18 protein-coding genes are annotated in these 50,594 nt (G+C 47.2%); 2 read left to right on the top strand and 16 right to left on the bottom strand.

Going from position 1 to position 50,594, the window contains the following annotated elements:
* The first annotated feature begins 43 nt into the window (after positions 1-43).
* A complete protein-coding gene (locus AACX38_RS08345) occupies positions 44-181 on the top strand; it encodes a hypothetical protein (RefSeq protein ID WP_169926562.1) in 138 nt (45 codons plus the stop codon).
* Positions 182-213: 32 nt separating this feature from the next.
* On the opposite strand, the gene AACX38_RS08340 is transcribed toward AACX38_RS08345, so the two are convergent.
* Positions 214-801, bottom strand: coding sequence for a GNAT family N-acetyltransferase (locus tag AACX38_RS08340; RefSeq protein ID WP_228863974.1), 588 nt, complete (start codon positions 799-801; stop codon positions 214-216).
* A gap of 595 nt (positions 802-1,396) precedes the next feature.
* Here AACX38_RS08340 and AACX38_RS08335 point away from each other — a divergent pair.
* On the top strand, positions 1,397-2,032 hold the full coding sequence (locus AACX38_RS08335) for a hypothetical protein (RefSeq protein ID WP_228863973.1): 636 nt from the start codon (positions 1,397-1,399) through the stop codon (positions 2,030-2,032).
* A gap of 11 nt (positions 2,033-2,043) precedes the next feature.
* On the opposite strand, the gene AACX38_RS08330 is transcribed toward AACX38_RS08335, so the two are convergent.
* From AACX38_RS08330 to AACX38_RS08260, 15 genes are all read right to left on the bottom strand, one after another.
* Entirely contained in the window at positions 2,044-2,898 is an 855-nt protein-coding gene (locus tag AACX38_RS08330; protein WP_228863972.1) for a DMT family transporter, read from the bottom strand.
* 82 nt (positions 2,899-2,980) lie between these two features.
* Positions 2,981-4,171, bottom strand: a complete 1,191-nt coding sequence (locus tag AACX38_RS08325; protein ID WP_228863971.1) for a hypothetical protein — start codon at positions 4,169-4,171, stop codon at positions 2,981-2,983.
* Positions 4,172-4,319: 148 nt separating this feature from the next.
* On the bottom strand, positions 4,320-5,417 hold the full coding sequence (locus tag AACX38_RS08320; protein ID WP_228863970.1) for an ABC transporter permease: 1,098 nt from the start codon (positions 5,415-5,417) through the stop codon (positions 4,320-4,322).
* A complete protein-coding gene (locus AACX38_RS08315) occupies positions 5,410-6,357 on the bottom strand; it encodes an ABC transporter ATP-binding protein (protein WP_099121131.1) in 948 nt (315 codons plus the stop codon). Before AACX38_RS08315 ends, AACX38_RS08320 begins: the two co-directional genes overlap by 8 nt.
* Positions 6,358-6,367: 10 nt before the next feature.
* Positions 6,368-7,939 (bottom strand): condensation domain-containing protein, encoded by a 1,572-nt coding sequence (locus AACX38_RS08310; protein WP_228863969.1) that lies wholly within the window; start codon positions 7,937-7,939, stop codon positions 6,368-6,370.
* Positions 7,936-12,741 carry a type I polyketide synthase gene (locus AACX38_RS08305; protein WP_228863968.1) on the bottom strand — a complete coding sequence of 1,602 codons (4,806 nt, stop codon included), beginning with the start codon at positions 12,739-12,741 and terminating at the stop codon, positions 7,936-7,938. Before AACX38_RS08305 ends, AACX38_RS08310 begins: the two co-directional genes overlap by 4 nt.
* A gap of 37 nt (positions 12,742-12,778) precedes the next feature.
* Positions 12,779-19,513, bottom strand: a complete 6,735-nt coding sequence (locus AACX38_RS08300; RefSeq protein WP_228863967.1) for a non-ribosomal peptide synthetase — start codon at positions 19,511-19,513, stop codon at positions 12,779-12,781.
* A 65-nt stretch (positions 19,514-19,578) separates the two neighbouring features.
* Entirely contained in the window at positions 19,579-32,595 is a 13,017-nt protein-coding gene (locus AACX38_RS08295; RefSeq protein ID WP_228863966.1) for a non-ribosomal peptide synthetase, read from the bottom strand.
* A gap of 132 nt (positions 32,596-32,727) precedes the next feature.
* Complete coding sequence (locus tag AACX38_RS08290; protein WP_228863965.1) at positions 32,728-33,516, bottom strand: amidohydrolase; 789 nt, start codon at positions 33,514-33,516, stop codon at positions 32,728-32,730.
* A 29-nt stretch (positions 33,517-33,545) separates the two neighbouring features.
* Positions 33,546-34,778, bottom strand: coding sequence for a thioester reductase domain-containing protein (locus AACX38_RS08285; protein WP_228863964.1), 1,233 nt, complete (start codon positions 34,776-34,778; stop codon positions 33,546-33,548).
* A gap of 42 nt (positions 34,779-34,820) precedes the next feature.
* The gene (locus tag AACX38_RS08280; RefSeq protein WP_228863963.1) at positions 34,821-35,588 is read right to left on the bottom strand and encodes an SDR family NAD(P)-dependent oxidoreductase; all 768 of its coding nucleotides are present in this window, start codon (positions 35,586-35,588) and stop codon (positions 34,821-34,823) included.
* Positions 35,585-38,626, bottom strand: coding sequence for a PfaD family polyunsaturated fatty acid/polyketide biosynthesis protein (locus tag AACX38_RS08275; protein ID WP_370630625.1), 3,042 nt, complete (start codon positions 38,624-38,626; stop codon positions 35,585-35,587). The genes AACX38_RS08280 and AACX38_RS08275 overlap by 4 nt, the downstream gene beginning before the upstream one ends.
* Before the next feature lie 62 nt (positions 38,627-38,688).
* Positions 38,689-43,122 carry a hotdog fold thioesterase gene (locus tag AACX38_RS08270; RefSeq protein ID WP_228863961.1) on the bottom strand — a complete coding sequence of 1,478 codons (4,434 nt, stop codon included), beginning with the start codon at positions 43,120-43,122 and terminating at the stop codon, positions 38,689-38,691.
* A gap of 176 nt (positions 43,123-43,298) precedes the next feature.
* Positions 43,299-49,295 carry a type I polyketide synthase gene (locus AACX38_RS08265; protein ID WP_228863960.1) on the bottom strand — a complete coding sequence of 1,999 codons (5,997 nt, stop codon included), beginning with the start codon at positions 49,293-49,295 and terminating at the stop codon, positions 43,299-43,301.
* A 178-nt stretch (positions 49,296-49,473) separates the two neighbouring features.
* Positions 49,474-50,481: a DUF6347 domain-containing protein gene (locus tag AACX38_RS08260; RefSeq protein WP_228863959.1), complete on the bottom strand. Its 1,008-nt coding sequence runs from the start codon at positions 50,479-50,481 to the stop codon at positions 49,474-49,476.
* Positions 50,482-50,594: the final 113 nt, after the last annotated feature.

The following is a 50,594-nucleotide window of genomic DNA, read 5'->3' as shown; positions in this document are numbered from 1 at the left end:
TTTAAAATCAATAAATTATACTAATTAAATCTCAGATATTATCATGACTATTCAGATAAACTGGCCTGATGATAGTTCAACAACTTCCGGTTACATGAATGATCTTCCCGTTAATCAACTAAATAAAGGGAATGTACTTTTTCAGGGAACTGAAACAGAAAAAAGTGCAGAAGAATATTGATACTTCTGCACTGAGTCGAGCCATTACAATATCTACTTTCTGAGCATTGCGTACATCATGGGACCATTGAAAGGAAGCGGATATTCAGCGGTGACTTCAAACCCCAGCCGCTCATAAATTCTGACGTTTTTTTCATCCGAGGTTTCAAGAAACACCGGAAAACCTTCACGTTCAGCTCTCTCAAGCCCGGGATCAATAACCGCACGACTCAGCCCCTTTCCCTGAAAGTCAGGATCTACGGCGACTACCCCCAAAAACCAGCACGGAAAATCAGGGCGTTCTTTCGCCATAATTGCTTCAGATGCCTGCATTATGTTCGCTCTTTCTCCTGCGATCTTTTCAAATTCAACGGACAGCGGAACAAAAACAGACGCTGCATCTTCAATACCGGGAGCCGTCCAAATAGACACAGCCGTTCCATCATCAGTAGCCCACACATGCCCTACTGCCATACCGACTTTTCGAAGAAAGGTCTCCAGATAACGCTGTACTCTCTGCTGGTGACTATCCTCAGCCAGAAAATGCCGCATCAAAGAATACCCATCAAAAGCACCTGTCAATGTTTGTATGCAACGCGTTAGTTGTATTTCTGATATTTCTTTAGACTCACAGACACTCATGTTTTCGCACCTTTATCTTATTAATACCCAATTAATTCTCGGATATATTCAGTTCAGAACGGCAAAATACATCTTTTAACAGCGATAAAATTACTCAACAAACCATCATGCATCAATTAGAGATATTTATCCAATTAACGCAATAATAATTCAAGTGAATTGAAAGCATCTCTCAATCAGGATAAAAATCCAAAAACAAAACAATTCACTTATAAAAATACAAAATGAAAATAACAAGCAGCAACAGTGAAGTTTTTTTATCTGATAATGATGTTAATTACACGAAAAAAAATCACATTGCATTCAGAATATTCTTAACAATTGAAGAGATAGAAAAGGAAATCATCATATACCATATTACTGGCTTTAAATATCATTAAGCATAATTTATTGGAAATAATATTAAGAATATCCATAAACAAAAAACAGATCAGTTTAACAATAGTTTAGACATCCCAGGTAAAATATATAACTCTGTTTATTTCTTGCGGGATAAACTTTTCTGACTATATATTAATATTCAGCATATTTATTTACCTTCTTTTGGTTTTCCTTTTGTATGTAACCCAAACACCCTTAAATATCAGGTAAAAAAATGCAGCAAACAAACTTATCTATCTGGCGTTATTTAATATCACGGGATGTAATGCTCAACATGATTATACCGATTATTCTGTATCATGTTGCTTTCTCTGTAGGCGGTGTTGGTACTGCCTTGCTGCTGACAACAATATATTCAGTTATTCTCAGGATTATCAGTAAAACACAAAGTATTTGGGTAGTAATCGCTCTGTTGTTAGTATCAGGACTAAGTCATTATCTTTATATACACGGATATACCCTGTTTGATAAAAAACTTGAGGAAGTTTTTGGTTCAATTAGCAGTGCTGCATCACTGGTTGCAGTCTTCTGTTTTTATTCACTAATAGGAAAGCCGGCTGCAAAAACAATGGCGGAGCAAGCCATGCCGGGATTAAAAACTATCTCAGTTTATGGCAAGCCCATCTATGACAGAGTATGGCACGAAGTTTCTATCGTCTGGATTTTGGTCTACCTGTCAAAAGCAGTCGGGCTTTATATTCTTGCAAATCGAGCCGGGTTTCCCATTGATACCGTGATTACTTTTTGCGGAACACCACTGACCATACTGATGATCCTATTTAGTTTCTATTGGCCCCGATACCGCTGGCGCTCGTATCGTAAGAAACAGGAACGCAATAAATCAGAATAGCGATATTCCTGTTACTTTTTTTCGCGAAAAACAAAAGCTAACCCTGTGATTATCGCTATCATTCCAATCATACTTAACGTAGAGAGTGCATTACCTAAAAACAAATAATCCATTAATGCGGTAACACACGGCACAAGATAAAACAGGCTAGTGACGTTAACTAAATTGCCTGCATTAATAAGCCGATAAAGTAATAACTGTGCTGCTACAGAAATAACTAACCCAAGCCATAACACAGAGACAATAAAACCAGTGGTGAATTCAATATGAAAAGGTTTAAAAGGAACAAACAATAAGCAAGCAATTAAACTTACACCATATTGCAAAGGCAGAACTTCTGAAGGCGACTGCTGAATTTGCTTCTGAAAAATAGCGCCTAAACTCATACAACCTAATGCTGACAAAGCAAAAAACGTACCCAGAAAAGAAAAATTAGTCATTACCAGCCCTTGGAAAACAACTAATATCAATCCCATTAAAGATAAGAACAGACCCAGTAAACGGCGAACGGAAAAATGTTTTTCTATCACCAACAGAGTAATAATAGGCTGAATCCCCATGACTGTTGCTAGAATTCCGGGGGTAATGCCATGCTCTAATGCAAGAAAATAAAAAATAGCATATCCGGCAATCATCAATAAGCCAGTACCCGCAACTTTTCCGATACTTCCTGACGCCGGTAAGTAATGTTTTCTGAACACACAGAGTAACAAAAGGCATAGAAAAGCGATGGCAAAACGTATCGTCAAAATGGCAAAGGAAGAACTATAATCCAACCCCCAGCGAGAAAAGATTGCGCCACTGCTCCACAATAAGACAAAAAGAGAAGTTGAACCGTAGGTTCTCCAAATATTTTTGGAGTTCATATCAAATACACCTATTATCCTGTCTAAAGGACTAATAAGTAGCATTTAATTAAGCATTTGTCATCAATCTTCAGATATTCATTCAGTTGCGTAAATTCATATTTTTCTCACTCTGTAACCTTTTGGCTAAAAGCGTTTTTTCAATGTAATCGACAATAATATCACTCGCATTATGTTCAAAGATATCCCGGGAAAAATGAGTGTTAATTTTCTCTTTCGAGAGAAACTGGTCAATCATCTCCAGAGCGCGCTTTCTTTCTATCGGACGATTAATAAATAAATCGATGCATTTATCAGTTAACGCTAGCCCTTCTCTCTCTGATAAGTAAGCGGGGAGCTCAGGGTATCCATATTCCGGCTGCCACAGAAAACCATATTCAGGGGGATAATAATGTTGAAGATATATTTCTAACTGTAATTGCTGGCTATAATTTTGTGGAGGCAAGAAAAAAACATCTTTATTAAGCGTAACACATTCATAAAATGTGGTAAGCCCTGCATTAGATAATACCTTACGGGCCCGCCGTAATTTTTTCAGAAAATCCTGTCTTGAAAAACAATCAACATGGATATGAGGATGTGTTTCAGCGAGTATATTCTTCAGGTTTCCGATTGTTCTTCCACCACCTGCAATCGTAATATTTTTTTCATTTTTCAGATTGGGAATAGAGAGTAATTCCTGAAGAAAATGATAGTAAAAATCAGTTGTCTCGCTGTAAACCGTGTCAATACCACCAAGGGTAATTAATACACCTTCTAATGGATGATCATCCATTAAACACTGTTGCAAAGAATCAGAAAGAATGGGAGGTATAACTTGATAATCACCAAGTTTATCGCTGAATTTGGCAATATTTCGTTCTATTCCATGAAAGTCCTGAATGAACGTTTTTTCAGTTTGGCGCAGATCAGCGTGAAGATTACTCCACATCCAGAATAGCGTATCGATATAGACAATGGGTGTACCCAGTTGCGAAACAAAATTAATCGAGCCGGGATTGGTATTGTTAATGTAAAGACTGGCTCCTGAAATCAGCTCCGAATAACGTGAAAGCTCGGTAACAGAAGTCGTATCACACTCATAAATAATATCAAATAAATTCGATTTTTCACCTAATTGAGAAGAGGTAAGTGTACCTAATAAAATTAACTTAGCATCCGCTATCAATTTATTTCGATGCTTTAACTGTTCCACAACATTTAATGTTGTCGATATCGGACCAAAACAGAATGGTTCTGCGTCAAAAATAATATACGGAATATTTTTTAACATATTATATATCTCACAAGATAATATTTATATTTCCTATATCAAATAGCTTTCCATATAACTTTTCATATAAAAAAACAAAAAAACAGCCAGAGTAGAATATTTCCATTATCTATTTTTTCAAGTGGCTGCCAAAGCAGCCACTGACAAATTAATACCAGCGGAAAATTCGCATTCCTAATATAAAAGTCATGACACCAATGACAACCAGTGCAATAGATGCAGGTACAACCTGTAATAGTTCTCCGCCTTCAATAAATACTTTACGCATATTATCAGCCAGAATAGTTAACGGCAGATATTCAACGATATTGACCATCCACTGTGGGAAGTGTTTATAACTGAAAAAGATCCCCGATAACAAAACCTGTATCAGAATCGAAACTTCCAGTAAGCCGTTCGCAGTCTGAGCCTTGCGTGCCCGGGATGCCACCAGCACTGCCACACCAGAAAAACAGATATTCCCGGCAAAGAGTAAAAGCAGAAAGGCGTAAAACGAACCCTGTATTTCTATATCAAAATAGATCTTAGCAAACTGATAAATAATCAGTATTTCAACGAAGTTGATGATAAGACAGGCCAGAATATGCGCCATCAGAAAGGTGGTCTTACGCATTGGCGTGATGCACATCTGGCGGGTGACCCGCGCGAGGCGTTTTTCTGCCAGTGCCCAGCCGACAGCAATTAAACAGGTTTCCATTATTGCCATCGCCAGTAACCCCGGTATCAGAAAATCCAGATAACGCAGCCCCGGAGTTTCCAGAATAAAAAGATTTTTATCTGTTTGCTTTCCCTCTTGCTGATTGAGCAGATAGTAAGTCAAAAGGGCATCACCATCCTGCGGGTCAAGGTAGTGAATCTGTTTTCCCTGCGCATTCTGTTCAATGAACATCTGAATATCACCCCGTTTCAACCCGAGGATCACCGCCTCACGGTCAGGATAATATTTAATATGATATTTGACCTTTACCAGATTATTCCGTCTGATTTCATCCTGATTGATAATACCGGAGATGGTGTGTTCATGCGCTGTAAGCTGCTCTCCCCATTGTTTGATCTTCTGTTGTTCCGCGACTTCTGCTGGCAGAACAATGCCGATATACCTTTCGGGAATATCCTGTGATGAGAACGAAAGACCTAATAGCCAGACCAGCAAAAGCGGAAAACCAAATGACCAGAACAGAATTTCCGGCTCACGGATATATTGCCTGAATTGTGTTTTCATCAGGTTGATCAGTGCACTATTCATGGAAGCGTCTCCCTGCCAGTGTCATGAACAAATCATCCAGCGTTTTCTTTCTGATCACCAGTTCATTGATATCGGTACCGGCTTTTTTGGCACATTCAAAAAGCTCAGTCACAAAGCTGGCTGAATCGTCAATTATCATACGGATCCTGTTTTTTGATTCATCGTATTCATAACTTGATACCCGATTATGCCGGCTCAGTTCTTGCAGACGTTCAGGGAACCGGGTCGTCAGCTCAATCAGATCGCCGTTACAGTATTTTTTCAGTAATTCATCCATGCCACCCTGTGCAATAATTTCTCCTTTATTCATGATACAAATCCGATCACATAAATACTCAGCTTCTTCCATATAATGCGTTGTCAGCAGCATAGTGGATTTTTTTTCCCGGTTGAGTTTGCGCAGAATGTCCCATGTATCATGCCGGAAACGCGGATCAAGCCCTGTTGTCGGCTCATCCAGTATCAGGATTTCCGGCTCATTCATAATGGCAACACCCAGAGCCAGCCGCTGGCGCTGGCCTCCTGATAACCCTTCCACATAAGTCCGGTGTTTTTCACTTAATTCAACCAGTTCCATCACTTCCTGCACCCGATGACGTGAACAGCCATAGAAACTGCCGAACAGAGTAAGCACTTCTTTTACTCTGAGTTTGTTGATAAATAACGTTTCCTGTAAGACTCCGCTGAGACGCCGGCGCAGATAAGGTGCATCATGCTGCCATGTTTTTCCCAATACCCTGACAGAGCCTGAATCGGCTTTTTTTAGTCCTTCCAGTATTTCAACCAGTGTCGTTTTTCCCGCACCATTCGGGCCGAGCAGACCAATGAACTCACCACGATAAACATCCAGAGAAATGCCTTTCAGCGCCTGATAATCTTTGTAATGTTTCCTGACCTGCTTAAACTCAATCACTTTCTCTTCTTGTTTCTGAATAGCCATTCTCTGTATCTCATTCAGTGATAAGTTGGGAGAGAGAAGATAGTTTTTCCTTCAGCAATCCGGTAAAACAGGCCATCCCTGCCTGATTAAAACAGCAGCAATTAATTTGCATGATTGGTTTGCTATCTTCAGAAAGTGTGACGTAGATATTGATAGAGTCATTTTCCCATTGGGTGGAAATAGCCTGACCGGGCAGCGCCTGATGTTCCCGATGTTCACTTTTCCAGTAGCTGCTCAGGCGTAACCCATCCAGCCTGCTACCCGACGTCTCAGATTTGAATACATCCTGTAATATATTAATGTTAATCGTTGGTTGTGAAATTTCTACGTCGCGTCTGGCTCGGCGAATGATGGATTGCGGTGGTCTGGGTTCCATAAACAAAAAGTCAGCCAGAAAATGCGGGTAGAGCCGGGCACGCCGGAATACCTTGCTGTAAAGCCAGCTACCTGCACGGATTGCCAGAGAATAAATACCGGGGCTGCTATGCCAGCGCTGTTCAGCCAGCACACCAACCGGCAAACTCCACGGGCATTCCATGTGGTCATAAGCCGATAAAATCTTTTCCCTGACCTGTTCCAGCAAAGTAATTGTCGTCGCCTCATTTTTTCCTGTTCTATCCTTTAGGCTGTCCAGATTGACAGGCACCGGCATAACACGCAGCATGGGCGCCATCAATGTTTCACTTCCGGGCTGTTCCCTGCCTTCCAGCACTGAATTCAGCGAAAAACGGGACTGCCCGGTCATTGTGTAAATCACCTCGGCAACCAGTGTCAGAAAAACCATCTGCAATGTTGCTTTTTGCTGTTTAGCCAGCGTATCCAGCAAGTCATAGCTATTTTCAGGAAATGGCAGGTAAAACTCATGATCGGTCAGAGTATTCTGGTTGAGATAGCGAGCCGGAAAACGCGCATAAGGATATCCCTTCAGATGCTGCCGCCAGAAAGCCAAATCTTGCTGACCATGTTGATGATGGGTTTCCCGTTCATAAACGACCCATTCATCAATTTGCATCTGATCCGATACACCTAACTGGAGTTTTTTTCCGTGGCACCCCTGTTCATAAAGCTGCCATAGCTGTTGCTCAAACAGATGTATGGCCCCGCCATCCGCCACAATGTGAGGAAAACATAAAAACAATAAATGTTTTGATTCTGCCAATCGGAAAATCTGTGCCCGCAGATGGGGAGGAGATTTGAGATTAAATGGCGTATGCAGGCATTTTTGGCTATGTTCAATCACCCGTTGTTCCTGCTTATCGGCATCATAAGCTGACAAATCCAGCAGGGGCAGATCAAACTCCCGCATCTGACAAAGCCGCTGCATTGGTGCGTAATCCAGTATTTCCGTGCGCAGGGAAATATGCGACTGGATGAGCGTATTGATAGCCTGTTCCAGCACCGCTATCCGCAGTTCTCCTTCAATCAGAATACCAACCTGATTGTTAGCAGTATCCCCCAGTGCGGTGGATACAAACCAGAAGCAGTGCTGGGCATATCCCAACGGGAACCAGTTTCCTTGCTTGTTATTCCCGGTGTGGTGCAAATTCTCGGCTGCCTTGCCTCTTTGCATTTTGGCTATCATCGCCTTTCCTCCGGGTTGTCCGGCTGCACTTTGTTACGCAGATTGACCTGCTCAGCCAATAGTTCAATCGTGGAGTGTTCGTAAATAAACCCGACAGGAAATACCACCTGTAGCCGCTGTTTAATTTTTGCGATGATCTGCACTGCCATCAGCGAGTGACCATTCAGTTCGAAGAAATCATCAAACACCCCCAATGGGCCTATACCCATTTTTTCCTGCCAGATATCAGCAATAATTTCTTCCGTCTGATTGCGGGGAGCCTGATAAGCGACACTTAATACCGGGCGGGGATACAGGTTCTGCTCGCCCGTGTTCACCGTATTTCGGTCTGGTTCTACTGGGGAATTATTTTCTGAAGCGTGGTCGGTATCCGGTAACGGTAAGCCACGGGTAGAAACAGCATAAACACTGTCCCCATGTGACAGTAATAGTTCCAGCAACTGGCAACCCTCTTCCGGCAGAATACCGTGCCTGATACTTTCTTGTTCTTCATTATCCTGATACCACTGACGCAGGCTATCCACTGCCATTCCTACCTCACGCCATGCATCCCAGCCAATAGCAAGATAGCGGGTAGATTTTTTCGTGCCTGAATGTGACTTACTGAAATTTTTCTCATCTAAAACATGTTGATGACGTGATAAAGCGTAAGCATCTTCAAAAGCATTGGCTGCACAATAAGCGACCTGTCCGATTGTGCCTATGTGGGATGCCAGTGATGAACTTAAAACGAAAAAATCCAGTGGGCGGCGTTTAAACCAGTTATCCAGAACCTGTGTTCCCAGTACTTTTGACTGGAATACCTGAAGTGAGTCTTCGAATCTGCGATTCTGGATCAGCCCGCCATCGGCAATACCTGCACAATGAAAAACCCCGTGGATCTGCCCATACTGGAGAACAACATCAGTCAGAGCTTTGTTGACTCTTGAAGCATCCGCCAGATCGGCAGAAATGACTGAAACAGAAGCGCCCATCTGCTTTAACTGTTGTAACAAACGGATATGGCGTGAGCGCTTATTGTCTGCATCATGAGTTTCCAGCCAGTCTGACCATTCATTACTGGGCGGTAATTCACTGCGGCTGATGAAAATCAAATGGGATTGATAATGCTTCGCCAGATAGAGTGCTATTGTGGCTCCAATACCGCCAAATCCGCCCGTAATCAGGTAGTTTCCCCCATGTCTTAATAGCGGGGACGCCGTCGCGGGTAAAACTGCGGTTTCAGTCAACGGTACATAACGATGTCTTCCGCGAAGCGCGACGATATTATCCTGACTCTCCTGTTCTTCCGGCTGTCTGAGGATCTCTGTCAGTAATGCTGATATTACGGCATCAGACGGCTTAGGATTAAGTAAAGGCAGTGACCAGCGAGCAGGCAGGGCAACATCAATACTCCTGCACTGCACCTGTTCAAACTCTTTTGGAATGACACGACATGGGCCAAGTAGCAGGGCTTTGGCAGGATCGTTTCTGTCCTGTTCTGTAATCGAATGCAGTCGGTTGGAGAGGATGTCTATTTTTAGTGCAGCCGTTTTCAGTTGATTTGCTGATCCCATTCCATCTGTTGCTAAACGGTCTACCGCAAATTGCCGGGCGATATGCAACAGAGATTCATAATTGGTAAAGGCAGTGTTCAGTGCAATGGAAGCTGAACGCGATATTGACCATGCATGAATGATGTTAGTGACCTTCACTTTCCGGCTGTTAAATAAATCCGCCAATGCCTGATAGTCTTCGCTGTTCTGCGGATTGATGGTTACCTGACGTGTGTTTGTATCTGCTTTAAAACGTCCGCCCTGTATTACCTGCCAGACTTCACCGCCCAGTTGTGTCAGTTCAGCCGCCAGCTGTTTTCCTACTCCGGAACAGTCCATAAAAATCAGGAAAACCTGCCCGTTTAACCGGGCATAATCTGCCACCGGTATGGTCATTTGTTTCCAGCGGATCTGGTGACTCCACTGCTCCAGTGGCAACCGCCCTCTATCCGATGCAACCTGTCTGGTATGAGCAGGCATGTTATGTGAAGTATCACTAGTCCATGAGTCCAGACTGTAACGCTGGCGCTGGAATGTATATCCGGGCAGAGGAAGGCGGTGGCGTTTCTGTGGCTGATAAAATGCAGACCAGTCGACAGATACCCCCTGTTGCCATAGCTGCCCCAATAGATTCAGCAAATGCTGCCTGTCCGGGATAGTTTGTTTGATACTTCGGGTACTGTTGAACACCCGCTGATGTGCCGCTGAACCTGTAAACTGTATTTTTGCCAGTCCGGTCAGAGCACTGCCCGGCCCGATTTCCAGTAAAACAGGCGCTTTTGAAGGTGAGGTTTTTTGTGAGTGAGATTGCTGTATATGAGAAGCTGAAGTGACTTCCTGTTGAGACAATAAACACGCCACTCCCTGACTGAACGCAACCGGTTCACGCAATTGGCGTACCCAGTAATCCGGCGACATAGCCTGTTCCGCGGTGATCCATGTTCCCGTTACACAGGAAATAAACGGCAATTCTGGCGCTGAGAGTGTTATGCCATCAAATGCCTGTCTGAACGGTTCCAGACACCCATCCATCATCGCACTGTGAAAAGCGTGGGAAGTATGCAGCGTGCCGGATTCGATATTATCCTCCGCCAGACGCGCTTCAAGCATCAATATGGCTTCTGTTTCACCGGATACCACACAAAGCTCAGGCGCATTATAAGCAGCCAGTGTAACGCCCTCCGTGAGATAGCCCTGTAATGTTCTTTCATTAAGTTCTACCGCCAGCATTTTTCCGGCAGGCATCTGATTCATTAAGTTAGCCCGCCTGATCACTATCTTCACTGCATCTTCCAGAGTAAATACCCCCGCAATACAGGCGGCAACATACTCTCCGATGCTGTGACCAATGCAAGCCGTAGGACGTATCCCCCATGCCATCAACAACTGGCTCAACGCATATTCGACAACAAACAGAGCTGGCTGGGTATAACGTGTCTGATACAACGCCGAATTTTTATCCGTTTCAGATGTGTTGAAGATTAACGAACGGATATCACGACCCAGCAAAGGCAGCATAATCTCCGCACATCTATCCACTTCGGCCCTGAATGTTGGCTCCTGATCGTAGTACCCCTTCATCATGCCGGGGTATTGTGCTCCCTGCCCGCTGAACATAAAAATGACAGACGAGGAAACTGTACGTAACGTATTTTCCTGTATTGTCCGGGATAAATAATTATCCAGCGCCGCAATTGCGCTGATGTGATCATGGCATACCAGACTGTGTCGGTAATCCATTTCATGACGACCAACATGCAGGGTATAAGCGATATCAGCTAATGGCTGTCGGGGAGATTTTTCCAGCCAATCACGGAAATTCAGCAACTTTGCCTGCAATGCTTGCGGTGATTTAGCTGAAAAAGAGAGCAATTGTTGCGGGTGAGCCGGGCCTGACGGGGAAGTATAGGGGGTTTCCTGCAAAATCATATGAGCATTGGTTCCCCCAATACCAAAGGAGCTGACACCCGCCCGGCGTACGCCCTGACACTGCCACGCTTCACCTTTTGTCGGTATATAGAACCTTGAACCGGTCAGATTAATTTCAGGATTGAGGCGGGTAAAGTTGACCGCCGGTGGCAGATAACGGTGCATCATCATCTGTGCAACTTTCATGACTCCCGTCACACCTGCCGCCGAGTCTACGTGTCCCAGATTCGCTTTGACAGAAGCCACCGCACAGCGCGGCAGCTCTGTTTCCGGCTGCTCATAAGCACTGAGCAGCGCTTTCATTTCCATCGGGTCGCCAAGGTGAGTTGCTGTGCCATGAGCCTCGATATAACTGATACTTTCTGGTGTCACATCTGCTACCAGCAATGCGCGCTGCAGAACCGCTGCCTGACCGGCTACCGATGGCGCTGTGAAACCGATTTTCTCTGCCCCGTCGTTATTTACCGCAGAACCTTTAATAATCGCATAAATATGGTCACCACTGTCCAGTGCATCCTGTAACCGTTTCAGCACCACAACACCAACGCCATCACCGCTCAGAGTACCGGATGCCTCAGCATCGAAAGTACGACAATGACCGTCATGGGAAAGAATACCGCTGCCCTCGAAGTGATAGCCACTGTGGGAGGGAAAACCAACGTGAACACCTCCGCCCATTGCGATGTCACATTCTCCGGCTAATAAAGACTGGCAAGCATAGTGTAGCGCCACCATTGAACTGGAGCAGGCCGATCCGATAGTGAAACTCGGCCCCCGCAGATTGAGCTTGTAGGATACCCGTGTCGAAAGCAGATCGTTATTATTGCCAAATAGCAGCATGTCCGATAAATACGGCCCTTCGGCAGTGTGATGATTCAATAGATAATTCATAAAATAACTACTGCTGGAGCTGCTGGCATACACGCCGATTGGTCCCTGAAACTTTTCCGCTGCATAACCGGCATTTTCCAATGCCAGCCATGACGTTTCCAGAAACAAACGCTGCTGTGGATCTATTGCCTGAGCTTCCCGCGGAGAGTAACCAAAAAACTCAGCATCAAAGTCTTCAGGATGTTCCAGTACGGAAACATTGCGGATAAAATCGGCCCGCGAACGGGCCTCTATTGATATTCCTTCTGCATCCAGTTCGGCATCAGTCAATGGCCTGACAGACTCAACGCCCGCTGCGATATTTTGCCAGAATTGTTCAACATCACTCGCGCCGGAAAATTGTCCCGCCATACCGATAATGGCGATTTCAAAACCGTGCATTTCCAAATCAGACACTGATTCCACTGCCTGTTCCCTCTGAACGTTATTACCATCGGTGTTATTCATGATCCGTTATTCCTCATTCCCGCTATTCATCTTCCGGCTACCTTTTCTGCTGCATTTTTTTCTGCATTTCTGCCAGACGCTGGCGGCCATCAGTGATGTTGTTCAGACTGGTTTCTTTAGCACCCTGCATCCTCTTCATGACCGCTGATGTTCCGGCGTTTTCATTCTGTCCATGCCCTCCGTTGATAAAGCGGGCAAGCTGGTGAATTGTGGAATAATTCAGCAAATCAATAATGGAGAGTCGGGTATGACCCAGCGCATGCAGTTTCAGATGAACACGGGCCAGCAACAGGGAATCTCCCCCCAGATCGAAGAAGTTTTGATTACAACCGGGAGATTCCATATCCAGTACTTCGGCCCAGACCTGCTGAATGGCAAGCACGACAGGATCGGTCAGTACATTGGTTTTTTCCTCAGCGACAGCGGGAAGCGTCTGCGCTAATGGGGAAACGTTACTCAGTTCATGATAAGCAGCCTGTTGTGGGATATCCTGTGGCAATCGGGCAATATCAAGTTTGCCGTTTGCATTCAGTGGCAGAGAAGAGAGAGCCTGAAAATAGGCCGGTATCATGTAACGTGGCAACCTTTCCGCCAGATAATTACGCAACTCCATCGTATTCAGAGCCTGTCCGACATGCAGAACGATATAAGCCGCGATCCGTTTACCCCGGTTTTCCTCAATCACCCGAACCGCTGCACGTTCCACATCCGGGTGTTTACACAGGACAGCTTCAATTTCCCCGGTTTCCACCCGATAGCCTCTGATCTTGTTTTGGTCATCAATACGCCCAAGGTATTCAATGTTACCGTCAGGCAGAAAACGCCCGCGATCACCGGTTTTATACAGCCGGGCTGAGAGGGATTGATCAAATGGATTTTCAATAAACAGGGTTTGGTAGATGCTTTCCTGATTAAGGTAAGCCATCGCCAGACCCTCACCGCCAACGTACAGCTCACCCGCTGTACCAACAGGAACAGGATGGAGGAAGCTATCAAGGATATAAACCTGATTGCCCTCATTCGGTCTGCCGATTGGCACACTATGGCCTTCGGTTCCCCGATAACGATAGCTGGTGGTAAACGTGGTATTTTCCGTTGGACCATAACCGTTGATCAGGAGCAGTTCAGGATAACGCGCCTTAATGCGGGCTGCGTGCCATGATGACATCGCCTCACCACCGGAAACCAATTGTTTTACCGGTTGCAATATCTGGGGGCGCTCATCAACAATCAGGTTAAGCAAGGATGCCGTCAGGAACAGGCTTTCTATCTGCGATTCCTTAATGATTTTTTCCAGCAGAAGAACAGACACAACACCTTGCGGGAAGATCACGATTGAGCCGCCATTCAGTAACGGCCCCCAGATTTCCCATGTTGAAGCATCAAAACTGACGGAAGCCAGTTGCAGATAACGCTTAAAGGTGCGGAAATCAACATAGCTGACATTTTTAACCAGACGAATAATGCCTTTTTGCCCGATCAATACCCCTTTCGGTTTACCGGTAGAGCCAGAGGTGTACATGATATAAGCAGGCAGGCCACCCTGATGTTCTGCGTGAGAATTCAGGTAATCCGGTAGATCAGTTACCGGCATTTGTGCCAGAGCCGGCTGTTCTTCATCCAGCCATAGAACCGGCGGAAGATCTGGCATAGTGTCAGGCAGCCGCCGGTCTGTCACTCGCCTATCTATGATTAACAAATCACACTGAGCATCTTCTATCTGTTCGATAAGCCGGATATCAGGGTCGTCGGTATTGAGTGGCAGATAAACCGCGCCGAGTTTTACCAGTGCCAGCATCGAAACGATTAATTCAACACTGCGCCCCAGCAATAGCGCCACATACTGCCCTTGTTTCACCCCTTTTTCTGCCAGCAGATGTGCTAACTGGTTGGACTGTTGGTGTAACTCCAAGTAACTCAGCCGCCGCTCACCGAATTCAACCGCGAGCACAGATGGTGTTTGGGCTACCTGTTGAGCAAATAATCCAGCCAGTGTTTCTGGCCCCTGATAGCCTGCATCTCCCTGACTGAAATTTTCCAGTTTCTGTTGCTGTACCATTGGCAGGAAATGTTCGGCACAATGCAATGCCTGCGGATCTGTCACCATCGCCGTAAATACCGCGATATAGCATTCCGCCATCGTTGATACCAATCCACGGCTGATTTTATTTTCGTCGTAATCAAGCTGGATAGAAATTTGATCACTGGCCAGCGCCGAAGAGAGCGTAAGATGCTGAAAATGGACATCCAGTGTAAAATGGGTGCCTTCGTAAACGTCCTGCGTATGCAGCCTGTCCACCACTTCCAGCCCCACTTCCGCTGCCATCTGGTCGTAAACATGGAAATCAATATAGTTAAACAGCACCTCATCCAGTAATGGCTGCTGACCGAACTGGCGCTGAATTTCTGCTAATGGATAACGACGGTGCGGAATTGCTTCAATTTCGTTAGCAAAAACCTGCCGGATTAACTCGTTCCAGGAGACAGATGTCAGGATTTGACGGAATGGGAGAATATTCAGGAACAGGCCATACAGATGCTCTCCTCCCTGCGCTTCAGGGCGTCCGTTCGCGCTGATCCCGGTAAGAATGTCATTCTCTCCGCTGAAAATACTGATGACCTTGACGTGCCCAGCCAGCAGGACGCTTTTCAGCGGGACGCCAAGTTGCAGCATCAAATGACGTAATCCCTGATAAACAGTACTATCCAGTGTCAGGGAAACAGATTTCAGTTTCGGGCTGGTTGCGGGGGGATGAGCACTCTGAATACCCTCCGTATGCTGTTTACGTGGCAATTCAAGGATGGTGCAATCATCCAGTTTCTGTGCCCAGTAATTTTTTTGTTGTTCATCAGCAATGGCAGCCCGTTCCAGTGCAATAAAATCACGATATTCCAGCGATTTTTTATCCGGTGCCTGCCAGTTTGTCTGCCCTGTCAGCGTGGCATAACGGTTGAAAACTTCCACAATCATGGTGTTATAACTCCAGCCATCAAAGACCGGGTGACATTCGGTCATCGTAAACTGGAAGGAGTTATCAGTGCGCAGCTGAATGAAGAAACGCAGCAGGGTCGGATTCAACAGATCAAACGGATTCACCCGTTCTGCTTCCAGTAATGCTTTTGCCCGCACATCCTGCTCTTGCTCCGATAAATGGCGCAAGTCTTCTACAACAATCGGTAATTCAGCAAAGGCATAGACCAATTGCAACGGCTCACTGTAATTTTCCATATCGAACGCCGTGCGTAGTACATCATGGGCTGCCACGGTCTGAGCGGTTGCTTCCCTGAATGCCTGCTCATTAAACGCCCCGTTAATACGCAGATGAGACGTTCCGGTACAATGATATACGTTGGCATCCGGCGACATATTCATATGGTAGAACATACCCGCCTGCATCCGGCTGAGCGGGTAGGCATCAACGATTTTTTGCGATCTTTCCTGTGCCTGCGCCTGTAAATGCAAGCGATCTTTCTCTGATATCAGGCTGAATGGCGCAATACTCTGCGCTGACAATTGATGCTCTTTGCGACGTTCATCAATTAGGGTTGCCAGTTCTGCTACTGTCTGGTGCTGGAACAGATCCGCCAGCGTCAGCAACCAGCCTTGCTCCTGTGCTTTACCTGTCAGCTGGACACCACGCAGGGAATCACCTCCCAGCGCAAAGAAGTTATCATGGATACCAATTCGCGATACCGGCAATGTTTCCCGCCATAACTTCAGTAATTCACGTTCGGTTTCATTGCGCGCTTCCCGATATTCACTGGCGAGTTGCGGGCGTACCTGTTGTGGTGCGGGCAGGGCTTTACGATCAATTTTTCCATTACTGGTCAGTGGCAGGGCCTCAAGGAAAATAAAGGCAGATGGCAGCATGTAGTCCGGCAGAGTACGTTTCAGCTCAGCCCTGAGCATATCGACAGACAATGCTTCAGCCGAGTGTGTTCCCGCCGGCACAATATACGCCACCAGATGCGAAGTATGCTCACCTTCGTTCTGGTAAGCCATCACGACCACCTGTTCTATTTCATCAATACGTTTCAGGGCTGTTTCAATCTCGCCCAGTTCAATGCGAAAGCCCCGGATTTTCACCTGATGGTCAGCACGTCCGAGATATTCCAGTGCCCCATCCCGCCGCAAACGTGCCAAATCCCCGCTCCGGTATAACCGCTGCCCTGCTTCTGCCTGCGGGAAAAGCTGCCGTTTATCGACAAAACGCTGGGCCGTCAGTTCAGGACGATTCAAATAGCCCCGAGCCACACCGGCACCACCAACGTAAATCTCCCCTACGGCCCCCAGCGGTGACAATCTGCCCTGTCCATCCAGTAAAAAAATCTCCAGATCGTCCAGCGCTTCACCAATCGGGCTTTTTCCGCCCTGCAAGGCATCTGCCTGCCTTATCCTGCGATAGGTCACATGCACTGTCGTTTCAGTGATGCCATACATATTGATGATTTCAGGCTGCTCATCGCCATGCTTTTTAAACCAGCCCAACAGATTAGCCGGTTCCAGTGCTTCGCCTCCCAGAATCACATAACGCAATGACAGGGCTGAATTGATGCCGCCTTTATGCTCTTTATTCAATTGTTCATCAGCCGCCATAAATAGCTGGAAAGCAGAAGGCGTCTGGTTCAGCACGGTCACTTTTTCCTGTTGTACCCACTGATAAAAATGGCCCGGTGTCCGGCTGGTCCAATAAGGCACAATACTCAGACGTCCGCCGTGCAGTAATGCCCCCCATATTTCCCATACCGAGAAATCAAACGCGCAGGAGTGAAAGAGTGTCCAGACATCATTTTCGCTAAAGGTAAAATGACGTTGACTGGCACTGAATAACCGCATGACATTGGCGTGCGGTATTTCCACGCCTTTCGGTATACCGGTAGAACCGGAGGTATAAATCACATAAGCCAGTGCATCAGGCTGACAGTCCATATCAGGGTTATCCAGCGGCATAGTCTGAATAAAGGTTTTTTCGCTATCGATGCAGAGATAGTCCACTTTTTCGTGATCAAACAGAGTGCGGTATACGGGAGTGCCGATAATCAGCTGAATACCCGCATCTTCAACATAGAAACGAACCCGTTCCGGTGCATGACTGCCATCAATGGGTACATAAGCCAGCCCTGCTTTTAATACTGCCAGAATAGCAACCAGCATCTCCTCGTCACGTTCCAGACAAAGGCCGATCAATGGCGTCAATTCTGCCGTTCTCTCCGTTTGCTGCCTGATTTTCAAAATATAGTGTGCCAGCTGATTGGCCCGCTGATTAAGCTGTTCATAAGTGAGCGTCTTGCCATTGTCAGTACTCAGTGCAATGGCCTGCGGACGACGCATTACCTGTTGCTCAAATGCCTGATGTAACGTTTGTGTCACCGGATGAGCGTTCAGACTGCGCGGCCATTCTTGCAGTAGCCACTGCTTTTCCGCTTCATTGATACATTGATACTCAGTCAGTGCAGCATGGGCGTTCCGGGCTATTTCCTGCAACAGAAAACAGAAATTAGCCTCAATCTGTTTAATCGTTGCTTCATCAAACAGGTCAGTGCTGTATTCAAATGTACCCTGCAATTGTTCTCTGCCATCTGCCTGTAAGGTTTTTTCCATCGAGAGCGTCAGATCGAATTTGGCGTAATCCCCCGCAACCGTGAAGGGCGTGGTTTTTATTCCGTCTAACTGCCATCCGGCAGAGTCTGAGCTATCAAAGGCAAACATGACCTGAAACAACGGGGCATAGCTCAGATCCCGTCTGGGGTTGATGGCCTCCACCAGTTGTTCAAAACTCACCTGCTGGTGGGACAAGCCATCAAGTACAGTATTAAAAACCTGTGTCTGTAATTGAGTGAAATTAGCATGAGGATCCAGCTCAATCCGGTAAACCAGTGTATTGACAAAGAACCCGACAATGCCTTCCAGCTCCAGCTGCCCACGCCCGGAGACCGGCGAACCGATAACCAGATCAGTCTGACCGCTGTAGCGATAAAGCAGCAGGTAAAATGCACTCAAGAGCGTGGAGAACAGGGTCTTATTTTGCTGACGTGCCTGTTGATCCAGTGCCTGTGTCAGTTCAGGCGATAATGTGAAACAGTGCGTTTTTCCGCGCAGGCTCAGGCGGCTGGGGCGTGGGTAATCAAAAGGCAGCGCGATAGGCTCAATGCCGGACAGTTTTTCTTTCCACCATACCAGCGATTCAGCTGATTCAGCATTTTCATGCTGATCGTGCTGCCATTCTGAATAATCAATGTACTGTATGGGTAACTCCGGCAATTCGGGGAATTTGCCCTGTCGCCGTGCGTTATAACATGTTGTCAGTTCACGGCTGATAATACCGGCAGACCAGCCATCTGAAATAATGTGGTGCAGCACCATCACCAGATAATGACGCTCTTCCCCGTGTTCGGTTCCACACTGATACAGGGTAAAACGCAATAACGGAGCCTGCTGTAAATCAAACGGTTGCTGACTGTCGCGCTGCAAACGCTGCTTTTGCTCTTCTTCACTCAGCATAGACAAATCAACCGTGACCAGCGGCAAAGACACGGATTCATGGCAGCACTGATAAAGTGCGCCATTCTGATACACAAAACCTGTGCGAAAAGACTCGTGTCTTTCCACCATATCGCTGATAGCCTGTGTGAGTGCCGGTATATCCAAATGTCCCTCAAGCACCAGCGCAGTTGTAATGTGATAAATGGCGGATTTTTGTTCGAGTTGTTCATGCAACCATAAACGTTTTTGCGCAAGGGATGCTTTAAACTGAAATATATTTTCCTGCATAAAACCTCCGGCTAAATACCCGTTACTTTGCTGGTTTCGGGTATATTCCATTGTTATTGTGTTTTTTATTTCCGTCCGCGTACGACACGTTTTATCGTGTTGTACTGTGTATTCTTTTCGATCACCTTTCCGGTTATACGAGAATCCAGAAAATGAGCGAGTTGCTTAATTGTCTGGTGTTGCAAAAGTTCAGCCAGAGAGAGCCTGACTGCCAGTTGCTGTTCAATACGGGCTGCAATACGTAGGGCATGTAATGAGTGCCCTCCCAGAGCAAAGAAACTCTGATCACATCCAATCTGTTGTTGTCGTAGCACTTCACACCAGATATCCCGCAGATGGCTTTCCAGTGCCGTTTGCGGAGAATACGATGCGCTTTCTTCTTGTGGCTGATGGGAGGAATGTTGCAATCCGGACAGATATTCCGGCAAACGCGCCAGCAAAGCCCGATAATCAGTCTTGCCATTGATGGTCTGCGGCATTTCATCCATCGGTACAATGACATGCGGCAACATATGCGTTGGCAGATACCGGCTGAGAAAATCGAGTATTTGCCCTGATATTTCTGATAAGAAATCGGAAGAGATACCGGCTTTTGCTGTTGGTTTCAGGAAGTCAGGTTTCAGAGACACACAAGCCACCAGCTGCATGTCTTCCTGTTTACCGGAATATGCTGTGCCAGAACGTCCTTTATCGAAATAGGTAAGCAATGCACTTTGCTGTACATATGGGTGCTGCATCAGTTGTGCTTCAATCTCTCCCGGTTCTATCCGGTAACCCCGGAGCTTAATTTGCCGATCACGGCGACCAAGATAGAGCAATTTTCCGTCCGGTAAGGCACAAACCCGATCTCCCGTGCGATAAACCCGTATGCTTTCCTGTGTTCCATCTTCCAGCGGAACGGACAATGTGATGAATTTTTCTGCCGTTAATTCAGGGCGAGCCCAGTAACCCCGCGCCACTCCCAACCCACCGATATACAACTCACCGGCCATGCCAAAGGGAGTCGGTGACAAATCATCATTCAGGACAAACAGACGCGTGTTGGCGATAGGTAAACCAATCGGCATCATGCCCTGTAAATCCTGCTGTTTGTCCGCACGATGGACACAGCAGCCGACGACGGTCTCAGTCGGGCCGTATTCATTGAATACGCCGATATCTCCTCCGTCCGACAACCATGCCTGTACGGTTTCACAACTGAGCGCATCGCCTCCGATCACCAATGAATGCACATGAGATCTCGCAGTAACATTCAGATATTCCGACAGCACGCCCAGGTGAGCCGGCGTGATTTTCAATAAATGCCGATCTTTGGATGACGGTTGCTGTAATGTCGTTGCTATTGCAGCAATATCCGCATCATCCTTAATCACGGTAATGGTGCCGCCATGTAATAACGGCAGGTAAAGACTGGTCAGGGTGGCATCAAAGCTGACGGAAGAATGGAACAGGCTCTGGGTTCCGTCCGTCACCTGATAACGCTGAGCGGCATCTGTCAGATAGTTAATCAGGCTGTGATGTTCAATCATGACGCCTTTCGGTGCGCCTGTAGAGCCGGAGGTATAAATCAGGTAGGCCAGTGCACTGGCGTCATCAATGACCGGAGGTAAAGCGTTCGATGGTAACGCCTCTGCCTTCTGATCCAGAATCAAAGCCGCGATATCATGTGTAAGACTGGCAGCCAGAGTCTGATAAGTCAGTACCAGACAGCTTTGGCTGTCAGACAATAAATAATTTACCCGCTCGGTGGGATAAGAAGTATCAATCGGCACATAACAGGCGCCGATCCTGCTGACAGCCAGCATTGCAGCGATATAATCCAGACTGCGGGGTAAATAAAGCGCAACTCTGTCTCCCGCTGTAACACGGTTGTGGTGCAAACGCAGGCTGATCTGTTCAGCCTGCTGCGCTAATTCGGCATAACTGACCTGCTGATGCCCATCAATCACAGCAGTCTGGCGGGGAGAAGTCTGAACCTGACGGGCAAACAGGCTATACACATTCCCTGCAAAAACAGGCAATGCTTCCCCCTGCCATTGTGTCAGTAGCTGCCGTTTTTCCCATTCGTCCAGCAGGGCAATATCGCCCGGCCTTCCCGTCATATTATTGATTAACTGCTCCAACAGACGGATAAAATGCCCCGTCAGGCGGGCCACGGTAGCGGCATCATACAAACCGGTGTCGTACACCAACGTACCATGCAGGCCGTCAGAAAATGATGCCACCAACACCAGTGGATAATTCGTGCTTTCCGTCGCCTGAGTAAATGTGAACAGATTTTTCCGGGCATCGGTCTGTTTGGGTTGCGGGTAGTTTTCAAACACCAGTAACGTTTCAAACTCCGGCAGTTCACAGGCTGATTTCAGATCAGCCAGCGAGATATCACTGAATCTTTCATGTTCCCGCTGCTGCTGTTGAATAGCGTTCAGCCAGTCTGTTGTCGTCTGATAATGGTGAGTAACAATATGGACTGGCAGTGTACTGATTAACAGCCCGACCATTTTATCAATGCCGGCTAATTCTGCCTGTCGGCCGGATACCGTCATACCGAACAGACATTCATCCTGCTGGCTATAACGCTGTAACAATAAAGCCCATGCCCCCTGTACCAGCGTATTGATGGTTAAGCGGTAACGACGGCCTGTTTCAGCCAGCCGCTCCGAAAGTACGGCAGGCAACCGGAAGGTATGACGTTGTTTCAACTGGCTGGCTGCCCTGAGCGGATGAGCAGCGGGCAAGGGTGTGGCTGCGCCAACATCAGCTAATTGCACCTGCCAGTATTCCTGACACGCTCTGCGGTTATTTTGTTGCCAGCGAATAAATGATCGGAATGCCGGTGCAGGTGGCAGGATATTATTCAGAGGCTGGGAAGCCTGCTGGTAACGAGAAGTATGCTGGTAAATAGACTCAACGGCTGTCAGTAACAGCCTGACTGACCAGCCATCAAGAATGGCATGATGATGGCTGAACAGAAGCCGTATCGCCTCATCCGGCAATTGCAGCACGGTGATGCGGAACAGCGTTCCCTGCTCCGGTGTAAATTCTTCTGCCAGATCCGCTGCCAACAGGTTCTGATAATGTTGTTCTGCCTCCGGTCTGCTATAAGAGCTTAAATCATGCTGACGCCAGTCCACTTCCTGATTGGGCGTGACAATCTGCAACGGCTGACTGGCAAGTCTCATTTCAAAACGGCTGCGCAGGACAGGATAGTGATCAGTTACCTGCTGCCATGCTCTCTTTAAGCGGAGGATATCTATTTCATGCTGACTGAGCGTAAAGCAGAGTTGTTCGTGATACAGACCGCGGCCCTGCTCTGCCATTGAATGGAATAACATCCCTTCCTGCGTGTAAGTCAGCGGGTAGATATCGTCTATTACGCCATATCGTTGCTGCAACTGGTGCAGGGTTTCCGCATTCAGGCTGGCAAGCGGGAAATCAGATGGCGTGTATGTTGTTCGGGTCTGAGCCACGCAGTGATCTGTCAGCAGGAGAAGCTGCTCTTTCATCACCATCGCCAGTTGATTGATAGTTTCATCCCGATAACACTGACGGTTATACGTCCACTCTATCTGTAATTGCCCCTCATCAATGTAGCAATCTACTGCCAGCGCATATGAAGCGGTATTATCCGCAGCATAACGATCATCCAGCCCCATATCTGCAACACCCTGTAATGGTGTCTGATGGAAGGTACGGGTAAATTGGCCCAGATAATTGAAGCAGATATCAGCCTTCGGAATTGCAGGCAGTTGATGATTGGCATTTGGCTGGGAATAGCGTAATGCACCATATCCGGTGCCGCTATAAGGAACCTGACGCACCGCTTCTTTCACCCGTTGAATTAATTGATCCGGTGAACAGAACGCTGGCAGTTCCAGTAGCAGAGGATAAATGGCGGTAAACCAGCCAACGGTACGGCTGACGTCCACATTTTCATGCAGACTTTCCCGCCCGTGTCCTTCCATATCCACATGCAGTAATCCGGAACCACTCCATTGTTGTAGTGTTGCCGCCAGTGCTGCCAGTAACAAATCTCCCACATGGGTGCGATAGGCATGTCCGGTATGCTGAACCAGATCCGTAGTAACAGAAGGCACTAATGCCAGCCGGCATTTAGCTGATTCCCTGACTAAGCCGGAGAACGGTTTTTCTCCCTGATCGCAGGGCAGTGAAGGCACGGCCTGATTCAGTTTTTGTTGCCAGAAACGATACTCTTCCTGAGCCTGCTCAGACTGGGCGTAATCGATAAGATGGGATGACCAATTAATCAAAGAGGCCGTTTTTGTCATCAGGGTCGGTTTTTCCCCTGCCAGCAGTGCCCGGTAATAGTGGCTTAAATCTTCGGTCAGAATACGCCATGAAACACCATCTATGACCAGATGGTGAACGGTCAGCAACAAATAGTCCCCTTCAGTGGTCATGAAATAAGTCGCAGTCAGCAGCGGGCCATGTTCAATATTCAGTTGGGCCTGCCGTTCAGCCGCGGCTTGCAACAGCGCTTTTCTCGCCGGAATTGCGGTGATCCGGCACCGTTCTATCGGCAATATTGTGATTGCTTCGTCTATTCGCCCATAACTCTGGCCATGTTCGCCTGTCAGCAGGAAACGTGAACGCAGTCCATCATGCTGATTAACCACCCGTGTCAATGCCTGCTCCAGCCGCGAAATATCTGTTTCCGGCTCCAGAGCATACAGATAGGACTGATTATAATGGTGCGGATTAGCATGGTGATGGGCAAAGAACCAGCGTTGGATAGGCAGCAGGGCATACTCTCCCTGTACGGGTTGAGCATTGTTTCCGGCTTTATCATCAGCATTATTTGCCTGCGTAGCTTCTTGCGTAACGACAGCGGCTAATCCTGCAATAGTCGGATAATCAAACAGCATTTTCGGTGTGATCCGTAGGCCAATTTCCCGCCCTCTGAACACAATTTGCAGGCTAAGAATAGAATCTCCGCCCAGCACAAAGAAATCATCATCAATGCCCAAGTTTTGCTGATCCAACACTTGTTGCCAGATTTCTGTCAGCTGTTTTTCCAGTGCGGTCACCGGCATCCGACGATGCGGGTAATCAGGTTGTTCAGGTAACGCAATCTGTGCCAGACTTCTGCGGTCAATTTTGCCATTAGCCGTCAGTGGCAGTGTTTCCTGTGTGATCCATTGAGTCGGGCACATATATGCTGGCAAGCGCTGGCTCAGTTCTTGCCGCACATTTTCTATCTCTGTTACAGTCTGATCTGCCACCCGTTTGTTCATGACCAGATAAGCAACCAGATGCTGACGACCGTGAACGTCTCTCATCCCTGCTGCTGCCTGAACCACACCCTGACAGGCTGAAAGTTGAGCCTCTATCTCTTCCAGTTCAATTCGGTAACCGTGCAGTTTGATTTGCTGATCTTTGCGACCCAAAAATAACAAATTGCCGTCCGGCAGATAACGGGCCAGATCGCCTGTCCGATAGAGTTTTTTCTGTGATGATGAAGAGAAAGGAGAGGTGATAAATCGGCTTTCAGTCAGATCCGGGCGGTTAAAATATCCCAGCCCTACGCCCTCTCCGCCAATATACAGTTCCCCCACGGAGCCAAAAGGCACCAACTGCTGGCATTCATCCAGCAGGTAAAGCTGTGTATTAGCTATCGGGCGGCCGATCGGCAATGCGCCATCACCTTTTATCTCTCCGGCCAGTGTGTCGTAGATACAACAGCCTACTGTGGCTTCCGTCGGGCCATATTCATTGATAATTCTGACTTGTGGTGCATGTTGTCGCCAGAAGCGCAGGGAACTGGCCGATAAACTTTCTCCGCCAATGACCAGCAAAGGTATTCGCCCTGCCTGTTCCGGTGATAACTGCTGGCTCAGCAGTTCCAGATGAGCCGGCGTGATCTTCGCCATTGTTAAATCCGGCAACTGTTGCCACGCCTGAATTAATGCCGGGATATCATCGCCTTCCGGCAGAATAAACAGGGTTTGCCCCTGTAATAACGGCAGGAACAGACTAGTAATAGTGGCATCAAAGGAGATGGAGGCATGGAGAGTATTTCCCTGTCTGCTTCTATCTCCATAATATTCGCAGGCATGCTGGAGATAGTTTTTCAGCCCACGATGCGGAATGATCGTGCCTTTTGGCCTGCCAGTCGAGCCGGAAGTATAGAGAATATAGGCGGGCTGCTCTGGTGAAATTACAATATCCGGATTAGCAATATTCCCCTGATAATCGGTAACAGCTTCTGAAATAAACTGTTCAGGATTCAACAGAATACTTTGCTGTGCTGGCAGAGCTAATCTGGCAGCCAGCTCATGGTTGGTGATCACCCGTGCGACCTGTGCATCTTCCAGCATAAATCGGGCACGATCTGCCGGATAAGTGGAGTCAACGGGCACATATGCTGCCCCTGTTTTCAGAACGGCAAGGATCGCCACAACCAGCATGGCGGAGCGCGGCAGACAGATCCCCACCTGCGATCCCTGACCAATACCCTGTTTCAGTAAATCATTCGCCAGCCGATTAGCACGTTGGTTGAGCTGTTCATAACTCAACGCAAATTCGGTTTCGTCTTGTTCCCGCAGGGCAATCGCCTGTGGCGTTTGACTCACCTGTTGTTCAAACTGCTGGTGTACCACCGAATACAACAGCGGCTGATCCGTAGAATTAAGTTCGTTCGCCTGCTGCTGATATTCTTGTGGTGACAACATAGGCAACTGATAAATTGGCTGCTCTGGTGTATCACACAGGCTGTTCAGCAGACGGACATAATGCGTCACCAGTTGCTCCACCATTTCCGGTGCAAAGCACGCCTGACGATATTCCACGGTTAATAACAGGCTATCTGTCATTTCCGGCTGAGACAGTTCCTGAACAAACATCTCCTGAACAAACAACGTTAAATCGAATTTAGCTTCCGGGTTATTTATCGACTGACTGTTTATTGTGCCAGTCCGGTATTGCTGATGATGCTGCTGTGCATTGAATACAAACATGATTCTGAACAGCGGAGAAAGAGAGCGTTTTTCCGCGGGTAATACCGCATCCACCACCTGCTCAAACGGCACATCTTTGTTCGCCATTGCCTGATTCAGTGTTTGCACACTGCTACGCAGGAACTCAGTAAATGACAGCCTGATATCCACGTTCTGACGTACAGCCAGCGTATTGAGCAATAATCCAATAACAGATTGCAGTTCGGGTTTGTCACGCAGCGTTACAGGTATCCCAACGACAATATCCCCCGTTGCGTCACCTTCCCCGCAGTAGCGCTGTAATAAAATCTGGAACGCCGCCATCATCAGGGTAAACAGTGTTGTATCCTGCTGTTGTGCCAGCCTGCGCAGAGCGGCGGTTTGTTCAGAAGAGAGCGGCATACGGTGATAAGCCGCTTTTACATCCTCAGTCCGTTCAGAATGCTGTTGAGGGAATGTCGCTACCGGTGGCAGGTGATGATAAACCTGACGCCAGTAATCTAACTGGCTATGCCAGATTTGCTGGGCTTCTGTACTATGTTCCCATGCGGAAAACTGCATATAATCGGGGGTTGCTGGTTGAATAGCCTTTTCTTCTGCCAGATACTCTTCTGTCAAATACAATGACAGTAACTCATTATCCAGCAGCGCCAGTGATTGCTCATCCACCAGAATATGATGCAGACAGACAATCAGTGCGCTGCCTTGTCTTGCATCCGTGACCAGCAATAGCCGATACAGCGGTTGTCCGATCAGCTGAAAGGGCGTTTCCGCCATATTCATAGCCCGCAGTTGTAACTGCTGCTGCCATTCCTGCTCATTCTGTACTTCGATAATTTCGTGCGGGCAATCAGGTAACTGCTCACTGTAGTATTGCTGTGGCGTGGTTCCTTCCATCCGTAAACGCAGATTGAGCAATGGATTGCGACGGAACAGCGACATGATGCTGTTTTGTATCCGTTCAGCATCCCCGCAGTTTCCGGTTGTGTTAGTCAGAGAATCAGCACAGGTAAACGTTTTGATACTGGTAATGTGATAACGGCAACTATCAGGATATAGCTGATCAAGGAACCACATCCGTTGCTGGGCGAAACTCAGCGGAGCTTCATGAACGGCTTCCGGATGCAGAGGATTCACAGGGGCTGTTAAATCGGCTTTTTCTGCCAGTCGCATCGGAGTACGGCAGATAAACACATCACTGACCCTGAAGTACAGCCGGAACTGATCAGCCAGCATAGCGACCATTTTAGCGGCCAGCAGTGAGTGCCCGCCTGCGGCAAAAAATGAGGTATTACGTCCAATCGCCTGATGCCCCAGCAAATCCTGCCAGACCTGAATAATGGCCTGTTCTGTGTCGTTCTGGGCAGGTTCTGCAACGATTTCGTTTTCCTGCCTGACAGGTTTGGGGAAGCGCTTTCTATCTACTTTATTATTCGGCAGGCGAGGAAATTCGTGCAAAAACACATAGCAGGACGGGCACATAAATTCCGGCAATAAGCCGTTCAGATGCGATTCAATCTGCGCCTGATCAAGTTCAGACTCCGCTTTGGGAAGTATATAGGCGACGATTGCACTGGCATTCAGGTAATCTTCCCGTACCATTGCCACTGCATCAGAAATAGCAGAATACTGGCGCAGAGCACTTTCAATTTCGCCAAGTTCTACGCGATAGCCACGAATTTTTATTTGCTGATCAATACGCCCCAAATAATCAATATTGCCGTCAGCTCTGTAACGGGCCAGATCGCCGGTGCGATAAAGGCGGGCATCCGGCCGGGAGCTGAACGGATCGGGGATAAAATGGGATTCAGTCAGGTCAGGCCGATTCAGATAACCCGCCGTCACACCCACCCCACCGATGTAGAGTTCACCCGCGACCCCAATCGGCAATGGTGCCTGATATTCGTCTAAAATCCAGACCTGTGAGTTGGCGATTGGGCGACCGATATGAATCTGGTTATCATCTGTCGTCAACTCGGCATTCGTCGTCCCCACGGTGGCTTCCGTCGGGCCATAGGAGTTAATAAAACGCCGGTTTTTCCCCCACTTATGCAGCAAATCCAGCCCGCAGGCTTCTCCGGCGACGATCAGCACCTGCAAATCCGGTAAATCAGCCACAGGCAGTGCAGCCAGTGCCGATGCAGGTAAAGTGACATGAGTAACACGCCGCGTAATAAGCTGCTCCAGCAGATCAGGGCCGGGCATGATAGCAAGGCGGGAAGCCATTAATAATGTGCTGCCGCTACAGAACGCCATCAGGATTTCCCAGACGGAAGTGTCGAAGCTAAAAGAGGCGAACTGGAGTATCCGGCTATCTGGCGGTATAGCTAAAAATTCCACTTCCGTTTCTGCCAGATTACAGACTCCGCGGTGGCGGACAGGAACGCCTTTCGGTTTGCCGGTAGAGCCGGAGGTATAGATGATATAAGCGGTATTTTCAGCCCGGACATCTGCCCGTGGATTGTCAGTACTGAATGCAGACAACTGAGGCATCAGCGTTTCAAGACAGAACAGAGGTACATTACCGTCCTGATAACGTGACACAAACTGCTCCTGTGTTATCAACAAGCGCAGGCCCGCATCTTCAATTACATGAAGACTGCGATCCAGCGGGTAGTCAGGATCAATCGGCACATATACCCCACCTGCTTTCAGGATCGCCAGAAAACAGATCACCAGTTCCAGTGAACGCTCAACACTCAGCCCGACACAAATTTCAGGCCCGACACCTTGCTGAATCAAAAAATGGGCCAATTGGTTGGCACACTGATCCAATTCAGCATAAGTCAGGCATTGCTGGCCGAATTCAACGGCAATGGCATCAGGCACTCGTTGTACCTGACGTTCAATAAGCTGATGCAGCGCAATATTATCGCTGAAGGGGCGTTCAGTCCGGTTCCACTCAGTCAGCTGCTGTTGCTGGCCGGGGCTGAGCAGGGCTACACGCCCTACAGCCTGTTGTGGCTGGTTCATTAACTGCGGCAGAAAATAACAGAAGTTTTCCGCCATGCGGGAGATGGTTTCCGGCAGGAAACGGTCGCTGGCATATTGAAATACGCCCTGTAATTCTCCGTCTTCACACCACATTTCCAGTGCCAGCTCATATTTGGCGATTTGCACATCCCAGTGGCGTAGCGGAGAAAGCTGTACTGCTCCCAGACGTTTGTGGGTAACGGGTGTGTTTTGGTAGGTAAACAGGGTCTGAAACAGTGGCGAGATCCCCGGATGATGATTATCTTCACCTCCGTTTTTTCCTGAACTGGTTTGTCCTGAATCCTCTTTGAGCAAAAGTAACAACTGGCTGAGGGGCAGATCCTGATGTGCGATCGCATCAATGAAGGTCGATTTAACCTGTTCCAGCAAGTGTTCGAATGACTGGCTGAGATCAACCTGATTACGTATCACCAATAAGCTGAGTAACAGGCCAATCGGCTGCTGCTCTTCACTATAATGACGATTGGAGACCGGTGTTCCCAACAGAATATCGCTCTGACGTGAATAGCGGGCCAGAAATGCAATAAATCCCGCCTGTAAAATCAGATAAGGCGTGACGCCATACTGATAGGCCAGTGTTTCAATCTGTTTATGAGCTGCTGAGGGCAGACTGAAAGGTATACGTCGTCCCTGATAACTGCGGACGGTGGGTGTGGGAAAATCATAAGGCAGCTGGAGTAACGGCAGTGTTCCTGCCAGTTGTTGTTGCCAGTATTCACGGGCCGCCATTCCGGTTTTTCCGTTCACCCGCTGGTGCTGGATACGTACATGTTCCCGCTGGCCATAATGAGGTGCCCGGATAGTAAGCTCTTTTCTTGCCTGCAACTGCGTGTAGTTTTCCAGTAATTCATCCCACAGCTGTCTGACTGATTCTTCATCTACAATCAAATGATGAAAAACCAGTACAATCAGATGATTGTGCGGTCTCAGTGTCAGCCCTGCCAAACGTAACAATGGTGACTGAGCTAATTCAAAGGGGGCGGAAGCAAACTGGCTGATAATATTTTCTGCCTGCAATGGCGCCTGCGCACCGTATCGGGTCAGATCCTGCCAGAGAATATCAGCAGAAACCGTCGCAGCTATCCGGGCGGAAATCTCGCCCTCCTGCATGACAAAACCGGTTCTCAGCACATCATAACGGGTAAACAAAGCATCAAAGGCTTGTTGTAAACGATACTGATCCAGCGCCCCCTGCCATTCGGTAACATAGGCCATATTGAAAATCGGGACGTCAGAAACAGCTTGTTGAATCAGATAAATGCCCTGCTGTTCATAACTGGCAGTATGTAAATCTGCCGTTATCTCTTCTGGCTGTTCGCTGGCATGTAGCATGGCCGCACATTGGGCCAGTGTCGGCTGCCGGAACAGATCACTGAAATGCAGCTTCAGCCCCGTTTGTTCCTGTACCTGAGCAATCATGCGGATTGCTTGTAGAGAATTACCTCCCAGAGCAAAGAAATTATCGTCACGTCCAATCGGGTCAACATGCAGTAGTGACTGCCAGATAGCCGCCAGTTTTATTTCCTGTTCGCCTAGTGGAGGAACCGGATTCTGCCGGTGAGTGGCGCTTTGGCGAATAGTCGGTGCCTGTAATGCCTTACGATCAATTTTTCCATTGGATAACAATGGGAATTGTGACAGGAATTGATAATCAGCGGGGCGCATGGCCGCCGCCAGATGGGGTGACAGATAAGTCTCTAATGCCGTCTCTGTCACGGTTATCTCAGGAACCGGACGGATAAAGGCTACTAGCCTGATGCCCTGCGGTTGCTCAAATGCCTGCACAATGGCCTGTTGTATCGCAGGATGCTGTTCAAGCAGGCTCTCAATTTCTGCTGTTTCAAGGCGCTGCCCGTTGATTTTAATCTGAAAATCATTTCGACCAAGCAGGAGTAAATTCCCCTGTTCATCAATGCGTCCCAGATCACCGGTTCGGTAAACCGGCTGGCCCGCCAGCTCTCCCTGTTCCGGAGTGATAAAACGTGCGTGATTTTCAGCTCCCGATGACAAATAACCGGCACTCATATAGGGCGTACTGATCCAGATCTCTCCTTCCATACCTGCCGGAACACTTTCTCCCCTCTCATTTACCACGGAGATAACAGTATCATCGATGGGCTTACCGGCAGGGATCAGTGACCGCTGTCTGTCTTTCTCTGTAACCCGATAACAGACTCGTGCCAGTGTGGTTTCCGTTGTTCCATACAGATTGATTAATTGAGTCTGCGGTAACCGGCACTGATAAAACAGATCCACCAGCGAACCTTTCAACATTTCTCCTGACAACACCGCATAGCGTAGAGACTGGAGGTCATGAGAAGATTGCGGGCATTCCAGTAAAACCTGAAACAGGGAAGGAATGAGATGCGTAATGCTGATTTGCTGTTCACGCATCCAGCCAAGCAATTCCTGCGGTGAATAACGGATATCATGGACAGTAGGAATACACAGGGTTGCACCGTTCAACAATGGCAGCAGCATGTCCCGCAGGAAAGGATCGAACATCTGATTGATCAATTGGCTGACTTTATCAGCAGGCGTCACACCCAGCTCACGACTTTCCCAATGAATAAAATGCAGCAGACTGTCTTCACGGCCTAAGATGGCTTTGGGCTGCCCGGTCGAGCCGGAGGTAAAATAGACATACGCCAGCCTGTGGTGCTGAGTGTCACTGTTATGAATCCGGGTAGGCAATGCGTTTTCAGCTACTCTGACAGGCGGAATGATTGAATGTTGTTCCTGTATTTCATCAGCCAACATTTCATCTGCCAACACCAGAGAATAACCTTCGGATAAATGTTCCAGCAGTGGCAACCACTGACGACAAGTCACAATCGTTGCGCCACGAAATTGGGCCAGCAATGTGGCAAGACGTTGTTCCGGCAGTTTTGGCGATAATGGCACAAACACTTTGCCTGCTTTCATAATGGCTAATGCTGCGGTTATCAGCGAAATACTCTCTTCCATCAATGTCATAACGAACTGACTGCCAGCCTGTTCATGCAACGGCTGGCTGAGTCTAGTCACGTGCTCTGACAGCATACGATAGGTCAGACTTTCATTTCCCTGTGTCACCGCGATATTTTCCGGGAAACGTGCAGCAATTTGCTCAAACTCGGTTGAAATCACCATTAGCCATCTTCCTTCAATTAAAAACTTTTGCTTTGAATTAAAACAGTTGTGTAACCAGACAGCCCTGAAACGTGCCTTACAACGATCCTTTTCACATGATCTTTTTAAGACGCTTCTTTTAACGCGCTTCTATTAAAACGACGGTGGAAAAACAAAAGGATCAGCATCTTTCAGGAAAGGAAAGCGTTCTCTGGTCTCCCGAACATGGGCAAGAGAGATGGTCATGGTTTTTACTGCCTCGGTTTCTTTTTCGTGCAGCAGGATTTCACCTAACGGATCAACCAGCATGGAATCCCCCGTATAGTCGAGCTGGTTTCCGTCCTGCCCTACACGGTTAACGCCGATGACATAGCTCTGGTTTTCAATTGCCCGTGCCTGCAACAGGGTACGCCAGTGCAGAGAGCGTCTGGCTGGCCAGCTGGCGATATAGAGTGCGGCATCATATTGTCCGTTAGTATTGCGTGACCATACCGGGAAGCGCAGGTCATAACAGATAAACGTGGCGATTTTCCACCCTCGGTACTCTACGATAAGTGGGGTATTGCCCGCGGTATATTCGTGATCTTCGTGAGCAAAAGTGAAGAGATGTTTTTTGTCATAATAAGCAATAGAGCCATCTGCATTGACCCATAACAGACGGTTATAAAATTGCTGGTTTTCCGTGATGATCATACTGCCGACAATTGCACAGTTTTTCTCAGCAGCCAGTTTTTTCATCCACAAAACACTGGGGCCATCCATCGTTTCTGCGATAGCTTGTGGCTTCATACTGAATCCGGTCGTGAACATCTCCGGCAAAACGATAAGGTCGCTCTCAACCAGTTGCGTAATGTAGCCTTCTATGTGTTCCCGGTTTTTTTCTGCATCTTCCCAAAACAAATCGGTTTGAATTAATGTCACACAGAGATCTTGTTCAGTCATTGTAAACTCCGTTTTAGTTCGTATTTTTATTACAAATCCGCATCAAACAAATTTTCCATATAACCGCTGCCCGCTGACAATGAGCGGATTTCGGCCTGTTCACCCTGCTGTTGAGGTGATGGAATAAAGTTATTTTCAATCAGGTAGTTCACATAACAGGAAAGCAGTTTTTTATCTGATGGCGGGCATTGAATACCGCTGCCACTGAGTAAATCTGCCGTTATTTCGGTGGCATATTTGGCCGTTTCATTCATTTCTCCACCACCATGAACCAGCGCCAGCAAATCAGTAAAAACTGAACGATAAGGTTGCCCATTGAGATACAGGCAGCTTTGTGCCAAAGCTTCCATGTAAACTTCATTTTTGATGGTTTCAATGCGGTAACCGAATTCCCGCAGGAAAGCGACAATATCGTTGTATTTGATTGGATTGGGCGTCGTCAGATGAAGGGTTTTGCCGTTAAATTTATCGATATTCAAAATGGCATACAATGATGCCTGCGCGATGTAATCAACAGGTGTAATATCGAAATCGTCCGTTGCACTAAAAGTCAGCCCGGTTTCGACCAGCGCCCTGACCATTTCATAATAAAGACCTTTGACTCTGGTATTTCTCAGTGGGTAATTGCCATTGGCACTATCGCCCCAGATGTTACCCGGACGCACAATAACCCACCTGAGTCCTTTTTCCCCCGCACGGTGAACGGCCTGTTCTGCTTCAAATTTTGTGCGCTCATAATCCATGTCATCGAATCTCTGCCCCACATCCAGATCCGTCTCATGCATGACAAAGCCATCACGGTACAGGTTTTCCCCCACGATACTGAAACTGGAGGTATAGAGCATGGGGATATCACCCCGCAGACAAAATTCAATGACATGATCTGTTCCCGTCACGTTGACGGCAGCAAGACGACTATAAGATGCGACCAGATTTGTCCAGGCAGCACAATGGATCACCCTGTCAATTTTACCGGCCAATTCAGAGTAAAAGGGTTCTGTCAGCCCAAGATTGGTTTCTGTAATATCACCCAATACAGGAATAATGCGATGTAAACTGTCGCGGCTGCGTTTTTCCGGATCGTAGGTAAATAAAAAATCTTCCAGACGCATCAGTGCCTGCTGATTATTTTCAGCTCTTATCAGGCAATACACATTCGCATCAGTTGTCATCAGAATTTCAAGTAAAACTCTTCCTCCCATAACACCCGTTGCACCAGTCACCAGAATGTTTTTGATATCCTTTTGAGTATTGTTGAGCATGTTCATCCTCTACGTTATCTACGTTAATGGGTTAAACAGGTTTCATATGGTGCCAACGCGCATTCCGCCATCCAGCGGGATCACTGCAGTATTGAGATAATTGGTTTTACAACTCGCCAGAAATCCGACAACTTCCGCCACATCATCTGATGTTCCCCAACGTCCGACAGGCACAATGGAACGTACAATCTTATCTTCCGCAGCTGATTCCATTGGGCTTGAATTAACAAACTGCTCCAGCATGTCAGTTTTGCAGACCCCCGGAGCAATCGCGGTTACGCTGATATTAAGAGGACCCAGTTCGCGCCCCCAGGATTCAGTAGCAGAAATCAGCCCCGCTTTTGATGCGCCATAGGCCGCACCACCCGCCGCTCCCCAGATACCGGCAATCGAGGCGATGTTAATGATGCGTCCGTATTTCTGCGCTGCCATGTAACGGACAAAAATCGATGTGCAGTTAAAGGCACCTGTCAGGTTGACATCTATCATTTTGGCGACTTCCGGTAATCCCTGACCTGACAGGCAGAAAGTCCGGTGAATAATGCCGGCATTATTCACCAGTACCGTGATTGTTTTACCCCATGTTTCAGTGATCTGTTGTGCGGCCTGCTCAACAGAGGCGGGATCAGTGACATCCATTTCAAATATCGCCAGAGATTCCGGCTGCCCGAGACGCTCCTTAAGGAGCGTCAGTTTTTGTATGCTGATATCTGTTGCAGCCACCTGATAACCGATATCCAGCAAAGTTCTGGCAATCGCGGCGCCGAATCCTCCACCAGCTCCGGTGACAACAGCAATCTGCCGACTCATCCGGTGATCCCTTCTTTAAAAGCGATATCAATCACTTTGCGGGCATTTTCCATGGCATCGAAAATCCGCTCTTCGAAGAAACGCACGTCATCCTGTGACATCAGCAGATTGGGGTACATGCGGGATAATGGAGAGAACTGAATGCCATAGCGTTTGGAAATTTCACGGATGATGATGTCGCAGAATTTGACTTTATCGCTGTAACCTTCAGTAGACATAACCGGTGTATTCTGAGAGTGATACACCAGCGCCGTCGGCATACCCTGCACTACCAGTGGTAAATCGACCGCTTCTGCGGCTTTCACAAAGGTATTCGAAATCTGGCGCATGATATCGCCCATCCGGTCATAACAACCGGGGTCCTGTTCAATCAGGCTGAAAGTGGTTTGAATGGCAGCCAGTCCGAGTGGATAACCGTTGAAAGTTCCGGCGTGAATAACTTTGCCGCGGGTATAGAGATTCATAATATCCCGACGTCCGGCAATGGCAGAGATTGGCATGGCTCCGCCTCCCAGCGCTTTACCAAACGTCGCCAGATGAGGCGTCACACCCAGTATTTTCTGTGCTCCACCCAGCCCGATACGAACGCCGGTAATGATTTCGTCGAAAATAAGCACGATATTGTATTTTTCACACAGTGCTTTGGTTTTCTCCAGATAGCCTTCGACCGGGAAAATACCCCCGCCATTAATGCAGATCGGCTCCATCAGAACGGCACCAATTTCATCATGGTAACGCTCTATCGTCGCCGTCAGAATATCAATATCATTCCACGGCAACATAAAAGACTGATCTGTCATCACGTTAGGATCACGCCCCAATGTATCCAGCAGATCACCCTTGAACTGTTCCGGCACCGGATAAGTCAGATCCTGTTTCTTACGCCAGCCCATGATATTGTCTGCATTACCGTGATAGTGACCGTGGAAGCGGATAAAGCGGTTTTTACCACTAAAAGCACGGGCGAGACGCAGCGCATTTTGTACAGCTTCGGTTCCGCTCAGGCAGAAACGCACCATTTCAGCACAAGGAATATGTCTGACCATCGTTTCACAGACAGCAACTTCCAAATCACAGGTATCAACGGAAGTGACTTTATTCATATATTCGATCAATGAGCTGTTGTAAGCCTCATTGTGATGCCCGACCAGTAATGCACCGAATTTACAAAACATATCCAGATGTTCATTACCATCCAGATCCCATACACGGGATTTTTCCCCGCGATTAAACGGGATGACTAACGGACGCTCAGGATCGCCAAAGTTATAGTGCGATCCTCCGGGCATCAGATCCCAGCATTTCTTATAAAAGCCTTTTGAGTTATCCAGACAGAGTTTTGTTGAAGCATCCATAGATTCTTTACTCCTCACCTTTGATTTTTGATCAGGTTCTGTTTTTTGATTAGATTCTATTTTTTGGTCAGGCATTTGTTTTGTAATGATTTTTTCTGCAACGCTTTGTTCTGTAAAATTTTGTTTTGTAACACACTGTTTTGAGCTGTATTGCCCGTGACTCAACAACAGATGCTGTTTTACCTGTTCAGGTACAGCAACATTGAGTAATTCGAGTAATGCTATGCGGGTAAGGCAGGCCGCCCCATTCATCAGAAGTCTGGCTATATCGCTGACATGCCGGTTTTCAACCGCCTCAAAAGGAGTGCCTTTCAGCCATTCATTCATGGCCCCCATTGCCGCACCGCACCAGATTTGGTAATCCATATTGCGCACAGGATCGCCGGTAATCGCCCAGCGTGACGACTGACCGAGATACCACTGGAATACCAGCGCCATTTTTTTCTTCGGCTGTTTTTCTGCTTTGGCGATAATGTCGGGCTGATGAGTTGAGTGGAAATAGTCGATGGTTTCTTGCCAGATATCTGACAGCGGTTTATGAAATATCTGTTTTTCCAGCAGAGTTATTTCTTGCTCTGGCAAGTCATCCAGACTGTCATACTGTTTATACAGGCTGTACAGTTTCTGTGCCCGTACGGCATACATGCTGCCTTGTTTCAAAACCTGTACTTTGGCACCCAGCTCAAACATGTCCGCTGATGGCGCGGTAGCAACGTCACTGATACGTGCCTGCCCCAGCATTTTTTTCACGGCAGAGGATGTTCCCGCTTCCACACAACTCTGGTTGACTGAGCCGGTGACAACGTAAGCCGCTCCCAGAGCGAAAGCGGCCAGAATGGCATGGGGTGTCCCCAATCCTCCTGCTGCGCCGATCCGCACCTGATAACCGATTTGGCTTTCATCTGCCGCGATTTCATCCCGTAGCTGTACAACCGAGCGGAAAATACAGGCCAGTACGCCCTGATCGGTATGCCCGCCGGAATCACCTTCTACGGTAATATCATCTGCCATTGAAACCTGACGGGCCAACTCAACCTGTTCAGCCGTAATCAGGCCGTCTGCCCGCAATTTTTGCAGCAGATTTTCGGGAGCCGGGCGCAGAAAATGTTGGGCGACTTCCCGACGGGAAACTTTCGCTATCAGGCGATGGCAACGCAACACGGAGCCATCTGGCTGTTGAGCCAGCCCGCTGACACGATAATAAACCAGTGCCGGACTGAGATTGATATAAGCTGAAGCCTCGATTACCTGCACCTGATTTTCTATGCACAGACGCACACAGGCCATTTCCCAGTCCGGATTACCGGGGTTATGCAGCAAATTTACCCCGAACGGCCCTTCCGGTAATGCCTGCCGAATACGGGCAATCGCTGCGGTAATCCGGGGAATACGCAAACCACCGGAACCAAAGATCCCCAGAATTCGTTGCCGCCCCAATTCAATAACCATCTCTTCAGAATGGATACCATTTGCCATTGCACCGGCATAATAGGCATAGTCCACACCATAATCCGCCATAAAACCGACATTTCCCAGACTGACTGCTGTTATTGCAGGCAGACTCCCCAGAACAGTAACCGGGTCTGTTATTGGTTCATCCGTTGATAGCAATGAAATAGAAGTGCCGGATTTAACTACCCTCAGTTCAGTGCCCAAATCCTGCAAACGGGAAACGCTTTCCATCGACAGGCTGTTTTTTGACAAACTGTTTTTTAACGAGCTTGACGCAATAGTTCTCGGCTGATTCATTTTGCGGCTTCCTGTTCCGGCGCTGCCGTTTGCTGTGGCTGACGACGGATATACTTCACCCCCATGTTGTCACTGATACCCACGACATTGCCGCGATAAAGGGTTTCTGCGATGAAAAACAAGGTGATTGAATCCAGTGTGCCGTCCTGCTGTTTATCAGCGGTATAGCGGGCATCAATGGATTTACAGGTCAGCCGGAATTGCAGTACATCCCGCGTGCATTTCACTTCACCACGGAATTTGGCGCTGGTCGTATGTTCTGTCAGTGTTTGTGCTTCCAGATCCGGCAGAGAATGCAATCCGAGATAGAACAAGTAGAATTTCATCAATTGCTCTGAACCTTCTACCAATAGTGTTCCCGGCATGACCGGATCATTTTTGAAATGTGCCCTGAACGCCCAGTGTTCAGGATCGATATCAAACTCCCCCACTATCTGCCCCAGACCAAATTCCCCGCCCATTTTATCAACGCTCAGGATCCGGCTTAGCATACGGGTATCCGGCGTACACAGGTTTTCGCTATGAGTGCGTCCATAGCGGGAGCCGAAACAGGCAGACAAATCCCCATTCATGACATGAGTAATATCTTGTTGATTAAATGTGGTTTTGTCGCAGTGCAGAAACGCGCTGGGCAGAAATTCAGCATACGATGACGTTTTCTGTCCCTGTCTGTTTAGTGATGACTTATCCGTTAATAAAAGCGTGAAGGGATTTTCCGTGATCGCAGCTCTGGCTTTGGCAAAATAAGCCTTACTGTCAAATGCACCTGCTTTTTCGATTTCCTTACGGCTAAAGAAGCCCGATGTGGCGACCAGCCGGAAAACCAGACGATCCCCCACATAGCAAAGATATTCGTAACCCGCCAGAAACCGGCTTCCTACCCGCATGACAGAAGTGATATTGACACGTCCGCGCAATACTTCTCCGGCTTTCGGCATTTCGCTGTAAATTGTCGTACTACAGTCAACCGCGCGGTAACAAAGCTGTCCTTTGAACAGCATGTCACAGCCAATCACGGTAAACGCGACAATCATCGCATGGGATGATTCCAGCGCGACGAAGGAAGGAACGCGGCCATTAACGGCATACCACGCATTTTCAGGAATATCGTATTCCCATTCGATGTAGCAAGGCTCCAGCTTGTCTTTAACCGCAGAAAGCCCCGTAATACGGGAAACAAACATAAACGGAGGAGATGGCATACGGGTACGGATCGGGTAGTTATCGACTTCGGCATAATCCGCTCCCAGTATTTTTGCCACGCTCCCGTCGGTCAGTTCCAGTAATTGATGCTCATCAAAAATCACAGGGGCAGCCACTGCGGTTTTCTCAGCCATTGGCGACGTCTGATTGACTGATTTTATCTCAGTGGATTGCGCTAAATTCTGTTTTATCAGTTGATAAAATGTCTGTTCCAGTTGCAGATAACACAGCTGAGTACGGGCATTGCGTATGAAATGGTTTACTTCCACTGGTGGAAGGGCTTTTTGAGTAGTTTCAGCTTCTTTTGCTGATACGGCCTGTTGTTGTGCAGAAATGGCTCTCAAAGGTGCGAATCGGGCTAATGCCTGCTCATTGAGAATAAATTCTTCTACTGTTTTTTCCCGTGCGGTATAAGTCGTCACTTTCAGGCCCGGCTGATTTGATACCGGCGGCGGTGTCAGACGTGCGCGTTTTCCGTTTTGTGGTTCACTTAAAATGACATGGCTGTAAGAACGGTCAATACCTAAGTGACTGATGGCAGCACGGCGCGGGGCACCCTCTGAAGCAGGCCATTCCTGAGTCTGTACCGGTAAATAGAATTTACCCGCAGCATGCTGGGCCAGTGTCTGTCTCTGAGGATAATCCGGTAATATCGGCAAGTAACATTGCGTCAGTTGCAGGGCGGATTTGATAATGGCGAGCAAACCCGCAGATGCCGATAAATGGCCATAATTTGCTTTCAGCGTACCAATGGCCGCAGTGGGTTTTCCCTCTTGTGCGCCATAAACCCGCCCGAGTGCGGACAGTTCTGTCTCAATCTCGCCGGATCTTCCCCCGGCATACAGTTCAATATAGCCAACCTGATCCACACTACAGCCCGCAGCAGTCAGGCTTGACTGTGCAGCAGCAACAATCGCGTCTTCATTTATCCGAAAATCAAGTGAATGATCAGGTACGTAACTGATGCCAATTCCATCCAACATGGCATAGGACGGCGTTTTCTCCTTGATGACATCCTGTTCACGCTTGAGGACAATCACTCCTCCCCCGTCCCCGACTATCTGATTTCCATGATCGGATTGGTGATCCCACAACACATTTTCCAGACTGCCACCAAAACTGCTGCTGGCAATCATGACTGCATCCACATGCTGTCTGCTCAGCATAAACTGAGCCAGTTCCAGTGCCTTAAACGGAGAGCTTTCTTCGTTATAAAGCGTAAAGGCCGGGCCATTCAGTTTCAGATGTGCAGCCAGACGGCTCGCCACAATATTACCAATTCCGCCGGTGATGCCTTCGGGATAAGGTTTCGGGAACAGGCTATCTTTAACAATTTCCTGCAATGCAGTGGTATCTTCTGCCGATAGCTGAATGCCGTGGCTCGCTAAACTTTGTTCCAGCTGCCAGCTGATTTCATTACGTACCTGATAACGCAGGCAGCTGTAGTCAATTCCTCCCGCCACAATGACGGCAATATTACGTTTGCTGCCATCCAACTGATATCCCGCATCAAGAAAAGCCCGCTCTGCAATTGGCAACAAAAACAGATGGCAGCTTAGATGCGCTCCGATAACATTGGGCGGTAATTTGAATTTCCTGCAATCAACGTCAAAAGTTTCAATATAGGAGCCTAACGGTGGCTGACTGATCCCGCGCATCGCCAGAATATCCGGGCGTTTTTCCATGCCAATCCAACGGGTTTTTGGCAGCGGATAAAAGTGTTGGGTTCCCTGCTGTAACGTTTTATCCAGCGTCTGGTTATCTTCCGTTTTTGCCAGATGGACACCAATACCAACAATCGCCAGACGTTCCGTTTTCTGCATTTTTTGCATCTGGGAGGGTATACAGGCGGATCGCCGTTCAGGACTATCTTCACTGATGACCATATGCCCGTTGACGCCACCAAAGCCAAAAGCATTAATACCAGCCCTTTTGGGGCGATGACGCTCAGGCCAGGGTCTTGCCTGCCGCACGATATGACTGATATTAAGCTTGCCTTGTGGTGTCGATACCAGTTGATTAACCCGTGGCGTGGCGGGGATCAGATTATGCTGCATGGCTAACAGCACTTTCAGCAGACTGCCCATACCTGATGCAGTCAGCATATGGCCATTGATGGCTTTATTAGCGCCAATTAATGGAATGTTTTCGCTTTCATCAGAATTTTTACTGCCACCAAAAAAGGCTTCAATCGTTGACAGTTCGATTTGATCGCCGATATTGGTGCCGGTAGCATGACATTCAATATAATCAATTTCCCGCAGACAGTTCTGATAAGCCCGCTCCAGTGCAATATTCTGTCCCTGTTGATCCGGCACCAACAAATGTTTAGTACCAGCATCATTAGATAACCCAATGGCTTCAATCACCCCATATATTTTATCGTTATCACGAACTGCATCGGAGTAACGTTTAATAGCTACAACGCCAACACCTTCACCGGCTTTTACCCCTTTGGATGATTTATCAAAAGGAATAGAATCCCCTTTTTCCGGGAAAACCTGCAATATATTAAATCCGTGATCGATATAAATATGATCCACATGGCAGATTGAGCCAACCAACATCATGTCAGCCTTATGACTGAGAAGATAATCCGCTCCCAGCCTGATGGCATACAATGCCGATGCACAGGCGGCATCAAGGCAATACCGAGGCCCGGCCAGCCCTAATGCTAATGCTGCAATTGTGGCGTTATAGCCACCGGTTATTAAATTCTGCTCAGAATGATTAGCCTGAGGCCAGAATTGTTTAAACTTAAAATCCGGCTGACCAATTAATTCCCTGATATAAGGCTGTAATATTTTATGATAAAACGGATTCATTAATTGTTTAGTGGAATGAGTCGGCATACCGATACTGCCAAGAATTAATCCGGTTTTTTGCAAAATATTTTTATGCTGGCGATAGCCACTATCATTTAATGCCTGATCTGCGGCATAAATTGTCCATTTAAATAGATCATCCAGTGTATTTAATTCTTCTTCCGGCAGATGATAACCTTTGCCATCAAAATGAAAATCACGAACATGACCATTATTAATATAATTAATTGTGTCAGGTTTAGCCGCTTCAGAAGAATAATAACAGGCCGGATCAACACCTAATTCCTGAGCTGATAAAGGGGTGGAACAATCTTTTTCATGTAATAGATTATCCCAGTATTTTTCAGGGGAATCCGCGCCGGGAAATAAACATCCGACTCCAATAATAGCAATATGTTCCATAAAGGAGAGACTCCTTAATATGATAGCGTTTCCCTGAGCGGATATTTTCGCTCAGGTCTATTATTTTATTATTTACAAGCCATAATTATTTTTTCTATACACTTCGTCTTTCAAGGTGCTTTTTTGTCGGCCACATTCATTTACCACTACGACGCACCCTGAAATCTGTTGAAATATCATGGTGTCATTTTTTTCGGGGCCATATACATTCTTCCACCAATCGTAATCTGGCGTGTACGGGAGTCGCAGAACTCACGGACAAAACGTTGTACTCCTTCTTCAAGCGGGATAATCACCATATTCTGAGCTTTATAGGCCCGCTTGAGCACATCGCTGACCATTCCACCATCCCACGGCCCCCAGTTCACTGAACGGATTATCTGTTTGTTTTTGTTCCGAAACGGCAGGTAAGCAAATTTATTCAGTATTTCATTCGCCAGTGAGTAATCAGTCTGCCCCGCATTACCAAAAAATCCGGCAACTGATGAAAACAGGATGATATGGCGCAAAGATGTGCAATCTATTGCGCGACACACATTTTCAAGCCCCCTTACTTTGGCATGCAAAACTGAATGTAGATCGGCCTGCGTTTTCTTTTCGATCCGCTTATCCGCAAGGTTACCAGCACCGTGAATCAGCCCCGTTATCTGACCGAATTGCTGCTGTGCTTTCTCCAGTGCAGTTTTCACTTGTTCCGGCACAGTAATATCACAGTGCAGATATATCACCCGTGCCCCCGCCTGCCTGATCGCCTGTAATGTGGCATTAATCTCATCAATATGGAGCAGGCGGCTTAGCATGTTATTCACTTTCACCGGTGTCGGCTGAATACCTTGTTCCTGAAGGTAATCAATGGCTGCGGCTTTACGTTCAGGCAGTGTTGTTTTACCTGCTGACCATACCGGCAGCGGTGCGGTAATATCAGTACGCCCGAGCAGGATAAACGCCGCCTGACTCTGTTTTGCCAGTTCAGTAATACAGTGTGCAGTTATGCCGCGGGCACCTCCGGTGACAACCAGAACATCGCGGGGGCTGACCTGCATCTCGGGTGTCACTGAGAGTACTGTTTCTTCCCTCAGTGTTAATGTCATGCGTTGATTATTCACGCCACGCCCGATTTCGCCCATTTCAGTCCGGTTGTCCTGAAGTTCTTCCATCACTATTTTTGCCACATCGCTGTCTTTGACTCTGACATCAATGTCTACTGTCCGGCAGAAAACATTAGCCCATTCAATGTTTAGCGATTTTGTCAGCCCGGTGATACCCGCAGAAACGACAGGTAAGTATTCACGGCCGGAGGTCAGCAGTTCGCCATCCCCCCGCATAATCACCATGAAATACCCCGATCTTTTCCCATCACCGGTAAGGCTCCCTTGCAGGCGCTTAGCCAGCAGAAAAATTGTCTCAACTGAACGATAATCCTGCTCACTGAATACATCAGCCAGCGCCTTAACTGGCTGTTTGACCGCCTGTAAATAGATAACGCCGTCAATAGGGCCATGTTGCTGTTCAATATCGGTCAGGGCGGCATCCAGTAGCGATTCATCGCTCATTAATGCCTGATCCCGCCTCAGTGACATAATAACGACCCTCTGGCCCTGCGTTTTCAGTGACTCAGCAATACTATTCGCACAAGTATTCGCACAACTATTCGCACAAGTCGAACCGGCTGTTTCTTCATCGACGATCAGCCAGCATTTCGGGGATGCAAAAACATCCTGCAAATGCTCCGGCATCGGCAATACTTGTTTCACCACGGCAAAACGGGAAACCGGCGAGGCAGCAAAAGGGTCTTTTTCAGTTTCTTTGTTCGGTACTTCTTTATTCAATACAGTGTGATGATTCAGTACAGGCTGAACCGCAGAGGTCTCTATCCGTTGCGATTCAGCCAACTGCTTTTTTACATTGGCACTCGCAGATGATGTCGTTGATGTAACGAACCCCAGAGAGCGTAATTTATCTGATTTCTCGTCTCTGTCCGCCACTATTTCTTTCTGCTGCTTTTCAACAGGATGGCTATCTGCCAGTGATGGGGATTGTTCTGATCCCGAACCATTATCCCTGCTATATAAGGCAGCAATCGCTTCATCGACCATCTCCCTGAAGAAGCTACTCATTCTGGCGATAGTACTCAGTGAATCGACTTCGAAGTTTTCCAGGTCTTTATTTCTTGATGTTTCGCCGTACAACTCCAGGTTTGCCGAGAAGGCATCAAACATGGCACCAAAAATTTCCAGCCGTTTGATGGAGTCAATCCCCAAATCGGCTTCCAGATCCATTTCCGGGCTGATCATATCTTGCGGATAACCCGTTCTTTCACTGACGATATTAACCAGCTGGCTGATAATGTTTTCTTCGGTGATCTGATCAAGACGCCTGACCAGCTTTTCTATTTCCGGAGTGAGTTTTTGTGCTTTTACTTTGATTTCAGCCGGTTCTGGCTCTGGCTTAACAGGCTCATTGGCAGGTTCGGCAGCAGCCATTGATACCATCGGCGCAACCGGCATTTCCTCGGTTTCAGGCAATTGAGGCATTTCCGGCACGACTGGACGTACAGCCACAATCTCTTCCATTCTTTCTGCTGAATGGATGTTTGTCTCTGCTGTCGAAACTGGTTCCACAGGCTTAACCGGAGCAGAGTATTTCACAGTCGGCGGCGTTACATGGCTAACGGATGGTGATGACTTAGGCGATGATGGCATAGACGATAATGACATAGCAGAAGTTACCTGTCCGGACTGGAACAGACTCTGCTGAGTCATAAAATAACGCTCGTGGTTGGTATGGTACAGTTCAAGATTTTTATCCAACAATTGAACACTCTGACTCAGGCTGGAGAGCATCACAGGCAGATTCTGATGATCCCGGCAGGTTTCCATCAAACTGTATTGTTTTTCCAACAGCATACTCAGCAACTGAATATATTCTTTCTGATTTGTCTGGAATTGCTGATGTAGTTGGCTCATCACTTGCTGGGCCTGCAACAGTTCATTTAGTGTGTCGGCATTCAGGCTTTCACTTATTTTATTATTCTGTTCCATAGGGTTATCTCGTTTTTGAATAATTGTCAGTACGTTCTGTCGGATAAATTCGGCTGAAACGGGCTGGTTATGCTCTACCATTTTTTCGGTTTCAATCTCGCTTTTAAGATCACTTTCAGCGATAACTTCGACTCTACTTTCAACTTCATAAACAGGGGGACTTTCAACTTCTGCCTGTACGGGCAAAGATCCTGCGATAAACCGCTCAACAACAGCATGGTCGCCAACACGTAAGGCATGCTGACGCCGGGCTTTATTTTTCTCAGACAGGAAGAAACCGCCACTTAGTCTGAATGTCAGACGTCTGTTCTTTTCTTCCACAGGCTGAATACGGACATACCGGTTGATATCCCGCAGTTTTACACCTTCTGCCAACAAACGGGCCTGAACACGGGCGAGCTGTAATCTCTCCTCCCCTTTATCGGTGGGGTTAGTTGAAATCACGGTGTGCTCCCGATTTTTCAGAATATCGGACACGAGTTTGCCCAGAACGCCTTTGGGCCCAAACTCAACAAATAAACGCCCTCCTTGTTGGTAGATTGCTTCTATGGTCTGGCGGAATTGGACGGGTTTTATCAGCTGCTCTGCCAGTAATTCTTTGATCAGCTGAGGTGAGCGGCTATAAGGTTCTGCCGTTGCACTGGAAAATAACCGGCATTCCGGTGACTGAAAGTTAATATCCGCCAGATATTCACGATAAGGCTGATAAGCGGGCTGGATAAACCGGGTATGGAAAGCGGCAGATACCGGCAGAATACGGCAATGAATGCCCTGTTTTTTCAATTCATTATGCAGCTGATTAATCTGAGCAGTATCTCCTCCGAAGACGACCTGCTGTTCAGAGTTATCATTGGCAATAATAACGCCTGTATAACGATGGAGTATTTCTCCACGCCGGTCATGAGGTAATGATGCCGCCAGCATCGCACCGGCATCAGAACCTGTACCACAAAGCTGACTCGCTGATGCGGCGGCTCTGCCTCTTGCGAGGGAAATCCGATGAAAATCTTTGTCGGAAAGCACGCCCGCTGCCCAAAGTGCCGTTACCTCACCATAACTGTGACCGGCCACAAAATCAGGCCTGAATCCCATATTTCCCAATATATTGAAATAACCGGCACTGACTGCACCCAGTGCAGGCTGAGCATTAGCGGTATCTGTCAGCCGCTGCTGCTGCCCGGCATATTCTTCATCTGAGAAAGCCGGAACAGGGTAAATGATCGGGGATAATTCGTGACCTGATTCACTGACGGCAACATCATCCAGCACTTCCAATGCCTGACGCATTTCAGGGTAGTCATTGGCAATATCCCGCGCCATATTGACATATTGCGAACCCTGACCCGGAAACAGGGCAACGATTCTGCCATCCAGCATTTTTCCTTCAGGCTGATAATAGATCCCGTGAGGGTGTTCCCAGCCTTCTGTACTGTTTTTCTGTAATTGCCTGATCGCAGTGGAAAGCAGTTCCACCGTTTGCTCTATCGACTGAGAAACGAACAGTATTCTGGCCTGATGCCGCTGTAAATTATCAATATCCTGTTGTTCAAGATGCCGGCGGATGGCATTTTCCACTGAACCACGGGTAAAGAGGGATAATGTGGCTTCACACTGCGTAAGTAACTCAGCGGGATTTTCCCCTTTAAGCAACACAACCCAGGGGGATTCATTCAGCCGATAACGGCCATTTGCCTGTTTCTCGTATTCTTCCAGAATGGCATGAAAGTTAGTTCCGCCGAAACCAAATGCACTCAGTGCCGCCCGGCGTGGCGCATTTCTGACCGAACGTAGCCACGGTCTGGATTCACTGTTGACATAGAACGGACTGGTTTCCGACATCAGCAAATCTGTCGGTTTTTCCACATTAATTGTGGGTGGTAATACCTTATGGTGTAATGCCAGTGCCACTTTGATCATAGAAGCAGCACCAGCAGCGCAACGAGTATGCCCAATCTGGGATTTGATACTGCCAATCGCCACCGATTTCGGCGGAAGCTGAAATTCCCCAAAGACTGCGTGCAAACTCTTGAGTTCAGTATCATCGCCGGAAGCGGTGCCGGTGCCATGTGCTTCAACGAGCTGAATATCAGCCGGCATAATACCTGCACTGGCATAAGCCCGTTTCAGTGCTTTTACCTGCCCTTCCAGACGGGGTGCAAAAATACTCTTTGCACGGCCATCACTGGAGGCTTCGACTGATTTGATGACTGCATAGATTTTGTCGCCATCCAGCTCAGCATCTTCAAGGCGTTTTAGCACCAGCATTCCCACACCATCCCCCAGCATCATGCCATCAGCACTCTGATCGAAGGGGCGGGATACGTTATTTCTCGATAAGGCAGGTGTTTTACTGAAACACAGGAAAGAAAAAATGGAGTTTTCCAGATTGACGCCGCCCGTCAAGACAGCATCACAACTACCGGAATGTAATTCCCCGATAGCGGCCTTGATTGCGGCAAGACTGCTGGCACAAGCCGCATCCACCATATAGGATGTCCCGCCAAGATCAAAATAACTGGCGATCCTGCCGCAGGCCACATTACCCAAAAATCCCGGAAAACTGTCTTCGTTCCATTCCAGATACATTCCGTGCGCACGTTCAATAATTTCATCCGCGACTTCTTCGGAAAGACCTGCCTTTGTCATGATTTCACGCAGATAAGGGGCCTGTTGGCGGGCAGCCAGCGAAAATGATGTATTGCCGTTGCCACCACCGCCTAAAATCACACCAATACGATCACGGTCAGTTTTACTGTTTTGCTGATCCAGCAAACCAGCATCCTGCATTGCCTGTTTAGCCACATACAAGGCAAATAACTGAGCGGTACTGAGTGAATCGAGAATAGCAGGAGGAATTTTAAATTCTACCGGATCAAAATCAATCGCGGGCACAAAGCCGGCTCGATGACCATAAGTTTTATCAGTGGCTGTCGGATCTGGATGATAAAAGTCTTCTTTTTTCCAATATTCTTCTTTTGACACCTCCGTGATATCGATCAGCGAATCCTTTTTACCTATGATGTTTTCCCAGAATTGATATAAATTCGAGGCATCAGGGAAATGAGTTGCCATCCCGACAATCGCAATATCTCCATTAATTTTTCTGTCATGCAAAAAATATGTCCTGGACATACATCCCTCGCGTTCTGAATAAAGCAATCCCATATCCAGCGCATATCTCATGCACTGTATTGAGTGTTTTCACTGCTATCAGGAATATCATTCTCAATCTATTGAGTATATTTCCGAATATATATTCAAATACCCGCAGCCAAAATAGATTAGCAAGATATTCTGACAAAAATATTAATTAAACCTTTTCGGATAACGTTTTTGATCTTCCTCTTAATAATCCGGCTAATGAACCCGCTATAGCAGCCGCTGCTCCGGCAATTGTTTCAATAACTATTATTTGTATCAGAGAAAAATGCTCAATCGATAAAAATTTAGATGCAATAAAAATTAATGTTATAACACCACCACTGAAGATATGAATGAGAAAATACATTGAGTATTCATCAAGCTTATCATCTTTTTCAAAATGTAATAAATTTGCTTTAATATCGAGGATAGCTTGTTTTTGTGTGACATAAGCTATCCATAGAGAAATAATATAAGATGTTCCGCCTGCGCTGAAGGCGACCACTGAAACGGTAATTACATCGGTAAAATTACCACTCTCGGCACGAAAATAACCATATGCCAATAAACCTGCAATCGCAGCACCAATAATTGCCCAGGGCAAAAAATAATTAAATATTATATGAGAATCGCTGTCTTCTTCTTTTACTTCACCTTTTTCAGCGGAGAATAGCTGACCATACAGTTCAATAGCGTAATATTTAAGTCTGGATACAATGAAACAACTTGAAAGTGATATCAATAAAAAACTGCCAATTAATGCCAACCAAATATTTAATTGTGACGAAATAGAAATACTCTGTAATACAAAACAAAACGGCAGGATCAATATAATATAAAATATAACAGCATAGAGGGTAATCAATCCCCATAGCCGATAAACACTGCCATTCTTGTTTATCAGAATACCTGACTTTTTAACATTATTTGATAGAGTCTTATGACTATATTTATCCGGAGCAGATTTGACATTATCAAATATAATCTCAAAAGTAACTGTAACAATAGAAACTAAAGGATAAATAATAAGATAAACACTGGCCGAAGGCGCTTCTCCCTGTAAACCACACAGGAAAAAATAAATTCCGCCAATAATGGTGACATCAATAAAGGTACGCACAATGGCATTGTAAAAATCGGCCATTGTCAGATTTTTTTCGTGATTCAATGAAGCCATAACACTCCCCTAATGAATCTAACCTAAAAGACGAAGCCTATATTAAGTATATTTATTATTTTCTTCATTATAAATTTTAAATGTTTGTCGCTATAAAGATAAACGACTAACGT

This window comes from Xenorhabdus sp. PB30.3, assembly GCF_963895965.1.
Taxonomy (GTDB): Bacteria; Pseudomonadota; Gammaproteobacteria; order Enterobacterales; family Enterobacteriaceae; genus Xenorhabdus; species Xenorhabdus stockiae.
Note: the sequence above shows the minus strand (reverse complement) of the source record. Positions and strands in the feature narration are given on the sequence as shown.

What these genes read in the sequence shown, in the direction of transcription:
- AACX38_RS08275 (WP_370630625.1), bottom strand. Translation starts at nt 38,626, where the DNA reads ATGGAAAGCGTTTCCCGTTTGCAGGATTTGGGCACTGAACTGAGGGTA.
- AACX38_RS08260 (WP_228863959.1), bottom strand. Translation starts at nt 50,481, where the DNA reads ATGGCTTCATTGAATCACGAAAAAAATCTGACAATGGCCGATTTTTAC.
- AACX38_RS08265 (WP_228863960.1), bottom strand. Translation starts at nt 49,295, where the DNA reads ATGTCCAGGACATATTTTTTGCATGACAGAAAAATTAATGGAGATATT.
- AACX38_RS08285 (WP_228863964.1), bottom strand. Translation starts at nt 34,778, where the DNA reads ATGCTCAACAATACTCAAAAGGATATCAAAAACATTCTGGTGACTGGT.
- AACX38_RS08315 (WP_099121131.1), bottom strand. Translation starts at nt 6,357, where the DNA reads ATGGCTATTCAGAAACAAGAAGAGAAAGTGATTGAGTTTAAGCAGGTC.
- AACX38_RS08340 (WP_228863974.1), bottom strand. Translation starts at nt 801, where the DNA reads ATGAGTGTCTGTGAGTCTAAAGAAATATCAGAAATACAACTAACGCGT.
- AACX38_RS08290 (WP_228863965.1), bottom strand. Translation starts at nt 33,516, where the DNA reads ATGACTGAACAAGATCTCTGTGTGACATTAATTCAAACCGATTTGTTT.
- AACX38_RS08335 (WP_228863973.1), top strand. Translation starts at nt 1,397, where the DNA reads ATGCAGCAAACAAACTTATCTATCTGGCGTTATTTAATATCACGGGAT.
- AACX38_RS08300 (WP_228863967.1), bottom strand. Translation starts at nt 19,513, where the DNA reads ATGCAGGAAAATATATTTCAGTTTAAAGCATCCCTTGCGCAAAAACGT.
- AACX38_RS08330 (WP_228863972.1), bottom strand. Translation starts at nt 2,898, where the DNA reads ATGAACTCCAAAAATATTTGGAGAACCTACGGTTCAACTTCTCTTTTT.
- AACX38_RS08280 (WP_228863963.1), bottom strand. Translation starts at nt 35,588, where the DNA reads ATGAGTCGGCAGATTGCTGTTGTCACCGGAGCTGGTGGAGGATTCGGC.
- AACX38_RS08320 (WP_228863970.1), bottom strand. Translation starts at nt 5,417, where the DNA reads ATGAATAGTGCACTGATCAACCTGATGAAAACACAATTCAGGCAATAT.
- AACX38_RS08325 (WP_228863971.1), bottom strand. Translation starts at nt 4,171, where the DNA reads ATGTTAAAAAATATTCCGTATATTATTTTTGACGCAGAACCATTCTGT.
- AACX38_RS08305 (WP_228863968.1), bottom strand. Translation starts at nt 12,741, where the DNA reads ATGAATAACACCGATGGTAATAACGTTCAGAGGGAACAGGCAGTGGAA.
- AACX38_RS08310 (WP_228863969.1), bottom strand. Translation starts at nt 7,939, where the DNA reads ATGATAGCCAAAATGCAAAGAGGCAAGGCAGCCGAGAATTTGCACCAC.
- AACX38_RS08295 (WP_228863966.1), bottom strand. Translation starts at nt 32,595, where the DNA reads ATGGTGATTTCAACCGAGTTTGAGCAAATTGCTGCACGTTTCCCGGAA.
- AACX38_RS08270 (WP_228863961.1), bottom strand. Translation starts at nt 43,122, where the DNA reads ATGGAACATATTGCTATTATTGGAGTCGGATGTTTATTTCCCGGCGCG.
- AACX38_RS08345 (WP_169926562.1), top strand. Translation starts at nt 44, where the DNA reads ATGACTATTCAGATAAACTGGCCTGATGATAGTTCAACAACTTCCGGT.